General features: G+C 59.8%; 55 protein-coding genes and 1 pseudogene (2 of these 56 only partly in view). 29 read left to right on the top strand and 27 right to left on the bottom strand.

Annotated features, from left to right (window positions below):
- Positions 1–1,117, top strand: the 3' portion of a protein-coding gene (locus tag OK142_RS20710) for an ABC transporter permease (RefSeq protein WP_082182509.1). The gene continues 92 nt to the left of window position 1, outside the view; 1,117 of the gene's 1,209 nt are visible here — the last part of the coding sequence; the start codon falls outside the window, past its left edge; it ends in the stop codon at positions 1,115–1,117.
- Positions 1,118–1,308: 191 nt separating this feature from the next.
- Here the strand turns inward: OK142_RS20710 and sufA are convergent, their stop codons facing one another.
- The 7 genes from sufA to OK142_RS20675 form a co-directional block, all read right to left on the bottom strand.
- On the bottom strand, positions 1,309–1,698 hold the full coding sequence (gene sufA, locus OK142_RS20705) for a Fe-S cluster assembly scaffold SufA (RefSeq protein ID WP_498684869.1): 390 nt from the start codon (positions 1,696–1,698) through the stop codon (positions 1,309–1,311).
- Between the two features lie 104 nt (positions 1,699–1,802).
- On the bottom strand, positions 1,803–2,186 hold the full coding sequence (locus OK142_RS20700; protein ID WP_003495414.1) for an SUF system Fe-S cluster assembly protein: 384 nt from the start codon (positions 2,184–2,186) through the stop codon (positions 1,803–1,805).
- A gap of 38 nt (positions 2,187–2,224) precedes the next feature.
- A complete protein-coding gene (locus tag OK142_RS20695) occupies positions 2,225–3,475 on the bottom strand; it encodes a cysteine desulfurase (RefSeq protein WP_080834821.1) in 1,251 nt (416 codons plus the stop codon).
- On the bottom strand, positions 3,468–4,739 hold the full coding sequence (gene sufD / locus OK142_RS20690; RefSeq protein WP_498684866.1) for a Fe-S cluster assembly protein SufD: 1,272 nt from the start codon (positions 4,737–4,739) through the stop codon (positions 3,468–3,470). Before sufD ends, OK142_RS20695 begins: the two co-directional genes overlap by 8 nt.
- 22 nt (positions 4,740–4,761) lie before the next feature.
- Positions 4,762–5,517, bottom strand: a complete 756-nt coding sequence (gene sufC, locus OK142_RS20685; protein WP_035242775.1) for a Fe-S cluster assembly ATPase SufC — start codon at positions 5,515–5,517, stop codon at positions 4,762–4,764.
- Between the two features lie 181 nt (positions 5,518–5,698).
- Entirely contained in the window at positions 5,699–7,168 is a 1,470-nt protein-coding gene (sufB, locus tag OK142_RS20680) for a Fe-S cluster assembly protein SufB (protein ID WP_035242383.1), read from the bottom strand.
- 197 nt (positions 7,169–7,365) lie between these two features.
- The gene (locus OK142_RS20675; protein ID WP_498684864.1) at positions 7,366–8,535 is read right to left on the bottom strand and encodes a cysteine desulfurase family protein; all 1,170 of its coding nucleotides are present in this window, start codon (positions 8,533–8,535) and stop codon (positions 7,366–7,368) included.
- A 210-nt stretch (positions 8,536–8,745) separates the two neighbouring features.
- On the opposite strand from OK142_RS20675, the gene OK142_RS20670 reads away from it, so the two are divergent.
- The gene (locus OK142_RS20670) at positions 8,746–9,423 is read left to right on the top strand and encodes an alpha/beta hydrolase (RefSeq protein WP_003495402.1); all 678 of its coding nucleotides are present in this window, start codon (positions 8,746–8,748) and stop codon (positions 9,421–9,423) included.
- Between the two features lie 231 nt (positions 9,424–9,654).
- On the opposite strand, the gene OK142_RS20665 is transcribed toward OK142_RS20670, so the two are convergent.
- Positions 9,655–10,779, bottom strand: a complete 1,125-nt coding sequence (locus OK142_RS20665) for an anhydro-N-acetylmuramic acid kinase (RefSeq protein WP_498684863.1) — start codon at positions 10,777–10,779, stop codon at positions 9,655–9,657.
- 150 nt (positions 10,780–10,929) lie between these two features.
- Here OK142_RS20665 and tyrS point away from each other — a divergent pair, with 150 nt between their 5' ends.
- Entirely contained in the window at positions 10,930–12,183 is a 1,254-nt protein-coding gene (gene tyrS / locus OK142_RS20660; protein ID WP_498684861.1) for a tyrosine--tRNA ligase, read from the top strand.
- Between the two features lie 187 nt (positions 12,184–12,370).
- Here tyrS and OK142_RS20655 read toward each other — a convergent pair whose 3' ends face one another.
- Positions 12,371–15,754 (bottom strand): YhdP family protein, encoded by a 3,384-nt coding sequence (locus OK142_RS20655; protein ID WP_498684859.1) that lies wholly within the window; start codon positions 15,752–15,754, stop codon positions 12,371–12,373.
- A 119-nt stretch (positions 15,755–15,873) separates the two neighbouring features.
- Between OK142_RS20655 and OK142_RS20650 the strand changes: the two genes are divergently transcribed.
- The 14 genes from OK142_RS20650 (at position 15,874) to OK142_RS20585 (ending at position 28,645) form a co-directional block, all read left to right on the top strand.
- Positions 15,874–16,341, top strand: a complete 468-nt coding sequence (locus tag OK142_RS20650) for a peroxiredoxin (RefSeq protein ID WP_082182516.1) — start codon at positions 15,874–15,876, stop codon at positions 16,339–16,341.
- A gap of 13 nt (positions 16,342–16,354) precedes the next feature.
- Complete coding sequence (locus OK142_RS20645) at positions 16,355–17,182, top strand: ferritin-like domain-containing protein (RefSeq protein WP_498684855.1); 828 nt, start codon at positions 16,355–16,357, stop codon at positions 17,180–17,182.
- Between the two features lie 166 nt (positions 17,183–17,348).
- Positions 17,349–18,644: a M23 family metallopeptidase gene (locus tag OK142_RS20640; protein WP_498684854.1), complete on the top strand. Its 1,296-nt coding sequence runs from the start codon at positions 17,349–17,351 to the stop codon at positions 18,642–18,644.
- Positions 18,645–18,863: 219 nt separating this feature from the next.
- Positions 18,864–20,369 (top strand): DEAD/DEAH box helicase, encoded by a 1,506-nt coding sequence (locus OK142_RS20635; RefSeq protein ID WP_137037857.1) that lies wholly within the window; start codon positions 18,864–18,866, stop codon positions 20,367–20,369.
- A gap of 29 nt (positions 20,370–20,398) precedes the next feature.
- Positions 20,399–20,815, top strand: a complete 417-nt coding sequence (locus tag OK142_RS20630) for an NUDIX domain-containing protein (protein WP_498684853.1) — start codon at positions 20,399–20,401, stop codon at positions 20,813–20,815.
- Positions 20,816–21,642: 827 nt separating this feature from the next.
- The gene (locus tag OK142_RS20625) at positions 21,643–22,770 is read left to right on the top strand and encodes a branched-chain amino acid ABC transporter substrate-binding protein (protein WP_246231035.1); all 1,128 of its coding nucleotides are present in this window, start codon (positions 21,643–21,645) and stop codon (positions 22,768–22,770) included.
- A 105-nt stretch (positions 22,771–22,875) separates the two neighbouring features.
- Positions 22,876–23,553 carry a ribulose-phosphate 3-epimerase gene (gene rpe, locus OK142_RS20620; RefSeq protein WP_003495381.1) on the top strand — a complete coding sequence of 226 codons (678 nt, stop codon included), beginning with the start codon at positions 22,876–22,878 and terminating at the stop codon, positions 23,551–23,553.
- 61 nt (positions 23,554–23,614) lie between these two features.
- Positions 23,615–24,139 carry a hypothetical protein gene (locus tag OK142_RS20615; protein WP_498684851.1) on the top strand — a complete coding sequence of 175 codons (525 nt, stop codon included), beginning with the start codon at positions 23,615–23,617 and terminating at the stop codon, positions 24,137–24,139.
- Positions 24,140–24,263: 124 nt separating this feature from the next.
- Positions 24,264–25,571 carry an adenylosuccinate lyase gene (purB, locus tag OK142_RS20610; RefSeq protein ID WP_035224226.1) on the top strand — a complete coding sequence of 436 codons (1,308 nt, stop codon included), beginning with the start codon at positions 24,264–24,266 and terminating at the stop codon, positions 25,569–25,571.
- Between the two features lie 68 nt (positions 25,572–25,639).
- Positions 25,640–26,203, top strand: a complete 564-nt coding sequence (locus OK142_RS20605) for an alpha/beta hydrolase (RefSeq protein ID WP_003495376.1) — start codon at positions 25,640–25,642, stop codon at positions 26,201–26,203.
- A 203-nt stretch (positions 26,204–26,406) separates the two neighbouring features.
- The gene (gene purC / locus OK142_RS20600; protein WP_003495374.1) at positions 26,407–27,171 is read left to right on the top strand and encodes a phosphoribosylaminoimidazolesuccinocarboxamide synthase; all 765 of its coding nucleotides are present in this window, start codon (positions 26,407–26,409) and stop codon (positions 27,169–27,171) included.
- 55 nt (positions 27,172–27,226) lie between these two features.
- On the top strand, positions 27,227–27,469 hold the full coding sequence (purS, locus tag OK142_RS20595; RefSeq protein ID WP_003495372.1) for a phosphoribosylformylglycinamidine synthase subunit PurS: 243 nt from the start codon (positions 27,227–27,229) through the stop codon (positions 27,467–27,469).
- Between the two features lie 21 nt (positions 27,470–27,490).
- Positions 27,491–28,162 (top strand): phosphoribosylformylglycinamidine synthase subunit PurQ, encoded by a 672-nt coding sequence (purQ, locus tag OK142_RS20590; protein ID WP_003495370.1) that lies wholly within the window; start codon positions 27,491–27,493, stop codon positions 28,160–28,162.
- Between the two features lie 78 nt (positions 28,163–28,240).
- Positions 28,241–28,645 carry a hypothetical protein gene (locus OK142_RS20585; protein WP_216329891.1) on the top strand — a complete coding sequence of 135 codons (405 nt, stop codon included), beginning with the start codon at positions 28,241–28,243 and terminating at the stop codon, positions 28,643–28,645.
- Between the two features lie 248 nt (positions 28,646–28,893).
- On the opposite strand, the gene OK142_RS20580 is transcribed toward OK142_RS20585, so the two are convergent.
- Positions 28,894–29,199: a DUF1127 domain-containing protein gene (locus OK142_RS20580; protein ID WP_003495365.1), complete on the bottom strand. Its 306-nt coding sequence runs from the start codon at positions 29,197–29,199 to the stop codon at positions 28,894–28,896.
- A 93-nt stretch (positions 29,200–29,292) separates the two neighbouring features.
- Between OK142_RS20580 and OK142_RS20575 the strand changes: the two genes are divergently transcribed.
- From OK142_RS20575 to OK142_RS20560, 4 genes are all read left to right on the top strand, one after another.
- Positions 29,293–30,711: an aminotransferase-like domain-containing protein gene (locus OK142_RS20575; RefSeq protein ID WP_498684849.1), complete on the top strand. Its 1,419-nt coding sequence runs from the start codon at positions 29,293–29,295 to the stop codon at positions 30,709–30,711.
- A 107-nt stretch (positions 30,712–30,818) separates the two neighbouring features.
- Positions 30,819–31,409, top strand: a complete 591-nt coding sequence (locus tag OK142_RS20570; protein ID WP_082182524.1) for an acyloxyacyl hydrolase — start codon at positions 30,819–30,821, stop codon at positions 31,407–31,409.
- Positions 31,410–31,523: 114 nt separating this feature from the next.
- Positions 31,524–33,758 carry a phosphoribosylformylglycinamidine synthase subunit PurL gene (purL, locus tag OK142_RS20565; protein ID WP_498684848.1) on the top strand — a complete coding sequence of 745 codons (2,235 nt, stop codon included), beginning with the start codon at positions 31,524–31,526 and terminating at the stop codon, positions 33,756–33,758.
- Positions 33,759–33,774: 16 nt separating this feature from the next.
- Complete coding sequence (locus tag OK142_RS20560; RefSeq protein WP_003507909.1) at positions 33,775–34,008, top strand: BolA/IbaG family iron-sulfur metabolism protein; 234 nt, start codon at positions 33,775–33,777, stop codon at positions 34,006–34,008.
- Positions 34,009–34,148: 140 nt separating this feature from the next.
- Here the strand turns inward: OK142_RS20560 and OK142_RS20555 are convergent, their stop codons facing one another.
- On the bottom strand, positions 34,149–35,297 hold the full coding sequence (locus tag OK142_RS20555; RefSeq protein ID WP_498684846.1) for a hypothetical protein: 1,149 nt from the start codon (positions 35,295–35,297) through the stop codon (positions 34,149–34,151).
- A 110-nt stretch (positions 35,298–35,407) separates the two neighbouring features.
- Between OK142_RS20555 and OK142_RS20550 the strand changes: the two genes are divergently transcribed.
- From OK142_RS20550 to OK142_RS20535, 4 genes are all read left to right on the top strand, one after another.
- Positions 35,408–35,656, top strand: coding sequence for a hypothetical protein (locus OK142_RS20550; RefSeq protein ID WP_498684845.1), 249 nt, complete (start codon positions 35,408–35,410; stop codon positions 35,654–35,656).
- Entirely contained in the window at positions 35,653–36,084 is a 432-nt protein-coding gene (locus OK142_RS20545) for a hypothetical protein (RefSeq protein WP_498684844.1), read from the top strand. The genes OK142_RS20550 and OK142_RS20545 overlap by 4 nt, the downstream gene beginning before the upstream one ends.
- 137 nt (positions 36,085–36,221) lie before the next feature.
- Complete coding sequence (gene grxD / locus OK142_RS20540) at positions 36,222–36,557, top strand: Grx4 family monothiol glutaredoxin (RefSeq protein ID WP_003520429.1); 336 nt, start codon at positions 36,222–36,224, stop codon at positions 36,555–36,557.
- A gap of 137 nt (positions 36,558–36,694) precedes the next feature.
- Positions 36,695–37,903, top strand: coding sequence for a multidrug effflux MFS transporter (locus OK142_RS20535; protein ID WP_498684922.1), 1,209 nt, complete (start codon positions 36,695–36,697; stop codon positions 37,901–37,903).
- A gap of 232 nt (positions 37,904–38,135) precedes the next feature.
- Here OK142_RS20535 and OK142_RS20530 read toward each other — a convergent pair whose 3' ends face one another.
- From OK142_RS20530 to rpsD, 5 genes are all read right to left on the bottom strand, one after another.
- Positions 38,136–38,960, bottom strand: a complete 825-nt coding sequence (locus OK142_RS20530; RefSeq protein WP_080834859.1) for an inositol monophosphatase family protein — start codon at positions 38,958–38,960, stop codon at positions 38,136–38,138.
- A gap of 30 nt (positions 38,961–38,990) precedes the next feature.
- Complete coding sequence (locus tag OK142_RS20525; RefSeq protein ID WP_498684841.1) at positions 38,991–39,818, bottom strand: inositol monophosphatase family protein; 828 nt, start codon at positions 39,816–39,818, stop codon at positions 38,991–38,993.
- Between the two features lie 16 nt (positions 39,819–39,834).
- On the bottom strand, positions 39,835–40,761 hold the full coding sequence (gene ttcA / locus OK142_RS20520; protein ID WP_498684839.1) for a tRNA 2-thiocytidine(32) synthetase TtcA: 927 nt from the start codon (positions 40,759–40,761) through the stop codon (positions 39,835–39,837).
- A gap of 62 nt (positions 40,762–40,823) precedes the next feature.
- Entirely contained in the window at positions 40,824–41,753 is a 930-nt protein-coding gene (locus OK142_RS20515) for a glutaminase (protein WP_003495341.1), read from the bottom strand.
- 69 nt (positions 41,754–41,822) lie between these two features.
- Positions 41,823–42,440 (bottom strand): 30S ribosomal protein S4, encoded by a 618-nt coding sequence (rpsD, locus tag OK142_RS20510; protein WP_003507896.1) that lies wholly within the window; start codon positions 42,438–42,440, stop codon positions 41,823–41,825.
- 451 nt (positions 42,441–42,891) lie between these two features.
- On the opposite strand from rpsD, the gene OK142_RS20505 reads away from it, so the two are divergent.
- The gene (locus tag OK142_RS20505; RefSeq protein ID WP_498684838.1) at positions 42,892–43,875 is read left to right on the top strand and encodes a TerC family protein; all 984 of its coding nucleotides are present in this window, start codon (positions 42,892–42,894) and stop codon (positions 43,873–43,875) included.
- Between the two features lie 240 nt (positions 43,876–44,115).
- Here the strand turns inward: OK142_RS20505 and OK142_RS20500 are convergent, their stop codons facing one another.
- From OK142_RS20500 to OK142_RS20465, 8 genes are all read right to left on the bottom strand, one after another.
- The gene (locus OK142_RS20500; protein ID WP_498684921.1) at positions 44,116–45,633 is read right to left on the bottom strand and encodes a helicase HerA domain-containing protein; all 1,518 of its coding nucleotides are present in this window, start codon (positions 45,631–45,633) and stop codon (positions 44,116–44,118) included.
- Between the two features lie 126 nt (positions 45,634–45,759).
- Entirely contained in the window at positions 45,760–46,647 is an 888-nt protein-coding gene (locus tag OK142_RS20495) for an EamA family transporter (protein ID WP_498684837.1), read from the bottom strand.
- A gap of 37 nt (positions 46,648–46,684) precedes the next feature.
- Positions 46,685–47,323: a LysE family translocator gene (locus OK142_RS20490; protein ID WP_498684836.1), complete on the bottom strand. Its 639-nt coding sequence runs from the start codon at positions 47,321–47,323 to the stop codon at positions 46,685–46,687.
- Between the two features lie 53 nt (positions 47,324–47,376).
- On the bottom strand, positions 47,377–47,685 hold the full coding sequence (locus OK142_RS20485) for a HigA family addiction module antitoxin (RefSeq protein WP_498684834.1): 309 nt from the start codon (positions 47,683–47,685) through the stop codon (positions 47,377–47,379).
- A gap of 310 nt (positions 47,686–47,995) precedes the next feature.
- Positions 47,996–48,235 (bottom strand): hypothetical protein, encoded by a 240-nt coding sequence (locus OK142_RS20480; protein WP_035242365.1) that lies wholly within the window; start codon positions 48,233–48,235, stop codon positions 47,996–47,998.
- A 378-nt stretch (positions 48,236–48,613) separates the two neighbouring features.
- Entirely contained in the window at positions 48,614–49,435 is an 822-nt protein-coding gene (gene murI / locus OK142_RS20475; protein WP_003495324.1) for a glutamate racemase, read from the bottom strand.
- Positions 49,419–50,252: an RNA methyltransferase gene (locus OK142_RS20470; RefSeq protein ID WP_003495322.1), complete on the bottom strand. Its 834-nt coding sequence runs from the start codon at positions 50,250–50,252 to the stop codon at positions 49,419–49,421. The genes murI and OK142_RS20470 overlap by 17 nt, the downstream gene beginning before the upstream one ends.
- Positions 50,253–50,365: 113 nt before the next feature.
- On the bottom strand, positions 50,366–50,896 hold the full coding sequence (locus OK142_RS20465) for a hypothetical protein (RefSeq protein WP_167373878.1): 531 nt from the start codon (positions 50,894–50,896) through the stop codon (positions 50,366–50,368).
- Positions 50,897–51,110: 214 nt separating this feature from the next.
- Here OK142_RS20465 and OK142_RS20460 point away from each other — a divergent pair, with 214 nt between their 5' ends.
- Complete coding sequence (locus OK142_RS20460; RefSeq protein ID WP_035242772.1) at positions 51,111–52,325, top strand: NADP-dependent isocitrate dehydrogenase; 1,215 nt, start codon at positions 51,111–51,113, stop codon at positions 52,323–52,325.
- A gap of 32 nt (positions 52,326–52,357) precedes the next feature.
- Here the strand turns inward: OK142_RS20460 and OK142_RS20455 are convergent, their stop codons facing one another.
- Positions 52,358–52,969 (bottom strand): TetR/AcrR family transcriptional regulator, encoded by a 612-nt coding sequence (locus OK142_RS20455; RefSeq protein ID WP_498684832.1) that lies wholly within the window; start codon positions 52,967–52,969, stop codon positions 52,358–52,360.
- Positions 52,970–53,049: 80 nt separating this feature from the next.
- On the opposite strand from OK142_RS20455, the gene OK142_RS20450 reads away from it, so the two are divergent.
- The gene (locus OK142_RS20450; protein ID WP_498684830.1) at positions 53,050–53,586 is read left to right on the top strand and encodes an anthrone oxygenase family protein; all 537 of its coding nucleotides are present in this window, start codon (positions 53,050–53,052) and stop codon (positions 53,584–53,586) included.
- A 387-nt stretch (positions 53,587–53,973) separates the two neighbouring features.
- Positions 53,974–54,599, top strand: a pseudogene (locus OK142_RS20445) (glutathione S-transferase family protein).
- 76 nt (positions 54,600–54,675) lie between these two features.
- On the opposite strand, the gene OK142_RS20440 reads toward OK142_RS20445, so the two are convergent.
- Entirely contained in the window at positions 54,676–55,059 is a 384-nt protein-coding gene (locus tag OK142_RS20440; RefSeq protein WP_003495310.1) for a VOC family protein, read from the bottom strand.
- A gap of 67 nt (positions 55,060–55,126) precedes the next feature.
- Positions 55,127–56,547, bottom strand: the 3' portion of a protein-coding gene (alaS, locus tag OK142_RS20435; protein WP_498684829.1) for an alanine--tRNA ligase. Its footprint extends 1,243 nt past the window's final position; 1,421 of the gene's 2,664 nt are visible here — the last part of the coding sequence; its start codon lies beyond the right edge, outside the window; its stop codon occupies positions 55,127–55,129.

The raw sequence follows: 56,547 nt of genomic DNA, 5'->3' as shown, positions 1-56,547 counted from the left end.
GGCCGCCGTCATCGCCATGGTCACCATCGGCAACGGCACGACGGAACAGGTAAAATCGGAACTGTCGCGGCTCGGCACCAACATGCTGTTCGTGCGCCCCGGACAGTTCGGGCCCGGCCGTGCCAGCACCGAGGCCAAGCGCTTCGATGATCGCGATGTCGAGGCTATTCGCAACCAGATCAGCGGCGTGCGTGCCGTCGCGCCGCAGAACCGCAGCTCGGCCGCCACAGTCATTTTCGGCGGCAAGAACCACCAGACAAGCGTTATCGGCACCACCAACGACTATCTGATCGCGCAGGACTGGACCATTGCGCTCGGGCGCGATTTCCAGCCGGCCGAAGATCGCGGCGGCCAGATCGGCTGCATCATCGGCGAAACGGTGCGGCAGGAACTGTTCGGTGCAGAGAACCCGGTGGGGCAGACGATCCGCGTCAGCAACATCTCCTGCCCCGTCATCGGTGTGCTGGGCAGAAAAGGCCAGTCCGGCCTCGGCGACGATCAGGACGACACGGTCATCATGCCGCTGAAAATCCATCAGCGACGCATCGGCGGCACCACCACCATTTCCTCGATCATGGTTTCGGCGCAGGACGGCGTTTCGACTGCCAAGGTGCAGAGCGACCTGCAGAACCTGCTGCGCGAGCGCCGCCGCATCGGTATCGGCCGCGAGGACGATTTCACCGTCAACGACATGACACAGATCGCCTCGGCCATGACCGGCACGACGACACTGCTGACCGGGCTTTTAGGCGCAGTCGCAGCCGTCAGCCTGCTGGTTGGCGGCATCGGCATCATGAACATCATGCTGGTCTCGGTGACGGAACGCACCCGCGAGATCGGCATTCGTCTCGCCATCGGTGCGCTGGAGAAGCAGGTCCTGACGCAGTTTCTGGTGGAAGCTGTGATGCTCTCCGCCTTCGGCGGCATCGTCGGCATCCTGACCGGCCTTGGTCTGGCTTACGGCGTGGTCAGTTTCCTCAACGTGCCCTTCGTCACCAGCCCGTCGATCATCTTCCTCGCCTTTGCCTTCTCGGCAGCCATCGGGGTGATTTTCGGCTATTTCCCGGCGCGACGGGCGGCAAGTTTGAGCCCGATCGAGGCGCTGAGGCACGAGTAAGGGGTGGGATTTGGAGCGGCAGTCGATGCGCTCAAGACGAGAGTATGAACTCTCCACCGTCATCCTCGGGCTTGACCCGAGGATCCACGCAGACCTCCCTCAATTTTGCGAGTGTGGGTCCTCGGGTCAAGCCCGAGGATGACGTCGAGGGTGTGAAGACGCTGCGTCAAATAACCCGACAGTGCATCACATCAAACGTTGGCCTCTGCCTCACGCTGCTTCGCCAGCGCCGCCAGATCGGCAGGCTTCAATTCCACTGATTCACCGCAGCCGCAGGCGGATGTCTGGTTCGGATTGTTGAAGGTGAAACCGGAACGCATCTTGGTCACTTCGAAATCCATCTGGGTGCCGAGCAGATAAAGCACGGCGGAGGGCTGAACCCAGACCTTTGCGCCTTCGAATTCGACCAGATCGTCCTTCGCATCCGCTTCGGTCACGAGGTCGATGGTATATTCCATGCCTGCGCAGCCGCCCTTCTTGATGCCGATGCGCACGCCTTTGGCGTCCGGTCCGGAATTTTCGACGATTGCTTTAACGCGCGAGGCGGCAGCCCCTGTCATGGTCATGATCGCAAAGCCCATCGGCTCATTCTCCTTCGACAATCGAGTTCAAGGCTCGATGCTTATGGATTTCAATTTAGTAGCGCCTGAGAGTGTCATCAAGGGATGACATCAGTCAAATCACGTCAGTACCAGCCGACAGCGACCTGTGCTTCTTCCGACATGCGGTCCGGCGTCCACGGCGGATCGAAGGTCATTTCGACCACGACACCGGAAACACCCTCGACGGCGCCGACCGCATTTTCCACCCAGCCCGGCATTTCACCGGCCACCGGGCAACCGGGCGCCGTCAGCGTCATGACGATCTTGACCATCCGGTCATCCTCGATGTCGATCTTGTAGACGAGACCGAGTTCGAAAATATCGGCCGGAATTTCCGGGTCGTAGACGGTCTTCAACGCCGCGATCACGTCATCGCTGAGGCGCGCCAGTTCGTCAGGCGGGATAGACGACGGCTTTGCCGCGTCTTCGGTCGTATCCTGGGTCTTTGCAGTGGCTTCGGCAGTCATGGTCTTAAACCTCAATCCTGATCTCTCAAATCCCGATATCAGGCGAAAAATTTGCGCGCATATTCCAGCGCCTCGACAAGAGAGTCTACTTCGGCGCGGGTATTGTAAAGGCCGAACGATGCCCGGCATGTGGAGGTGACGCCAAAGCGTTTCAAGAGCGGCATGGCGCAATGGGTGCCCGCACGTACCGCAACGCCGCGCCGGTCGATCACCATCGAAACATCATGGGCGTGAATGCCTTCAAGCTCGAAGGAGAAGATGCCGCCCTTGTCCGGCGCATTGCCGATGATGCGCAGCGAATTGATCTCTCGCAACCGCTCGGCAGCGTAAGCGGCAAGATCGGCCTCATGCGCGGCAATCGCAGCGCGGCCGAGATTGTCCATGTAATCCAGCGCGTAACCAAGGCCGATGGCCTGCACGATGGGCGGCGTGCCGGCTTCGAAACGGTGCGGCGGCTCGTTATAGGTCACATTGTCTTCGGTAACGTCGAGGATCATCTCCCCGCCACCCTGGAACGGCCGCATCTCGCGCAAGCGGTCAGCCTTGCCATAGAGTACGCCGATGCCCGAGGGACCATAGAGCTTGTGGCCGGTCATCACATACCAGTCGCAATCGATATCGCGCACATCGACCGGCATGTGAACCGCGCCCTGCGAACCATCGATCAACACCGGAATGCCGCGCTCATGGGCGATGCGGCAGATTTCCTTGACTGGCACGATGGTGCCGAGCGCATTCGACATATGGGTGATGGCGACAAGCTTCGTGCGCTCCGTCAGGCTCTTTTCGAAAGCCTCGATGTGGAACGCGCCGTCATCATCAACAGGTACCCAGACGAGCTTTGCACCCTGCCGCTCGCGGATAAAATGCCACGGCACGATGTTGGAATGGTGCTCCATGATCGAAATGACGATCTCGTCGCCCTCGCCGATCTTCGGCATGCCGTAACCGTAAGCGACCGTGTTGATCGCTTCCGTTGAGGATTTGGTGAAGACGATTTCGTCCACCGAACCGGCATTCAGGAAACGGCGCACCTTTTCGCGCGCCGCCTCATAGGCGTCGGTTGCGGCATTGGAGAGGAAATGCAGGCCGCGATGCACATTGGCGTATTCGTTCGCATAAGCATGCGAAACGGCGTCGATCACCACCTGCGGTTTTTGAGCGGACGCGCCGTTGTCGAGATAGACCAGCGGCTTGCCATAGACCTCGCGCGACAGGATCGGGAAATCCTTGCGCACGGCTTCAATGTCATAAGGGGCCGCCAATGCGGCGCGTTCGCTCTCAGGCATGATGTTCCAGCCAGCCGGAGATGATCGTCTCCAGCGCCTCTACCAGATTTTCTTCTTCCAGTTCCTCGACGATCTCGGCGACGAAGGCGTTGACGAGCATCGCCCGTGCCTTCGCCCGCGGCACGCCGCGCGCCATCAGATAATAGAGATGATTGTCGCTGATATCGGCAACCGTCGCACCATGGCCGCACTGAACGTCGTCAGCGAAGATTTCCAGTTCCGGCTTTGCGGAGAATTCGCCATCGTCGGACATCAGCAGCGTATTGCACGCCATCTTCGCGTCGGTCTTCTGGGCATCGGGCGCCACCCGGATCATGCCCTGGAAAATGCCCTTGGCGCGGTCGAACACCACGTTGCGGAACACTTCCGTCGAGGTCGTGTTCGGCACGTTGTGGCCGAGAACCATCGTCACGTCGGTATGGGTTTCGCCACCCAGAAGGTTGACGCCGCGAACGATGAGGTCCGTGCCCTCGCCTTCCACATCGATGCGCAGTTCCTGACGCACCAGCTTGCCACCGGCATTGACGATGAACAGGCGAATCTTGGCGTCCGCGCCGATTTTCATGCGCAGCTGGCCAAGATGGATATCGGCCGCACCCTGTTGCTGCAGGATGATCCAGGTCACTTCCGCACCGTCTTCAACGACGATGTCGCTGACGGAGGAAACGAAGGCTGCATCCGAAGTCACCGAAAGGTGACGCTCGATGACGGTCGCCTTGGAACCCTTGCCGAAACGGACCGGGAAGCGGCTGTGAACCTGGCCTGCGCCATGGACCGCCTGCAATTCGATCGGCTTCTCGATCTCGGCATCGGCCGGGATCTCGAGCACCAGACCATCGCGCACGAAGCTGCCATTGATGCGGCCAATCGCGTCATCCTTGCTGGCTTCGGCAAGACCGGCAGCAGCGGAGCCATCGAGCAGGCTTTCGGCAAAACGCGAAACACGGACGTCCTCGATCTTGCCGATATCGGCCGTGCCATGCTGCACATAGGCGACCAGCGAACCGGCAACCGTTGGTGTCTGCTTTTCGATAACAGGCGCGGGCCGGTCTTCCGGAACGGCGCGCAGCAGGCTCTTCAGATCGGTATAGTGCCACGCCTCGATGCGGCGGGTCGGAAGACCACCGGTCTTCAGATCGTCGAACAGCACGTCACGCGCGGCAACAACAGCGCCGTCGCCCGGCAATTCGCTGAACTTGGCGGTGTAAGCGTCGACCAATGCGGTTTCCGCTGGCGTCAGCCGGTTGGTAGCTTGAATATTCATGGACATCACCTCCTGGCCCGACTTAGGCCGCTTCACCGATGATGTCGGCGTAACCATTGTTTTCCAGCTCCAGCGCCAGGGACTTGTCACCCGAGCGGATGATCTTGCCCTTGTAGAGAACGTGAACGCTGTCAGGCACGATGTAGTCGAGCAGGCGCTGATAGTGGGTGATGACGACTGTGGCGCGATCCGGCGACTTCAGCGCATTGACGCCGTCAGCCACGATCTTCAGGGCGTCGATATCGAGGCCGCTATCGGTTTCGTCGAGAACGCAGAGCTTCGGCTCGAGCAGCGCCATCTGCAGGATTTCGGCGCGCTTCTTTTCACCGCCGGAGAAGCCGACGTTCAGCGGACGCTTCAGCATTTCCATGTCGATCTTCAGGTCGCCAGCCGCTTCCTTGACGCGGCGGATGAAATCCGGCGTCGTCAGTTCGGACTCGCCGCGCGCCTTGCGCTGCTCGTTCATAGCGACCTTCAGGAACTGCATGGTGGCAACGCCGGGAATTTCGACCGGGTACTGGAAGGCAAGGAAAATGCCCTTGGCGGCGCGCTCGGCGGCGTCCAGCTCCAGAATGCTTTCGCCGTTATAGAGAATGTCACCGGAGGTGACTTCATAGTCTTCGCGGCCCGACAGGATGTAGGACAGCGTCGACTTGCCGGAACCGTTCGGGCCCATGATGGCCGCAACTTCACCGGCAGCAACCTTCAGGTTGAGGCCCTTGATGATCTCGGTTTCGGTGTCGGCGATCTTTGCGTGCAGGTCGATGATTTCAAGCATGGTTTTGTTCCTGTTCATGGTGCGGTTTCAAGGACCGCCTCGTAGACCCCTGAGGGGCCGTCTCAACTTTCACATCCGTCATCCTCGGGCTTGTCCCGAGGATCCAGTCGGTCGGTTATCTATGCTCAAGCAAAAGGCTGTGGATCCTCGGGTCAAGCCCGAGGATGACGCCGAGCAAGAATCAGCCGACCGAACCTTCCAGCGAAATGCCGATCAGCTTCTGCGCTTCAACCGCAAATTCCATCGGCAGCTGCTGGATGACATCCTTCACGAAGCCATTGACGATCAGTGCGATCGCCGACTCCTCGGGAATGCCGCGCTGCAGGCAGTAGAACAGCTGGTCTTCGGAAATCTTCGACGTCGTCGCCTCGTGCTCGAAATGAGCGGAGGAGTTCTTCGCCTCGATATAGGGCACGGTATGCGCGCCGCACTTGTCGCCGATCAGGAGCGAGTCGCACTGCGTGAAGTTGCGCGTGTTGGTCGCCTTGCGATGGGCCGAAACCTGGCCGCGATAGACGTTTTCCGAAAAGCCGGCAGCGATACCCTTGGCGATGATGCGGCTCGACGTGTTCTTGCCGAGATGGATCATCTTTGTGCCACTATCGATCTGCTGGTGACCGTTGGAAACGGCGATCGAATAGAATTCGCCACGGCTGTCGTCACCGCGCAGAATACAGGACGGATATTTCCAGGTGATGGCCGAGCCGGTTTCCACCTGCGTCCACGAAATCTTCGAACGGTCGCCACGGCAATCGCCACGCTTGGTCACGAAGTTGTAGATGCCGCCCTTGCCTTCCTTGTCGCCCGGATACCAGTTCTGGACGGTGGAATATTTGATTTCGGCATCATCAAGCGCCACGAGTTCAACCACGGCGGCATGAAGCTGGTTCTCGTCGCGCTGCGGTGCGGTGCAGCCTTCCAGATAGGAAACGTAGGCGCCCTCTTCAGCGATGATCAGCGTGCGCTCGAACTGGCCGGTGTTCTTTTCGTTGATGCGGAAATAGGTGGAAAGCTCCATCGGGCACCGCACGCCCTTCGGCACGAACACGAAGGAACCGTCGGTGAAGACGGCCGAGTTCAGCGTCGCATAGAAATTGTCCGTCGTCGGAACTACCGAACCGAGATATTTCTTCACCAGATCCGGATATTCGCGAACGGCTTCCGAAATCGACATGAAGATCACACCGGCTTTCGCCAGTTCCGCCTTGAACGTGGTGACGACGGAGACGCTGTCGAACACGGCATCCACGGCCACGCGGCGGTTTTCCACGCCGGCGAGGATTTCCTGTTCCTTCAGCGGAATGCCGAGCTTCTCGTAAACCTTCAGCAGCTCGGGATCGACATCCTCAAGCGACTTCGGGCCGGGCGTGCTTTTCGGTGCGGCATAATAATAGAGATCGTTGAAGTCGATCTTGGGATAGCTGACGCGCGCCCAGGTCGGCTCTTCCATCGTCAGCCAGCGCTTATAAGCCTCAAGACGCCATTCCAGCATCCATTCCGGCTCCTGCTTCTTGGCCGAGATGAAGCGGATCACCTCTTCCGAAAGGCCCTTGGGGGCCTTGTCGACTTCGATATTGGTTTCGAAGCCGTATTTATACTGGTCCACATCGATCTGGCGGACCTGATCGATCGTTTCCTGAACCGCTGCCATGTCGTTCTCCAATCTCGCCGGAGCAAAGGTCCGGTGGCTTGTCAACGTATCAAGGCGGAAAGCCGCCTTATCCATCTTCGGGCAATGTCACCGCGCCGTTAAGCGGAGCGGAGCTTATACCCATGTAAGTGCGGGATGGAGCTTTTCACACATCCCGGCAAGCGGAAAATTGCTATTCCGCAATTCTTTGCCGCATTTTACGCGGCCTGACCGGCCAGCTTGCGCCGCCCGGCAATTTTCATGAACGCCGCGAGCGTGCGCTCGATATCCGCCTCGGTCGTGGCGTGGCCAAGGGAAATCCTGAGTGCGCCAAGCTTGGGGTCGCGCCCCATCGCCGTCAGCACGTGGCTTTCCCCCACTTTGCCCGATGAGCAGGCCGAGCCGGCAGAGAGCGCGATGCCTTCGATATCGAAGGCGATCTGGCCCGTTTCCGCCTTAAGGCCCGGCAGGGTGAAAAACGTGGTATTGCCGACGCGGGCGACATCCTCGCCATGGATGATCACATCCGGCGCACTCGCCCGCATGCCGTCTTCCAACCGCGCGCGCAGAGCGGTAAGACGCGCCGCTTCAATCTCGATATTCCGGGTAGCCACAGCCGCAGCGGCACCGAAGCCGATGACCGACAGAGTATTTTCCGTGCCCGAACGATGCCCCTTCTCCTGCCCGCCGCCATGGATAAGCGGCTTCGGCATCATCACCTCGCCGCGCGAAACCAGCGCGCCAGCCCCCTTGGGGCCACCGAGCTTGTGGGACGAGATGACAAGAAAATCGGCATCAAGAGCATTGATATCGAGCGAGATACGACCTGCTGCCTGCACGGCGTCGACGACCATCAACCCACCCGCAGCATGCGCAAGCCGTGCGGCTTCCGCTACCGGCTGAACAATGCCTGTCTCGTTATTGACCAGCATGCAGGCAACCATCGGTAGGCCGACGGACGCATCATGCGAAGACAGAAGCACCTCAAGTGCGGCAAGATCGATGACGCCCGCTGACGTAACGGGAATTTCCGTAACGTCAGCCTTGGCGAAGCGGCCGCCTTCGCGAAAAGCGGGATGCTCTATAGCGGACACATAAAGACGGCCATAGCGCACGGGAGCGCGCCCCATCCTGAAATCCGGCGAAAGCACCAGATTGGCGGCTTCAGTCGCACCGCTGGTGAAGGTGACGTGAGACGCCGAAGCCCCGGCAAGTGCCGCAACCTCGCTGCGGGCGACCTCGACGGCAGCGCGCGCCGCACGCCCTTCCCGATGAACGGAAGACGGGTTGCCGGAAAGATCGAGCGCAGAGACGAGAACATCCCGCACGGCGGGCAAAAGCGGCGCCGTGGCGTTCCAATCCATATATGTGCGCGTCAAAACCGTCATAACGAGAGGCTTCGCCCAATCTTCAATGCGCCAAAACGCATTTTTCTTGAAATTACAGTTGCGCTTGCCTTATGACACGACCCGAGTGCTTAAGCACACGCAAAGTTTCGAATTATTCTAAACTGCGTTCTAGAAAAGATGACACAGTTCGTCAAGTCTTCTCATCGGAAGAATGCGGTTGGAGAATGAAAAAACACGACCGGAGTACCAATGCCCGAAGTCATCTTTAACGGCCCTGCGGGTCGCCTCGAAGGCCGTTATCAACCCTCCAAGGAAAAGAGCGCGCCGATAGCGATCATCCTTCATCCGCACCCGCAGTTCGGCGGCACGATGAACAACCAGATCGTCTATCAGCTCTTCTATCTTTTCCAGAAGCGCGGTTTCACGACGCTCCGGTTCAATTTCCGCTCCATCGGCCGCAGCCAGGGCGAGTTCGACCACGGCGCTGGCGAGCTTTCAGACGCCGCTTCCGCTCTCGACTGGGTGCAGAGCCTGCATCCCGATTCGAAAAGCTGCTGGGTTGCCGGTTATTCCTTCGGCGCCTGGATCGGCATGCAGCTTCTGATGCGCCGTCCGGAAATCGAAGGCTTCATGTCGATTGCGCCGCAGCCCAACACCTACGATTTCTCCTTCCTCGCACCCTGCCCCTCCTCCGGCCTCATCATCAATGGCGATGCCGACAAGGTTGCACCTGAAAAGGACGTCAACGGTCTGGTGGAAAAGCTGAAGACCCAGAAGGGCATCCTCATCACCCACCGCACGCTTCCCGGCGCCAACCACTTCTTCAACGGCAAGGTGGATGAGCTGATGGGCGAATGCGAGGACTATCTCGACCGTCGCCTCAACGGCGAACTGGTTCCGGAACCGGCGGCGAAGCGGATTCGGTGATTGCCGCGCATCTTCTACCCATGATCCCCGGCGGGTGCGGCTTACCCCCCTCTGCCCTGCCGGGCATCTCCCCCATAGGTGGGGAGATCGAATCGTGGTTACCTCCCGGCCTTCACTGACCTGGCAACTCAGACGAGGAGCAGGCGCCTGGCCGATCTCCCTCCTTGTGGGGGAGATGCCCGGCAGGGCAGAGGGGGGTAAGCCAAGCCCGCCGTCCTATACTATTGATCGTTATTCCGATCGCACCAAAACCCCACCCGTCACCGGCTCCTTCACCCCCGTCGTCCCCGGATAGGTCAGGGGCAAACCCTTCAGCGAGCGCACGGCCAGATAGGCCCAGGCCTCCGCCTCCATCGCTCCGCCATCGAAACCCGCCTCTTCCGCCGCGATCACCCGCGCTCCGGACTTTGCAGCAAGGCCCGCAAACTCCACCATGATCACCGGATTAAGCCGCCCGCCGCCACAGACCACATAGGTCTTCGCCGCTTCGGGCAGATAGCTCGCCGACTTCAGAATCGCCGCCCCCGTCAGATGCGCCAGCGTCCGCGCCCCATCCGCCAGCGAGACTTCCCCTTTTTTCGGCGGCACGAAATCGCTGCGGTCCAGCGACCGACGGATATTGGCCGAGAAGAACGGGCTTTCCATGTAGCGCTTCACAAGCGAGGCAACGACGGTGCCGCCCGCCGCCGTCCTGCCGCCCTTGTCGAAAGCTTTGCCGGTATGCGCCTCTATCCACTGGTCGATCAGCATATTGCCCGGCCCGCTGTCGAACGCCGCAAGCCGCCCGCCCTCGCCAATATAGGTCAGATTGGAGATACCGCCGATATTGACGAAGACGGCCGGCGTTTCGAACCCATCAGGCAGGTTGGCGGAAAGAGCCATGTGATAGGCCGGGATCAGCGGCGCACCCTGCCCGCCATGCACCATGTCGTTGGCGCGCATATCGTAAACCACATCGATACCGGTTTCCTCGGCCAGCAGTGCGCCGTCGCCGATCTGCACGGTCAGCGCCTCATCCGGCCGGTGCAGTACCGTCTGGCCGTGAAAACCGATCACGTCGACATCGCTGGCTTCAAGCCGGTGACGGTGGAGAAAGGATTTCACCGCCGCCGCATGGGCAAGCGTCAATTTGCGCTCGGCCTCAGCCAGATCGCCGGGGCGTTCACGCCGTTCGCGAATGGCTTTGGCGGTAACCAGCGCCTTCTGCCAGATGGCGCGCAGGCCCGGATCGTAAGGAAAATAACCACTCGGCCCGTGCCGGACCACGCTTTCGCCATCCGTGTGCAACAGGGCGATATCGATGCCGTCCATCGATGTCCCGCTCATCAGCCCGATCGCCGTTTTGACCTCGCCCACGCGCCGCTCCCTTTCAATATCGAATCATGCGGAGATGAATCGCCGTTATTCATGGCCGAAACGGGTGCACTTTTCAAAAAACAATGGTAAAGCCCCCCGCGTTCATTGACAGACAATGACGGCAAAGGTCCAACCAGAAAGAAAAAGGTTATGTCCAGGTTCAAGTCCGATTTCCTCCGCACGCTCGACGAGCGCGGCTTCATTCACCAGATCTCCGACGAGTCGGGTCTCGACGAACTGTTCGCCAAGGAAACCGTGACCGCCTATATCGGCTATGACCCGACGGCCTCCAGCCTGCATGTCGGCCACCTCACCCAGATCATGATGCTGCACTGGATGCAGAAGACCGGCCACCAGCCGATTTCGCTGATGGGCGGCGGCACCGGCATGGTCGGCGATCCATCCTTCAAGGAAGAGGCCCGCAAGCTGATGACGATCGACATGATCGAGGACAACATCACCTCGCTCAAGCACGTCTTCGCCAACTACCTCGATTACGATCGCGCGGAAAATCCGGCGCTGATGATCAACAATGCCGACTGGCTGCGTGGCCTCAACTATCTCGAGTTCCTGCGCGATGTCGGCCGCCACTTCTCGGTCAACCGCATGCTGTCCTTCGACAGCGTGAAGACGCGCCTCGACCGCGAGCAGTCGCTGTCCTTCCTCGAATTCAACTACATGATCCTGCAGGCCTACGACTTCGTGGAGCTGAACCAGCGCACCGGCTGCCGCCTGCAGATGGGCGGTTCCGACCAGTGGGGCAACATCATCAACGGCATCGACCTTGGTCACCGCATGGGGACACCGCAACTCTACGCGCTGACCTCGCCGCTTTTGACCACCTCCTCGGGTGCCAAGATGGGCAAGTCCGCTTCCGGTGCCGTATGGCTCAACAAGGACCTGCTGCCGGTCTATGATTTCTGGCAATACTGGCGCAACACGGAAGATGCGGACGTGGTTCGCTTTGCGAAACTCTTCACCACGCTGCCGATGGATGAGATCGCCCGTATCGCCGCGCTTGGGGGATCGGAAATCAACGAGGCGAAGAAGATTCTCGCGACCGAAGTGACCGCGATCTTGCATGGCCGCGCGGCGGCGGAAGAAGCGGCCGAAACCGCGCGCAAGACTTTCGAGGAAGGCGCGCTTGCTGAAAACCTGCCCTCCATCGAGGTTCCCGCCTCAGAACTCGAAGCCGGTGTCGGTGTCCTCTCGCTCATCGTCCGTGCCGGCCTTGCCGGCTCGAACGGCGAGGCCCGCCGCCATGTCCAGGGCGGTGCGGTGAAGATCAACGATCAGGGCGTCTCCGATGAGCGCCAGATGATCGGCACCGGTGAAGTGACCGGCGACGGCGTCATCAAGCTGTCGGTCGGCAAGAAGAAGCACGTTCTGGTTCGCCCGGTTTAAGGCAACGCAACGATGTTCTTCCGGGGGCCGCGAAAACGGCTCTCGGGAGTGACGATAAGAGGCAGCGATCCCTCCACCGTCATCCTCGGGCTTGACCCGAGGATCCACAATCCGACGCACCATGGATCCTCGGATCAAGTCTGAGGATGACGTCGGGTATGAGGCTCACTCGCTATATGAGGCTTTCTCACTGAAACTCAAAAATCTGCCGGAACACACCGGGCGCGATCAGCGAGAGGGGATTGATCGTCAGCTTCGGCTGATCTGTCTGGCCTGATAATTTGAAAGTGATGCCGAGCAGCCCCCGGTCGCGGCCGTTGCCGAGGAAGATGCCGATGAAGGGCAACTCGCCGAACAGCCGGTTCAGCCCATAGGCGGGCATGAAGGTGCCGGTCATGTCCATGCGGCCGCTCTGGTCTTTCAACAGCCCCTGGAAGGTTGCGCCGATCTGTTCGCCACGCACCACCCCGTTTTCCACCGCAACCGAGCCATTGACGTAAACAAGCCGGGCAAAACCGCGCTGGAATTTTTCCGAGCTGACATCGATATTGCGGCGCACCGCATTGTTGAGGCTCCTGCCATCCTCACCGGCGGGCGTGGCGACGATGTCCTGCAGCTTCGCTTCGTTGACGACGGAAAAATTGCGCAGGTCGAGCGAGCCGCTCCAGTCGCTGCCATTGGCAGTCGTCAGCGCAAGATTGAGCAGACCGCCGCGGATGCGGCTATAGATATTGGCGAAGCGGGCCAGAGATCCGGCATCGCTGCTGGTCAGCGTCACAGTCCCCGTCGCGCCGCGATTGGTGGTCTGCGCGACGACGGCCTGGCCATTGCCGGTGACACCGCGCACATCGACCGACCGAACCTTGCCGTCCCGCACGCTGACATCGGCACTGACATTGGCGAGGATTTCATCGTTGAAACCGTAGACCTTGTCGAACTGCGCCTTGACGGCAAGGGATGGCTGCGAGCGTGATGCGCCGTCGCCCCCGCTCGAAGGGCTGCGAAGCTTGGATATGAAGGGCCGGAGATCAGCGGATTTTCCCGAAGCATTGATATTATAGCCATTCTTCGAGGCGGCGACCGAAACGGCGTAATTATCGGCAGGCGACAGTTGCACGCGACTGAGATCGGCCGAGATCAACCCGTTCTTGCTGAAAGTAATGTCACCGGCAGCGCCGAAACCGTCACCGTCGAGGGAAAAATCGCTGATCGTGGTGCGGCCATCGGCGGCTTCCAGGGTGAAGGCGGCTTTTGCCGGAATGCCGATGCCCTTGCTCCAGCCGAGCCCCGGCAGGATGATCGACGCCTTGGCCAGATCAAGCCGGATGTTCTGACGTTTCGGATCCGCACCCTCGATTTCCACCACCGTCGTGCCGCCAAGAACGGTGGACAGCTCCGGCGCGAGCTTGGCGACATGCGTCTCGTTCAGGGTTGCCTTCAGCGACAGTGTCGGGGCAACGTCGCTGTTCTTGCGAACAGGCTCCGTCATCGCGATATCCATCGGCACGTCGTCCACACGGCCCTTGCCCTCAAGCCTGAGCTGGTGGTCGTTCAACGACATGAAACCGTCGAGCGCGGTCACCTTGTGTCCGGCGAACGGCTTTGTGAGCGACAGATTCTTGAGATCGAGATCGGCCGTCCATACCGGCGGCGGCGGGTTTTGGCTGGAGAGCAGCCCGATGGTCAGCTTCGCATTCGCCTTCACGTCACCGGTGAAGTCATCCGGCTTGAACTGCGTATCCTTGAGGGCATTGATGGGTTTCAGCGTAGCAAGTTCGGCAACCGCATCGGCCGCGCCTGCAACATTCAGTTCGAGGTTGCCGAGCAGCGGCTTGTCATAAACATCGGAGATGATGAAACGGCTGTTTTCCAGCGCCAGCGAGCGGTTGGACGGGAAATAGGATGTCGCCCGCTTGATATCGACACCCATCTGGCCGCCGACGAGATTGAAATGCGCATCGACATCGCGCAGCGGCGGAATATCGCCGGTGGTGTTAAGCCGCGTATCGTCAATATCGAAGCGGATCTGCATTTCGCTGTCGCCGAGCACCAGCGGGCAACCGGGACCGCACATCCGCCCCTGCGGAATGAAGACGGCGATCGAGCCGTTCGTGATCGTGCCGCCATAGAGATTGGAAACCACCCATTCCCGCGGTTTGTGCGCCATCCAGAACGGCCAGAGCTGCTTGACAGCCGTGGCTTCCATCTTGGGGATCTGCCCCGCGAAACTGATTTCCGGCGATCCTTCGCCGAACCGGATCTTCAACGATCCCGCCATGTCTCCAAGCGGGCCGCTGACATAGAGCGAGGGAACCTCAAGCTGCTTCGTGGCCGCAGTGAACTGCCCGTCCGCCTTCAGGCTGAAAGGTACGGGCTCCTCGCCCGAAGCTTCGGCGGAAGCCACCGCATTGTCGATCCGCAGCGAAAGACCGAAGCCCTCCTCGGTATCCCTGATCTCGCCAACAACCGGAACAACCGTCCGCCCCAGCTCCACCCGTGAATTTTCGATCAAAAGCGTGCTCTTTTGAAAATCGTAGCGCGCATTGACGGTGCCGGCGGTAAAGGGCTGGGCCTCGCCACCGATGAGAAGCGTTCCGTTGCCCATGCCGACCGAGACTTCCAGCCGCGGCTCATGCCCTTCCATGGCGCGGCGGGCCACGATGCTGACACCGGTCTTGACGTTCAGCCCCTCATGAAGATTGCCCTGCGGATCATATTTCTCCAGAAACGGACCGATATCGAAACCGTCGATCCGGGCCTGAAAGCCATCGATCGTACCGCCAGCCCCGGAGGTCTTCAGCGACACGCTGGCAATTTCCCCGTTAAACAACGTTTCGCCATCAAGCGAATATCCGCCCTGCTGGTCGGGCGTCAGCGACAGTTCCCGCACCTCGATGGTGCGCGGTTTGCCCAGTTCGCCGGGCGGCAGATGAACCGAAACGCTGGAAATGTCGATTTCCTCGGTCCCGCTGCTCAAGAAAGCCTGCGCGAGCTTGTCAAGCTGCCCGAAGGCCTCCTGCAATTGCTGCGGCACCGCATCGAGCTTGACACTGGACAGATCAAACCCGTTACCCTTGGGTAGCAGCGCGGTGTCGAGTTCCATGCCGTCGGCTTCAAGGCTTTGCACCGAGACACGACCTGCCAGAAGCGCAAGCGGATCGAGCGCCATGCCGATCGCCCGCGCCCGGCTCAGATGCTGGCCGGACTCCTTTTCGACGATATCGACATCCTGCGCCACCAGCGCCAGCCGCAGCCCGGTCGAGAACCGGATAGCCGACGAGCCTATCCGCGCGCTGTAGTGAGGGCCGAGCGCCCTTTCCAGCGCCTGCTGCGCCTGGCTGGAAAGGGTCTTGTCAATCGATCCGGTCTCGACGGAGACGATGATGCCGCCGATCGACAGAAAGGCGAGCACGAAAAGCGCCGCGAAAATCTTGATGAAGGCGCGCGCCATGGAGCGCGGCGGCGGGCAATGCACGATGATGGGATCTTCCGCCTGCGCCGAAGGGAGATCGTGCAGCGCAACGATATCACGCTTGCCGAACGTAACCTTTTCACCCCGTATTTCAGCCATACGCCCGTGTTTGCCCCTGAATAGCTTTTGTTTCGCCCCAACACTGGACGACGCGCCGTTTCGCTATATATCGAATGTGGCGACTTTCACTCAACATCCCGGCGAAAGAAAGGTGGATTATGACAGACTTGACGATTGGCAGCCCGGCTCCGGATTTCACTTTGCCCCGTAACGGTGAAGGAACGGTGACATTGTCCGGCCTGCGAGGCAAGGCGGTCGTTCTCTATTTCTATCCGAAGGACGATACATCCGGCTGCACCGCCGAAGCGATCGACTTCAGCGCTCTTGGTGGAGAATTCGAGGCCGCCAACACGGTTGTCATCGGCATTTCCCCTGATAGCGTCAAAAGCCACGACAAGTTTGCCGCAAAACACGCGCTCAGCGTCATGCTTGCCTCCGACGAGGACAGGAAAGCTCTCGAGGCCTATGGCGTCTGGAAGGAAAAAAGCATGTATGGCAAAAAATACATGGGTGTCGAACGCACCACCTTCCTCGTCGCACCGGATGGCAAGATCGCGGAAATCTGGAACAAGGTGAAGGTTCCGGGCCACGCACAGGCCGTCCTTGAGGCAGCAGGCAAGCTCTGAGAGACGGCGCCTCGTGACGCCCCCTTTCAAAATCATCTCGCTGCGTGGCGGCGCCACCGAGGCGATCGCCAGCGACGATCTCGACCGAAAGACCGCATTGGCGCAGGAAACGGCGACGCGATGGTTTGAACGTCGCCTGTCGCTGCGCTCCCCGCTCGATCCGCCCTTGCCAGAACGTCCGGGCAGGCCGGAAAAGCCGGAACTCGTTCCGCCGACCGCCGTCGAGCGCCGCTCGCTTCACACCGTCAAGGGCCGCATAGCGCTCCTTCACGCCATCGCCCATATCGAGCTGAACGCCGTTGATCTCGCGCTCGACATCGTTGCCCGTTATGCCAGCGAGCCGGTGCCACATTCCTTTTTCGACGGGTGGATGCAGGTTGCCTTCGAGGAGGCGAAACATTTCCGGCTGGTGCGTGACCGGCTGCGAAGCCTGGGCGGGGATTATGGTGATCTGCCGGCCCATGACGGGCTCTGGCAGGCGGCCCATTCGACCCGCAACGACCTGACTGCGCGGCTCGCGGTCGTCCCTCTCATTCTTGAAGCCCGCGGGCTGGATGTGACGCCCTCCCTGCAGGCAAAGATGCGGGAAACCGGAGATATGGAAAGTGCCGCCGTTCTCGATGTCATCTACAATGATGAAAAGGGCCACGTCGCCATCGGCGCCAAATGGTTCCGGTTTCTGTGCGCGCGCGAAAAGAAGGACCCGGCAGCCACCTTCAAACAGCTGGTGCGCACCAATTTCCGCGGTCCGCTGAAGCCACCCTTCAACGATCTCGCCCGCGCCGAAGCCGGGCTGACACCAGCCTTTTATCGCTCGCTTACCGCCGTCAGCAACAGCTGACGCCGCTTTCCCGCCCTGAGGGCCTCTCCGGCAAAACTTCGTTAACCTTAACGAATTATGATTTCCTTTAGAGCGAGGTGCGTCCATTCGGACGCGCAAATGACGCTCCAAACTGTTGAATCTGCGCGTCGTGCTTTGCGAAAATCGGCCAGCCCGGAGAGAGATTTTGACTGATACAACGGAAAACCGGGTATTCGGCAAAAAGCGTGAGCCACACGTCCTCATTCTGGCGCGCGGTGACAAGGTCCGGCATCTGACGATCCGGCCATGGATGTCGGCACTTGCCGGCTGCACCATCGGTCTTTTTTCGCTCGGTTATCTCGGGGCTACTGGTTATCTCATCCTGCGCGACGACCTGATCGGCGCAACCATGGCGCGCCAGACGCGCATACAGAACGATTACGAAGACCGCATCGCAGCGCTGAGGGCGCAGGTGGACCGCGTTACTTCACGGCAATTGCTCGACCAGCAGGTGGTTGAAAAGAAAGTGGAAAAACTGCTGGAACAGCAGGCCGCCCTCACCTCCAGGCACGGACGCATGAGCGAATTGCTGGAACGCGCGGAAAATTCCGGCATCGCCGCTTCGCCGGCCGCACCTTCCTCTCTCTCGAATGCGATGGCACCGGAAAAACGCGCCGATATGTCCGGCGGCCTTTCCGCCATCGAAAAGCTGATGGCGCCCCGGAAATTGCAGCCGGAAAATGCCGGAACCGACAAACGGGCGTCCTACGTTCCGGAAGCCGGCGAAACACCTTCCGACCGGGCCGACCGGGTGTTCTCCAAGGTGACGCTTTCGCTGAAGGACATCGAGCGTCAGCAGATATCGCGCATAGCCAGGCTGACCAGCGACGCCGAGGACAAGGCGAGCGCGATGCAGGACATCATCCGTCAGGCGGGACTGAAAATTGATGAAAGCGGCATGGACGATGTTGGCGGTCCCTATGCCGATCCTCAGCGCAACGAAACCGATCCCTTCAATCTGTCCCTCACCAATCTCGACAATGCGCTCAACCGTCTGGATATCGTCAAGGAAAGCGCAACCGCCCTGCCCTTCGGCAATCCGGCCCCCGGCAGAACGATCACCAGTCGATTCGGCAACCGGATGGATCCGTTCCTCGGACGGCCCGCCTTGCACACCGGCATCGATTTTCGCGCCGAAACCGGTGCCGACGTGAAAGCGACGGGGGCTGGCAAGGTCACGGTGGCGGAAAATTCCGGCGGCTACGGCAATATGGTCGAGATCGATCACGGCCACGGCGTATCGACGCGATTCGGTCATCTCTCCGCCATTCTGGTCAGGGCCGGCGACAAGGTGGAGGCCGGCGACGTCATCGGCCGTGCCGGCAGCACCGGTCGCTCGACCGGTCCGCATGTGCATTACGAAGTACGCCGCAACGATACGCCCGTTGATCCGATGCGGTTCCTGATCGCCGGGGCGGAGCTTAAAACCTATCTTAAATAGTGGCCCGATTTTAACGCTTTTTTTGCGCTTTTGACGATAAATCGCGCAAAACCGCGCCGAAGGCTAAAATGCCTCGCCCGAACCGCGACGTTTCGCGTGCATTTCCCGTTGTTTCCTTGACTTTCCGGCAATTTGGGCATATCCCCGCGCCAAGTCTTTGCAAGTGTCGCAGCGGCACGCAGGTGTTCTTCCCGAACCAGAACGGAAAAAGTTCTTCCTTTGACAACATTCTCTGATCTTGGCCTGAGCCAAAAAGTTCTTTCCGCTATTGCAGATGCCGGCTACACGACGCCGACACCCATTCAGGCCGGCGCAATTCCGCCCGCGTTGGAAAAGCGTGATATCTGCGGTATCGCACAGACAGGCACGGGGAAAACCGCTTCCTTCGTTCTGCCCATGCTCACTCTGCTCGAGAAGGGCCGCGCGCGGGCCAGAATGCCGCGCACGCTGATCCTCGAGCCGACCCGCGAACTCGCGGCGCAGGTGGCTGAGAACTTCGAGAAATACGGCAAGAATCACAAGCTGAACGTCGCCCTTCTGATCGGTGGCGTCTCCTTCGAAGATCAGGACCGCAAGCTTGAGCGCGGCGCCGATGTTCTCATCTGCACGCCCGGCCGCCTTCTCGACCATTGCGAACGCGGCAAGCTCCTGATGACCGGCGTGGAAATCCTCGTCATCGACGAAGCCGACCGCATGCTGGACATGGGCTTCATTCCCGATATCGAGCGTATCGCCAAGATGATCCCCTTTACCCGGCAAACGCTGTTCTTTTCCGCCACCATGCCGCCGGAAATCCAGAAGCTCGCCGATCGCTTCCTGCAGAACCCGACCCGTATCGAGGTTGCCAAGCCCTCCTCCACGGCAAAGACAGTCACGCAGCGCATCGTCGCCGCGCACAACAAGGACTATGAGAAGCGCGCTGTCCTGCGCGATCTCGTCCGTGCCGAAGAGGCCGAACTGAAGAACGCCATCATCTTCTGCAACCGCAAGAAGGATGTCGCCGACCTGTTCCGTTCGCTGGATCGTCACGGCTTTTCCGTCGGCGCCCTGCATGGCGACATGGACCAGCGTTCGCGCACCACCATGCTGCAGAATTTCCGCGATGGAAACCTGACGCTGCTGGTCGCTTCCGACGTTGCCGCACGCGGACTGGACATTCCCGATGTCAGCCACGTCTTCAACTTCGATGTTCCCATTCATGCTGAAGACTATGTCCACCGCATCGGCCGCACCGGTCGCGCGGGCCGTTCGGGCAAGGCCTTTACCCTCGTCACCAAAAGCGACGCAAAATATCTGGACGCGATCGAGAAGCTGATCGCCGAGAAGATCGAGTGGCTGAATGGTGATCTGTCCTCACTCCCCGCCCCCATGGAAAGCTTTGAAAGCAATGCCGGCCGCCGGGGCAGCAAGGAACGTGGCGGCAGGGGCCGCGACAGGAACCGTCGCGATGCACCCGTATCGCCGGTTGAAAACATCAATCAGGTTGCACAATCCGCTGTGGAAACGGACATCCCGGCTCATGGAGACGACAAGGTGAAAGCAGAACGCAGACCGGAAAAGACCCCGCGCAATTCAGAGCGCAACAACCGCAACCAGCCGCACGCCAATGACGACAACCGCGACCGCCGCCGCCATTATCGCGACCATGATGATGGCCCGACGCCCGTTGGTTTCGGCGACGACATTCCCGCATTCATGCTGATCGTGGCCAACGCCAAGGCCTGAGCCCACAAGACTGACGCAGGAATGACAGCATGACGCCGACCATCAAGCCAGGACAAGATTTTCCGGGCGTCGGCGTTGGCCTTGCCATTTTACGTGACGGCAGGCTGCTTTTATGCCAGCGCCTGAAAGCGCCGGAGGCCGGATACTGGAATATTCCAGGCGGCAAGGTTGACCATCTGGAATCCGCCCTCGCCGCAGCAAGGCGAGAGGCCGAAGAAGAGACCGGGCTCACGATCGGCACGGTCGAATTTCTCTGTCACAGCGAATATATCAATCCGCAAGACCGCCATCACTGGGTCTCGCTGATCTTCGTGACACGCGATGCACAGGGCGAGCCGGCGCTGACCGAACCGGACAAGCTTTCCGATATCGGCTGGTTCGACCTCGATGCGCTTCCTGCACCGATCTCCGCCTTTGCAAAAGACGCGCTGAGCGCCCTGAAATAAAGCCGGGCAACAAACGGACATCACCGATTCAGCGGAGCACGGCGGGGTTTTTTCGTCCTCAGGGGAATATCTGCCGGGGAGCAGACATGCTCTCACACCCGGTATAAACCAACTCTGCGCGCGATTTCTTTTCGGTAAATATAATTATAAGAGAATGCCTTTGCGCAAAGCCGCGCAAATACAATTTTAAATTGCTTAATTTAGCACCATTTAAAAAACCGCCTCAGTTGCCTGAAGCGGTTTATACGTGATGAAATAAATACAATAAAGAATGTAATATAGTCTGGCAGTGCTTATAATCGGAACACTTCCGAGGCTTTTTACAGCCAATTTCAGTCGTCCCCTGAAACACGTATATCTAAGCTAAACATTTACTTTCCGTCAAGCAAATCTTCTCGCAAATGCGAAAAAAACACGGCAAGAAGCAAATGACGAACAAAAAAAGCCGAATATTAGCTTTGTATATCAATGCATTAAAGAAATGAAAATAAAATGTGCAGCCTATCGCGCTGCACTTTAAAAGTGCAGATTATGCTATTATTCTGCACAAAATCCGCTTATAACCGCGGCATGTTACAGCATTATAAAGTAAAGAGCCTCTCACTGAGCGCAGTCGATACTTCTTTTGGCACTCGACGGAAATTCCTTTAGCTTCAGAGCAGATATAATCGGCAGATCGCACATAATTGCATCAAAGCCCAACAACCAGGACGTGTTGTCGTCTTCCGATCTTTCAAATCATGTAAGTTCTGGCCTGAACCACCGTGTCAGGGCCGGCGATGTGCGATTCTGCTGGGGTATCGGTGATTTTTCCTTTGGAAAACCGATTGTTGCCGATAAACATCAAGCCGGGACAACAGGATTTCGATCACGTCATGCTTTCACTTCGCCTGCTAACGATTATCGCCGGTTTTGCCTTTGCGGGCTCAGCAAGTGCGGCATCGATTGGCATCGTTGCTCCGCAGAACGGTCCCTATGAGCTTCTGGGGCAGCAGGTGCGGCAGGGAGCAAAGGCAGCAGCTGCCAAGCTCGGGCTGGATATCGTCGAAATCCATGAAAGCTGCGAAGACGGCAGCGGCGGTGCGATTGCCGACGGCCTGGTGGCCGCCAAGGTCAGCGCCGCAATCGGATTTTTGTGCACCGAGACGCTGCAGGGCGTTTTGCCGCCTCTCAAGGCGGCCGCCATTCCGGCGATCACGCTTTCCAGCCGTGCCCCGATCCTGATGGAAGACGCCCTTAAATACGGCTGGCCGCTTTTCCGCCTTGCCCCATCGGACAAGGCCGAGTCGGACAGGGCCGCGGAAATCATCCTGCGCGACTGGAAAGGACATTCCATCGGGCTTGTGGATGACGGCACGATCTTCAGCCGCGACTTGGTGGACCGCATCCGTTCGACGCTGGAGCAAAACGGGCTGAAACCCACCTTTGCCGATACGATACGTCCGGGCCAGGAACAGCAGGTGGCACTCGTGCGCCGGCTGGCACGAACCGGCATTACCCATGTCTTCATCGGCGCCGAGCGCAACGATGTCGCCATCATCGCCAGGGATGCTGCTTCCGAAAACATTCCCCTCACCATCATGGGCGGCGATGCCATGAATGCGGCGAACAATCCCGTCGCACTTGCTCAGAACGTGCTGGCGATCACGCGCCCCGCCTATGACACGCTGCCCTCGGCACAGGCCGTCGCCGGTGAATTGCGCGCCGCCAACATTGAACCGGAAGGTTACACCCTGCCCGCCTATGCGGCGACGGAATTGACCGCAGCACTCGCGGAGGCGGCGCAATCGCAGGGAAAACCTGCACCCGAAATACTGGCAAGCGGCACCCCGTTCAAAACGATCATCGGCGATATCGTTTTCAATCCGTCGCATGAGGTTTCCGAAAACCCCTATCGCCTGCAGCGCTGGAATGGCCAGCGCTTCGAACCCGCGGACAAGGCCGAAAGACAGTAAGCGAAGCCGGTCGTGCCGGAAATTCAACAAGTCGCGGCCGAGGCCGTTTCAAACCCCGAAACATGATGCTAAAGGCAGCTTAACGCGTCGAGAGGAGTTTGCCCCATGTCCCTGCCCATCCGCATAGCACCGTCCATCCTGGCTGCCAATTTCGCCAAGCTGGGACAGGAAGTCGCCGATGTCACGGAAGCAGGCGCGGACTGGATCCACCTCGATGTCATGGACGGCCATTTCGTGCCCAACATCTCGTTCGGTCCTGACGTCATCAAGGCGCTCCGCCCGCACAGCAATGCCTTTTTCGACTGCCATCTGATGATTGCCCCCGTCGATCCCTATCTCGAAGCCTTCGCCAAGGCGGGCTGTGACGGCATCACCGTCCATGCGGAGGCCGGGCCGCATCTGCATCGCTCGCTCCAGACCATCCGCACACTCGGGCTGAAGGCCGGCGTGACGCTCAATCCCGCCACACCACTTTCCGTCATCGAAAACGTGCTTGATGATGTCGATCTCATTCTGATCATGAGCGTCAACCCCGGTTTCGGCGGCCAGAAATTCATTCCCGCCATGCTCGACAAGATCCGCGCGGCAAAAGCGATGATCGGCGACCGGCCGATCGAGCTTGAAGTGGATGGCGGCGTAACGGCGCAGACCGCCGGCGCAATCATTGCCGCCGGCGCCAATGCGCTGGTGGCCGGCTCCGCCGTCTTCAAGGGCGACGGCGTCGAAGATTATCGCAAAACGGTCTCGCTGCTGCGCACGGCGGCTGAAGCCGGGCAGTCCTGACCCGCCGCCAAACGCGGAGACGCCGCAAGCGGGACGACAGGGCGTTTGGGTGGGGGCTTTGATGGACAGCGACAGGCAGGACTCCGGCAACACATTATCGGCATGGCTGTTTCCACTTCTCGCCCCGCTCGTCTGGGCCGCCTCTTCAGCGACCAGCGCCGGCCTTGGTCTTTATTCAAGAAACCGGTTCGAAACCGACCATGCCGCTGATATCGCCATACTGTTCTTCTGCGGCGGCCTCCTCGGCTGGCCACTGGCCATGGTTGCCTTGCGCTTCCTCCCCGCATCCGCCGGCCTGCCGCTGCGCTTTGCGGCAAGCTGCCTTGCCATCGCATTCTTCACCATAGCGGTCGCGGCGGCGCTTTTCGCTTTCCAGTACCGCATCTTTTATGCGCAATGGCATGCACCGGCATTTTCCCGCATCTGGTTTTTCCAGCAGCTCTTCACCTCCCTCGGCGCCATCTACCAGTTCTGCATTCTGGGCCTTCGCCTCTATTTTCCGTTTGCCGCTGTTCCGCTGGCGCTGGCGGGCGCAATCCTCTGCCGACGGACCCATGACCGCCCGGACGTCCAAAGGACGCTTTGACATTTGTAATAGGCGCATCGAGCCGGTGCGCTGGCTCTATAGTTGATTGAGATTATCGGAACACTTTGCTAAACGGGCAGCAAATTCCTCCACCAAGAATTCCTCCACTAAGAAAGTCATTGCCATGATCCCTCGTTACTCCCGACCGGAAATGGTCGCCATCTGGTCGCCGGAAACGAAGTTCCGCATCTGGTTCGAGATCGAGGCGCATGCCTGTGACGCGCTGGCCGAACTCGGCGTCATTCCGAAATCGGCAGCACAGACGATCTGGGAAAAGGGCGGCAGCGCCACTTTCGACGTGGCCCGCATCGACGAGATCGAGGCCGTCACCAAGCACGACGTCATCGCTTTCCTGACGCACCTTGCCGAATTTGTCGGCCCCGACAGCCGTTTCGTCCACCAGGGCATGACCTCGTCGGACGTGCTGGACACCACGCTCAACATCCAGCTCGTCCGCGCCGCCGATCTTCTGCTCGCCGATATGGACCGTGTGCTCGCCGCACTGAAGACCCGCGCCTTCGAACACAAGAACACGGTGCGCATCGGCCGCAGCCACGGCATCCATGCCGAGCCGACCACCATGGGCCTGACCTTCGCCCGCTTTTATGCCGAGATGCACCGCAACCGCGAGCGCCTCGTCAATGCGCGTGCGGAAATCGCCACGGGCGCGATCTCCGGCGCCGTCGGCACCTTCGCCAATATCGATCCGCGCGTCGAAGAGCATGTCTGCGCCAAGCTCGGCCTCATCCCGGAGCCGGTCTCCACGCAGGTCATCCCGCGTGACCGTCACGCCATGTTCTTCGCCGTCCTCGGCGTCATCGCCTCGTCGATCGAAAACGTCGCCATCGAAATCCGCCACATGCAGCGCACCGAGGTTCTGGAAGCGGAAGAGTTCTTCTCTCCCGGCCAGAAGGGTTCCTCCGCCATGCCGCACAAGCGCAACCCGGTGCTCACCGAAAACCTGACAGGCCTTGCCCGTCTGGTGCGCATGTCGGTCGTTCCGGCCATGGAAAACGTGGCGCTCTGGCATGAGCGCGATATCAGCCACTCCTCCGTGGAGCGCGCCATCGGCCCCGACACCACCGTTACCCTCGACTTCGCACTGAACCGCCTTGCCGGCGTCATCGAAAAGCTGGTGATCTACCCGGACAACATGTTGAAGAACATGAACAAGTTCCGTGGCCTCGTGCATTCGCAGCGCGTTCTCTTGGCGCTGACGCAGGCCGGCGTTTCCCGCGAGGACGCCTATCGCCTGGTGCAGCGCAACGCCATGAAGGTCTGGGAACAGGGTGCGGATTTCCTGGAGGAACTGCTGGGCGATGAGGAAGTGCGCGCCGCCCTTCCCGAAGATGCCATCCGCGAGAAGTTCGATCTCGGCTACCACACCAAGCATGTCGACACGATCTTCAAGCGCGTCTTCGGCAACGCCTGAGCAAACACCCTGAAGTTAATGCCGTCGCGGCCTTGATCGCGGCGGCATCACGACACAGATATGGGCGCATGAAAGTTTCAGAAGCAGATATCCTCATCGTACCGGGTTACACCAATTCCGGCCCAGACCACTGGCAGACCCGCTGGGAGCGCAAACTTTCCACCGCGCGCCGTGTCGAGCAGGCCGAGTGGACAAAACCGGTGAGGCACGATTGGGTGGCGCGGCTCGTGGAAGAGGTCAACGCCTCGACCAAGCCCGTCGTTCTCGTCGCCCATTCGCTGGGTGTTCCGACCGTCATCCACGCCATTCCGGAAATCGGCAGGAAAGTTGCAGGCGCGCTTCTCGTCGCACCGCCGGATGTCGCCAATCCGGATATCCGGCCGAAACATCTGATGACCTTCGGCCCCTATCCGCGCGATCCGCTGCCATTTCCGGCCATCACCATCGCCAGCCGCAACGATCCCTTCGGCTCCTATGAACATGCCGACGATATTGCCGCCGCCTGGGGTTCGCTGCTGATCGATGCCGGCATGTCCGGCCATATCAACGCCGAGTCCGGCCATGGCCCATGGCCCGAAGGCGGCATGGTGTTCGCCCAGTTCCTGAGCCGCCTGAAGGCAAACGAGCCCTGAGAGGGACGAAGGGCGAGACCCGTCCCGCCCCTTGCCGCTCGCGCCGGCCGATTTTCAGCCATGAGACATTGTCGGCCCGACATAAGAATTGAAGGGAAGATATGCGCGCTGCATTGTAGAATGCACTCTTTTCCTTTATGGGACCGCTCAAAGACAGAAACGTAACGCCACCAGAATCGGCGTCAACCAAGAGACCTGCCATTATGAACCGTCGCCGCCGTATTTACGAAGGCAAGGCCAAGATCCTTTACGAAGGTCCGGAGCCAGGCACGCTTATCCAGTTCTTCAAGGACGATGCGACCGCCTTCAACAAGAAGAAACACGAAGTCATCGACGGCAAGGGTGTGCTGAACAACCGTATCTGCGAATATGTCTTCACGCATCTGAACAAGATCGGCATTCCCACCCACTTCATCCGCCGCCTCAACATGCGTGAGCAGCTGATCAAGGAAGTGGAGATGATCCCGCTCGAGATCGTCGTGCGCAATGTCGCCGCCGGCTCTCTGTCCAAGCGCCTCGGCATCGAGGAAGGCGTGGTGCTGCCGCGCTCCATCATCGAATTCTATTACAAGTCGGATGAGCTGGAAGACCCGATGGTCTCCGAAGAGCACATCACGGCTTTCGGCTGGGCCAACCCCGCCGAGCTTGACGACATCATGGCGCTTGCCATCCGCGTCAACGACTTCCTGTCCGGCCTCTTCCTCGGCGTCGGCATCCAGCTCGTTGATTTCAAGATCGAATGCGGCCGCCTTTTCGAAGGCGACATGATGCGCATCATCCTCGCCGACGAGATTTCGCCAGACAGCTGCCGCCTGTGGGACATCGAGACCCAGAAAAAGATGGATAAGGACCTGTTCCGCCGCGACATGGGCGGGCTTCTCGAAGCCTATTCCGAAGTTGCGCGCCGTCTCGGCATCATCAATGAAAACGAACCGATCCGCGGCACCGGCCCAGTCCTGGTAAAGTAATATCGGCCTCGTGAAGTAATATTGGCCTAGCAAGGTAAAATCAGGAGAAGATCAGGTGATCAAGGCACGGGTGACTGTTACGCTGAAGAACGGCGTTCTCGATCCGCAGGGCAAGGCAATCGAAGGCGCGCTCGGCAGCCTCGGTTTCGGTGGCGTCGGCCATGTCCGTCAGGGCAAGGTCTTCGACCTGGAGCTCGAAGGCGCCGACAAGGCCAAGGCCGAGACCGACCTGAAGGCGATGTGCGAAAAGCTTCTGGCCAATACGGTTATCGAAAACTACTCTATCGCCATTCTCTAAAAGCCGCAGGAGCCGCCGACCATGAAATCCGCTGTCGTCCAACTTCCCGGCCTGAACCGCGACCGCGACATGATCGCGGCGCTCACGAAAATCTCCGGCACGGCGCCCGTCACCATCTGGCAGACGGAAACGACACTTCCGGATGTGGACCTGATCGTCATTCCCGGCGGCTTCTCCTATGGCGACTATCTGCGTTGCGGCGCCATCGCCGCCCGCATGCCGGTCATGCAGGCCATCCGCGAAAAGGCCGAAAAGGGCGTCAAGGTTCTCGGCGTCTGCAACGGCTTCCAGATATTGGTCGAAGCCGGCATGCTGCCGGGCGCTCTGATGCGCAACGCCTCCCTGAAATTCGTCTGCCGTGAAGTGAAACTCGAAGTCGTCAACAACGACACCGAATTCACCCGCGCCTATGACAAGGGCCAGGTCCTGCGTTGCCCCGTCGCCCATCACGACGGCAACTACTTCCTCGATACGGATGAGCTCAAGTCCGTTGAAGACAAGGGTCAGGTCGTGTTCCGTTATGCTGACGGCACCAACCCCAACGGCTCGCTGAACGACATTGCCGGCGTCATCAACGCACAGGGCAACGTTCTCGGCATGATGCCGCATCCTGAAAACCTGATCGAGGCCGCCCATGGCGGCAATGACGGCCGCGGCCTCTTTGCCTCGGCGCTCGGCGTCATCGCAGCCTGACAGACCGGGCGGGCTTCAAGCCCGCCTTTTTAATGCCCGCTTGCGGCTGCCGCTTCGGCCTCTCTTCTGGATGACCTGATGTCTCTTGCTTTTCGACTGAATGCCTACAAAGCTACCGGACTGATCCTTGCTGCCGTCGCACTCGCCGCCTGCCAGCCGAAACCGCAGCCGGCGGCCTCCGTTTCCCGCGCCGCCCTGCCGACGATGGAACGGATCGCGCTAGGTGCCAATGCCTGCTGGTTCAAGTCGGGGGATGCAGCTTTCAAGGCCTACCGTCTGGCGCCGGAGTTGAACTCCTTCTCCGGTCGGCCGCGCATTCTGCTCGTGCCGCGCAACAGCCCGGAATCGCGCCCCATGCTGGTCGTACAGGCCGAGGGTAACCCGGCAAAGCTCGATGCTTTCGGCCCCATGATGAACGAGACCGTTTCAGGCCGCATCGCAACCGATGTCAAACGCTGGGCGAATGGCGGCAAGGGCTGCTGATCTAGCGACCCTGACGTGCTCAGTTAAAAATTTGACGACAAGGCCACCAAGCACGCGACGTCATCCTCGGGCTTGACCCGAGGATCCACAGCCGCGTGAGATGGGTCCTCGGGTCAAGCCTGAGGACGACAAAGGGTGGAAAATCCAATACAAAAAGACCCGCCAACGCCGGTTGGGACTGGCGTGGCGGGCCTGCCGAATGGCAATTCAGGCACCGGGGAAAGATGGCGCCGCTCTCCGGCAGAAAATTAAAGCGGCCGCGTTGGCCACGAGAAAAGCTGCGACTTTGCGGCCTCCTTCAAGGCCTCGTCGCGCGTGACGCCGATATCCTGCAGAAGATCGTCCGACAGTTCACGCAAAGCGAGCCGTCCCTGTCGTTTGTCGTGCCACTTGAACAAGCCCGTAATCAGGCGACCAATAAGCGTGCGAGCGATCTCAGCCGGATACGGCGCCGGTGCGACCATGTCGCCGGCATCGCGGAACACGCGTTCCCGTTCGTAACCGTCAGGATAAATTGTATCCGTTGTCGAAAGGTATTGATCCATCTTGCGCATATTGCACCTATTGTCTCCGTGCGTTTAGCCTCACTTAATGCATCCAATAAATACAATTGACTTGGATACAGATACAATGCATAAATTGTCACCATGACAAATTGGCTTCCCGACATTACCGAGGGCAATGGGCCCATTTACCTGCGCCTTGCAGACAGTATCGAAGGCGCGATTTCGGACGGCATTCTGAAGGCGGGCTCGAAATTGCCGCCGCAACGCAATCTCGCTTATGATCTCGGCGTAACAATCGGCACAATCAGCCGGGCCTATGCGCTCATCCACGAGCGTGGTCTCGTCAGCGGCGAAGTCGGGCGCGGTACTTATGTCAACGAGAGCAAGACCCCTGCCCCGTCGTCGCGTATCGAACCGGCAGCGTCTGCATTCGGCGGCACACGCCACCCGATCGAAACCAGCGCGGAGTTTCGGCTGAACACCACCGCAGCACCCGATGTCGGCCAGAGCGCGCTGATCACCCGGCATATCGAGGCCGTCACCCGGGACCATCCTTTCGAAGTCGCCAACTACACCCGCACGCTTCCAGACAGTTGGTGTATGGCAGGCGTCCGCTGGCTTTCCCAGCACGGCTGGTCGCCGAAACCGGAAAACATCGTTTCGACGCTCGGCGCCCATGCGGCGGTGATGAGCGTGGTGACGGCGATGACGGCGCCGGGCGACCGGATCGTTTTCGAACCCCTCACCTATTCCCACATCAGCCGCAGCGCCGCGCTCGCCGGACGGCGGGTAACGCTGGTGGAAGCGGATGAGAAGGGCATTGTCCCTGATGATTTCGAGCGCATCTGCGCCCAGCAGCACCCCAAGATGATCTTCCTGATGTCGGCCGGCCAGAACCCGACCTGCGCCACCCTGCCCGAGGAGCGGCGGCGGGCAATCGCCGATATCGCCCGCAGATACGGCGTATGGATCGTCGAGGACAATCTCTATGGCGCCATGACCCGCGAGGCCATTCCCCTGATTGCCGAATTTGCGCCCGATATAACCTTCGTTGTCGGCGGCCTGTCCAAATCCGTTTCAGCCGGCGTCCGCGGCGGCTGGGTCGCCTGCCCGGCACAATTCTCATCGCGGATACGCATTTCGCATTCGATGATAACCGGCGGCCTGCCCTTCATGCTGGCAGAACTGAATGCGCGGCTCGTCAACAGCGGCGACGCCGATGACATCCGCAAGGATTGCATTGCCGAGATCAACCAGCGCGAGGCGATCGCCAGACGCGTTTTTACCGGGCTGGAATTCAACTCCCTGCCGGATATCGCCTTCCTGTGGCTGCGGCTGCCCGAGCCCTGGCTTTCCGGCACATTCCGCAATGCCGCCATGAAGGAAGGCGTGCTGATCGACGACGAGGACGAGTTCAAGGCTGGGCGCACGGAGAAGGTTTTCCACCGTGTCCGCATCAGCTTCTCCGGGCCTCCCAAACGCGAGGATCTAACCCATGCCTTCGGCACCTTGCGGCATCTGCTCGATAATGGTTCGGCCGGTTATGAAAGCGAGGCGTGAGCGGGAACGAGTCTTTCCTGCAACACGACCTCTAATTCAGTAACTCATTATTTACCAAACCGGCGAATCTGCCATCCTTTCCCTACTTCGGAGCGGGGAATGATTCGATGGCAGCATTCGGTTCCATATCCGCCAGGGCATTTGTTGCTCTCGCGATGGTTTTCGCAGCATGTGTGTTGAGTGACATGACGCCGGCCGCCGCCGCAGACGGCACGGTGTTCGATGAATTGCGTTTCGGGGTCACGACCTCGCTCGCCGATCGCGGTGGCGGTGGCGAAGACGGCGTATTCCCGGCCTTTACCGCGTATTTCGATCCCTTCGCGAGCGCCTCGGCCGTCACCCTTGGCGAAAAGCTTGCCCGCCCACGCCTGCATCTGGGTGCGGAAATCGGCACCGAGGGCGAAGCAAATACCATTTACGGCGGCGTCAACTGGACCTTCGACCTCAATCCGAAAATTTTCGTCGACCTCGGCTTTGGCGGCCTGTGGCATGACGGCAGGCTGAGAAACGGCCCGGGCGAAACCGGCGCGGAATTCGGCTGCCGCGTGCTTTTTCATGAATATGCCGCCATCGGATATCGCTTCAACAGCAACTGGAATATCTCGACCCAGATCGAACATGCCTCCCACGCCAATCTGTGCGACGGCCCCAATGACGGGCTGACGCGTGTCGGACTTATGGTCGGCTACAAGTTCTGAATAAGCCAACAAAGCAGCGTTTTGCCGGCAAAACGGCGCATTTTCCTGTCGCACGATCAAGCCTCTTGCGGTAAAGAACCGGAAACTTTCCTCGGCTCGAACCGCGTGAGACCTATGTCTATCTCAAATTCCATCAAGATCACCCCGGAACTCGTTGCATCCCACGGGCTGAAGCCCGACGAATACCAGCGTATCCTCGACCTGATCGGACGGGAGCCAAGCTTTACCGAGCTTGGCATCTTCTCGGCCATGTGGAACGAGCACTGCTCCTACAAGTCCTCCAAGAAGTGGCTGAAGACCCTGCCGACCAAGGGCCCACGCGTCATTCAGGGCCCCGGTGAAAATGCCGGCGTGGTGGATATCGATGATGGCGACTGCGTCGTCTTCAAGATGGAGAGCCACAACCACCCATCCTACATCGAACCCTATCAGGGTGCGGCGACCGGCGTCGGCGGCATCCTGCGTGACGTCTTCACCATGGGCGCACGCCCGATCGCGGCCATGAACGCCCTGCGTTTCGGCGCACCCGATCATCCGAAAACCCGCCACCTCGTGGCTGGCGTCGTCGCCGGTGTTGGCGGTTACGGCAACTCCTTCGGCGTGCCGACCGTCGGCGGCGAAGTGGAGTTCGACCCGCGCTACAACGGCAACATCCTCGTTAACGCCTTTGCCGCCGGCCTTGCCAAGTCCAATGCGATCTTCCTGTCGGAAGCCAAGGGCGTCGGCCTGCCGGTGGTCTATCTCGGTGCAAAGACCGGCCGCGACGGCGTCGGCGGCGCGACCATGGCATCCGCCGAATTCGACGAATCCATCGAGGAAAAGCGCCCGACCGTTCAGGTTGGCGACCCCTTCACCGAAAAGTGCCTGCTGGAAGCCTGCCTCGAACTGATGAAGACCGGCGCGGTCATCGCCATTCAGGACATGGGTGCAGCCGGCCTCACCTGCTCGGCCGTTGAAATGGGCGCCAAGGGCGATCTCGGCATCGAACTCGACTTGAACGCCGTACCGGTGCGCGAAGAGCGCATGACGGCTTACGAAATGATGCTGTCGGAAAGCCAGGAGCGCATGCTCATGGTTCTCGAGCCCTCCAAGGAAGAAGTCGCCAAGGCGATCTTCGTCAAATGGGGTCTGGACTTCGCGATTGTCGGCAAGACCACCGACGACCTGCGCTTCCGCGTGCTGCACAATGGCGAGGAAGTCGCCAACCTGCCGATCAAGGATCTCGGCGATCAGGCCCCGGAATATGACCGTCCGTGGACGCCCGCCAAGGTTCAGGCGCCGCTTTCGGAGAACGACGTTCCAGACGCAGACATTGCCGACGCGCTGGTATCGCTGGTCGGTTCGGCCAACAACTCCTCGCGCCGCTGGGTATACGAACAGTACGATACGCTGATCCAGGGCAACTCCCTGCAGCTGCCGGGTGGGGATGCGGGCGTGGTTCGCGTCGAAGGCCATGACAAGAAGGCGCTGGCCTTCTCCTCCGACGTGACGCCGCGTTATGTCGAGGCTGACCCGTTCGAAGGCGGCAAGCAGGCCGTCGCCGAATGCTGGCGCAACATCACCGCAACCGGCGCTTTGCCGCTGGCGGCCACCGACAACCTCAATTTCGGCAACCCCGAAAAGCCTGAAATCATGAGCCAGCTAGTCCATGCCATCAAGGGCATCGGCGAAGCCTGCCGTGTGCTGGAATTCCCCATCGTTTCCGGCAACGTCTCGCTCTATAACGAAACCAATGGCCAGGCGATCCTGCCCACCCCCACCATCGGCGGCGTTGGCCTGCTGAAGGACTGGGGCCGTATGGCGCGCATCCGTTTCGCCGCCGCTGACGAAGTGGTACTACTCATCGGCGCGCCTGCCGGTCTCGGCACCCACATCGCCCAGTCCGTTTACATGCGCGACATCCATGGCCGCACCGATGGCCCCGCACCGCATGTCGATCTGGCCGCCGAAAAGAACAACGGCGATTTCGTCCGTACGCTCATCACCGACGGTCTTACGACAGCCGTTCACGATTGCTCTTCGGGCGGCCTCGCACTTGCTGTTGCGGAAATGGCAATTTCCTCGGGCATTGGCGCGACGATCGATGCGGTCGAAGGCCACAATCCGGTCCTCACCTTCTATGGCGAAGATCAGGGCCGTTACGTTCTGACGGTGAAGAAGGCCGATCTCGACAAGGTGCAGGCGGCTGCCAAGGCGGCAGGCGTTTCCTGCCCGGCAATCGGCGTCACCGGCGGTGCAAGCGTAAAGCTGGGCACGGCGCGGGCTGTCGAGATTAAAGAATTGCACTTGGCCCATGAATCGTGGTTCCCTCAATTCATGGACGGCGAAACTTTGATCGCCGCAGAATGAATTAAGGAGAAACACCATGCCCATGAAACCCGGCGACATTGAAGACATGATTAAGGCGGGAATTCCCGGGGCAAAGGTCACGATCCGCGATCTGGCCGGTGATGGCGACCATTACGCGGCGGAAGTCGTCGCGGAAGCATTCAAGGGCAAGACCCGCGTGCAGCAGCACCAGATGGTCTATGACGCGCTGAAGGGCAATATGGGCGGCGTTCTGCACGCCCTTGCCCTGCAGACCTCGGCTCCCGAATGATCGCGGCCGTGAGAGCGGTTCGGGCAACGGCACGTCTCTGTCCCGCCTAGGGGACAGCGTGAAACCTGCGGAATAATGAAAGGCCCGCGTGATACTCTCACGCGGGCCTTTTCATGTCCGTCCGAGTCGATCAGCGCCGCTTACAGGACTGGCGGCGTCTGCGAATCCAGATCGGCGAAGGAGGCGGCAGGCAAAGGCCCCGCCGTCAGCAGGGTAAAATCGTAACCGGATTTGCGATCCGGCCCCAAAACATATTGCCGATGCATGCGCAGGAAGTTGCGCTTGTTCTTTTTATAACGCTCCGGCGAAAGCGAGTGCTTGAAACGGATCGGCACGATCTTCGGCTGCGGCGCATCCTTGTGGCCGGTCAGCGCAACCGTGTTGCAGCGGTAGAGGTGGATCGGATCGGTCAGACACTGGATATCGAACCATATCACCTCCGGATGATGCGCGATCGTGCCGACGCTCTGTCGCAGCCTGTCCGCACTCGACAGCAGCGCGCATTGCAGGGCAGCACCACCGAGCGTGGCAAAGGACAATTTCCGGCCATCCAGCGCATCGGGTTCGAGTTCCAGCACACGGCCGATCACGGCGAGCGCGAGGCTCGCCCCCATGCTGTGCGACACGACCAGAACCTCCTCAGAAGGCTGCTCCAACGCCTTGAGGACAAGGGCCGCCTTCTCTTCGATCCAATCGCGGGAAATCGGCTCATCGCGGCCGACGGCCAGCGCGAAGCGCCAGTCGGCGTAAAGATGCAACGTATGAAACCGCTCGGCGAAGGGCAGAAACGCCTTCACGAAGAACAGGGCCGCAGCGGGAAGACTGATCACGAAGAGCCAGAGGGGGAAACCAAACAGCAGCGGCGACAGGGCAATGCCCGCCGCAAGCGCGCCGCCCACCAGCATCAGCAGGAACGGAAAAATGAAGAAAAGACCGAAACGCCAGGCATGACGAAGATAGCGCCCTGCCCCGCCTTCTGCGACGATACCGCCCGCAGCCGCAAAGCCCAGCCCGACCTGCCGCCAGACGGGCATATCCCGCAGGCGCGATATCACCGCATTATGATCATAGACGAAGATGGTGGAACGCGTCCGCCAGTCACCGGCCGAGGCCTCCACCGTGAATGTTTCGCCCGCCGGCGTAGTCTCAAGCGCTCCCACCGTATAGTCCACACCCCATGTCTTGCCGGCAAGCGCCGCCGCCCGCTGGTAACGCAGATGATGGGCCGCCGCATCCAGCGGATCGAAGCCGGGGAAATAAAGAACAAGTCGTGACTTGACGGTCGGCATGCATAAACCTTCAGGCTAGAGACACCCGAAAGGATCGCTTGATACAGTGGGCGATGCACGTATAGTAAAAAACGCGACGGAAATGTGATTTATTTATTGGCGAGGGAAATTTGTCTGGCATCGTCGATCAAGTGCTCAACGGCGTCGTCAAGGGCGCGCTGTCTGAAATCCTCACCAAGACCGGCATCCGCAAAACGCGCCGGGCGCGCCGGACGAAAATTACCGGCTCGCTTGCCGGCGGCATCGTCGGATCCGTCCTCGAAGCCGCACTCAACGCCGCCGTCAAACCCAAGCCAGCCAAGAAGCAGGTGAGCAAAAGACGCACGGCCGCTGCCCGCAGCAGGCAACGATATCGATGATGCATCGCCTCCCCCTAATTCCCGCCTTTTTACTACTGGCGATTTCGGCGCCGCTACAAGGTGCCGCAGAGGTTAAGAGCAGCAAAGAGATCAAGATCGGCTTCGTCGTGGAGCTTGATGGTGCTCATCGGATATCCGGCACAGCTTTCTGCAAAACCGGCAACACCTGCCGCCTGGTGGACCAGAAAAGTCCAAAGTTAATTCTCGATATTGAAGTGAACAGTTTCTATAGCGAAATGGAGATTGACTGTGAGGACGACTGCTCGTTACCGAGCGGCAGGCGAGCCATAACGTTCGATAACACTCGCGAATTCGATATTCGGGAAGGCGAAACAGGTGTATTGACGCAATCAGTCTTCAGACGGTGGAAGCAGATAGGAAAAATAGTTCTCGACTTTTCTTACCCGAAGAGAACGACGCGCTGGTAGCCGGAGTTTCGACCGGCGCTCATCGATGCCACACCCGCGCATTTTTTGCGCTTTCCGGGTGGAAATCGCGCCGCGACATGTTATTTAGGAACAAACGAAAGCAGCGGCCTTGAACCGCATGTGAAAGGAATAGGCCTATGAGCGGCATTCACGACATGATCGACAGCGAAGTGAAGAGCAACGATATCGTTCTTTTCATGAAGGGCACCCCGCAATTTCCGCAGTGCGGTTTTTCCGGCCAGGTGGTACAGATCCTCGATTATCTCGGCGTCGACTACAAGGGCATCAACGTGCTTGCCGATGCAGATATCCGCCAGGGCATCAAGGACTATTCCAACTGGCCGACCATCCCGCAGCTCTACGTCAAGGGCGAATTCGTCGGCGGCTGTGACATCGTAAGAGAGATGTTCCAGTCCGGCGAACTTCAAAACCACTTCCAAGAACAGGGTATCAGCGTCCGCGGCGCGGCCTGATTTCGGCCGGTTCATCCGGCCCACCCTGATTGTCAGAAATTTATGCCAGGCGTTGCTTCATGCAACGCCTTTGCCGTTCTTTTTGGGGCAATCCTGTGACAGAACTTTCACAATCCACCGCTTCGCGCGCAGGCTCGATGGGGCGCACGGAATTCATTGCGCTGGCCGCAATGCTGATGGCGCTGAACGCGCTCGCCATCGACATCATGCTGCCCGGCCTTCAGGAAATCGGTGCATCGCTGGGCGTGGTCAATGAAAACCACCGCCAATATGTCATTTCCACCTATCTTCTGGGCTTCGGCATCGCACAGCTTCTGTACGGCCCGATCTCGGACCGTTTCGGACGCCGCAAGCCGATGCTCGTCGGTCTGGCAATCTACATCATCTCCGCCATTGCGGTGGTCTTCGTACCGTCATTCTCCGGCCTGCTGGTCCTGCGTTTCATTCAGGGCATCGGCTCGGCGGCGACACGCGTCATCACCATCTCGATCGTGCGCGACATCTATGGCGGCCGCCAGATGGCGGAAGTCATGTCGCTGATCATGATGGTCTTCATGGTCGTTCCGGTCATCGCGCCCGGCACCGGCCAGATCGTGCTGTTTTTCGGCAACTGGCACCTGATCTTCGCCTTCATGGCGGCAATTGCCGCCGTGGTGACGGCCTGGATGTATTTCCGCCTACCGGAAACGCTGCATCCGGACGATGTCCGCCCTTTCACCGCCCGTTCGGTGCTTGGCGGCTTCAAGATCGTGCTCACCAACCGTATCGCACTCTGCTACACGCTCTCCAGCACCTTCATCTTCGGTGCACTGTTCGGCTTCATCAACTCGGCTGAACAGGTCTATAAGGGCATTTATGGCCTCGGCGCATGGTTTGCCGCGGCCTTCGCCGGCGTCGCCCTGTTCATGGCCTTCTCGTCCTTCATCAATGCAAGGCTGGTCGGCAGGTTTGGCATGCGCAAGCTGTCGCACGGATCGCTGCTCGGTTTCATCGCCATCACCTTCGTCTGGCTGGTGGTGCAGGTGCTGGGACCGGAACCGATGCCTTTCGCGATCTTCATCGTGTTCTTCGCGCTCGCCATGTTCCAGTTCGGCTGGATCGGGTCGAACTTCAACTCGCTCGCCATGGAGCCGCTCGGCCATGTCGCCGGCACCGCCTCCTCCGTCATCGGCTTCATGGGTACGGTCGGCGGCTCGCTCATCGGCGCCGCCATCGGCCAGGCCTTCGATGGCACGGCGCTGCCAATGGTAGCAGGCTTTTTCGTCGTCTCCATCATCGGCCTGATCTTCGTGCTGATCGGCGAAAAGGGCATGCTGTTTCAGGCACACAACAAGCCGACACGGTAAGGGCGGTTAGAAAAATAAAAGGGCGCGGAATTTTGTTCCGCGCCCTTTTTATTGATTGACGGTTCACGTCATACGCATTCCGTCACCCCGGACTTGATCCGGGGTCCAGCCAGCCCAAGTCTTTGGGCTGAGAAGAGTCTTCCGCCACGCAGACGCGCGGCTACTGGATGCCGGATCAAGTCCGGCATGACGGGCAAAAACCTTTCCGCCCTGCCCCTTACACAACACCGCCTCAAACCGTGAAAATCTTCTCGCGCAGCAATTCCCAGGTCTCCTGGTCCGGCGCTAGCAGCAGTCCACCATCCACATGGCGCGGCAGATAGGGTGAGCCGTCGAGACGGGCTGCATAGGCGCCCGCTTCCTGCGAAAGCAGCGTGCCGGCCAGATGGTCCCAGGGCATCAGCTTGTTATACATCAGGAAATGCATGTGGCCGCCGCAAAACAGGCGGTATTCATGCGCCGCACAGCGATAGCTGGTGAAGAGCCGCACATCGGCGAGGTTCGTCAGAATCTTGCGGCGGGTCTCCACATCGAAATAGCCGGTATTGGCGATGCCAACCATCTGCGACAATTCAGGCGCCGGCACCACGGACATCTGCGTCTGCGCGCCATCGGCGCTGCAAAGCCACGCACCGGAGCCCTTTTCGGCAATCGCCCAATCATTGCCCATCGGGTCGAAGATCAGGCCGGCGACGGTCTCACCCTTGGAGATGACACTCATCATCACGCCGAAGAGCGGCAGGCCGGAAGCGAAATTATAGGTGCCGTCGATCGGATCGACCACCACGGCTAGATCGGCGTCGGCAAGCTTGCCAAGCAGCGAGGCATCCGCCGCTACCGCCTCTTCGCCGATGAACAGCGCCTGCGGCATGATTTCCTGCACGCGGGCGCGGATCAGCCGCTCGGCGGCCTCGTCAGCCTCGGTGACGAGATCGATCGCCTCGCTCTTGATCCGCACATCGCCTTCGCCCAGATTGCGGAACCGCGGCAGGATTTCCACTGCCGCCGCCTCCTGAAGCGCATTGGCAAGAGAGGCGATGTCGAGTTCGATAGCCATGGGCGATATCCTTCTGTCTAGGCGTAAAACTTATAAAACCACGATTTCCCGGCGCAGCATCTTCCAGCTCTCCTTGTCGGGGGCCGACAGGATGCCACCCGTCGTCTGTCCCGGCCGGTAGGGCGTATTGTCGAAACGAGCGGTGTAGCCGCCCGCTTCCTGATGAATAAGAACTCCGGCAAGATGATCCCAGGGCATCAGCTTTTCATGGCCGATGAAGTGCAGCTTGCCAGTCGAGGCAAGCCAGTATTCATGAGCCGAGCAATTGATTGAAAGCGCCATCTTGATCTTGGCCATATTGGCGGCGATCACCGGGCGGCGATCTTCATGGCTGTGGCCCCAGGAAAAGATGCCGACCATTTCGGACAATGGCACGGGATCGGCGACCTTGAGCTTTGCCTGGGAGCCGTCCCTGCGGTTGAGAAACGCGCCCTCACCTTTCAGCGCGACGATGGTATCGCCCATGACGGGATCGTGGATGATGCCCGCGACCGCCTCACCCTTGACGGTGACGGCGAGCAGCGTGCCGAAAGCGGGAAAGCCCGAAGCATAGTTGAAAGTGCCGTCGATTGGATCGATCACGAAGGCGAAAGGCGCATCGGCAAGAGCTGGAATGACGGATTGATCCGCATCATAGGCCTCTTCGCCAACGATATGGGCCTTCGGAAACCGTTGCAGAAGAGCGGCGGTTATCGCCTTTTCCGTAAGAATATCCGCCTCGGTGACGAGATCGACGGCGGACGTCTTTTCGGAGATCGCGCCTGCGTCGAGATTGCGGAAGCGGGGCATTATTTCCTGGCGGCCGGCAGCGGCAACGGTGGAAATCAGAAAGTCGATATCTTTATCGGAAAGGGTCATCGCGCGGGGCACTTCTTCATAAGGGAGGGCGGGCCTCCGTACGCTCTTCAGGTGACGCCCCGGTGACAGCGAGCGCCGAAAAATCAAAAAGCTTCGGATCGAGCAGATGCGACGCATTGACGTGGGCAAGCGCCCTCAGCATCACGTCCTTGCGGCCCGGCATGCGCCTTTCAATGTCGGCCAGCATCTCCTTCATGGCATTGCGCTGAAGCCCGTCCTGCGAGCCGCAGAGGTCGCAGGGAATGATCGGGAACTCCATCGCCGCCGCGAATTTCGCCATATCCTCTTCGGCGCAGTAGGCAAGCGGGCGCAGCACCATCAGGTCGCCCTCGTCGTTCAGCAGCTTCGCCGGCATGCCGGCGAGCCGGCCACCATGGAAGAAATTCATGAAGAAGGTCTCGAGAATATCCTCGCGGTGGTGGCCGAGCAGCAACGCGTCGCAGCCCTCTTCCCGCGCGATACGGTAAAGATTGCCGCGCCGCAGCCGCGAACAGAGCGAACAATAGGTACCGCCGGACGGCACCTTCTCCTTCACCACGGAATAGGTATCGCGATATTCGATACGATGGGCAACGCCGATCTTCGCCAGATATTCCGGCAGCACGTGCTTGGGAAAATTCGGCTGACCCTGATCCAGATTGCAGGCGATGAGTTCGACAGGCAAAAGGCCGCGCCACTTCAGATCGAGCAGCAGCGCCAACAGCCCATAGCTGTCCTTGCCACCGGAAAGGCCCACCAGCCAGCGTTTCTGGCCGTTCAGCATGCCGAAATCGGTAAAGGCCTGACGCACATTGCGCAGCAGACGCTTGCGCAGCTTGTTGAACGAGACCGAACGCGGTGCATTGTCGAACAGAGGATGCGAGCTGCCGTTTTCCTCGGGCGCGTCCTGATCTGCCTCGACCTTATCGGCGATGTCATCGATCCTGGTGAGAATGTTCATCATTAGCTCGCTCCGGCACGACTGCCGTTCTCAATGCAGGCAAATGCCCGCATCTGCCTGCAATATCAAGCCCCGAATACCGACCAGCCGGTTTTCGTCGCCAGCATTTCCAGCGCATGTGACCCAAGCGCCGAATTGCCCACCTTGTTGAGACCCGGCGACCAGACGGCAATGGACGCCTTGCCCGGCGCAACCGCCATGATGCCGCCACCCACACCGCTCTTGCCGGGCAGGCCGACATGATAGGCGAAATCGCCCGATCCGTCATAATGGCCGCAGGTCAGCATCAGCGCGTTGATGCGCCGCGCCCGCCGGTCTGACACGACCGTATGGCCGCTCAGCGGATTGCGGCCGCGATTGGCAAGGAACAGCCCGGCGCGAGAGAGCTGCGCGCAGGTCATGGACAGCGCACATTGGTGAAAATAAACGCCCAGCGTATATTCGACGGGGTGGTGCAGATTGCCGAAGGACCGCATGAAATTGGCAAGCGCGAAATTGCGGAAACCCGTCGCCTGCTCGGATTTCGCCACCGTGTCGTCAATGCTGATCGTGTCATCGTCAGCGAGATAACGCACGAAGCGCAAGAGTTCGCCGATCGCCTCTCGCGGCTGGTGGCCGGAAAGAACGATATCCGTCACCACGATGGCGCCGGCATTCACGAAGGGATTGCGCGGAATGCCGTGCTCATGCTCCAGCTGGACGATGGAGTTGAAGGAAGACCCTGACGGTTCGCGCCCGACGCGGTTCCATACAGTTTCCCCCGCCTTGCCGAGCGCCAGCGTCAGCATGAAGACCTTGGAGATGCTCTGGATCGAAAACGGCGTGAGCGCATTGCCGGCCGTGTAGGTGGTTCCATCGACAGTGGTGATGGCGATGCCGAACTGGTTCGGATCGACCTTGGCGAGCTCGGGAATATAGTCCGCAACTTTGCCCTCGCCCAGCCGCGGCACCATGCTGTCGTAAATGGAATCGACGATCGCCTGAATGTCCTGCATGCAAAGCCTTCCCCAGCAAACAAAAAAGCCGCCCCGAGGGGCGGCTTTCTCAATACTGAAACGCGTCGATTAACGCGAGTAGAATTCGACGACCAGATGCGGTTCCATGACGACCGGGTACGGAACGTCAGACAGAGCCGGGATGCGAGCATAGGTCGCAACCATCTTGTTGTGATCGACTTCGATGTAATCAGGAACGTCGCGTTCTGCGAGCTGAACGGCTTCGAGAACCGTCACCAGCTGCTTGGACTTCTGGCGAACTTCAACAACGTCGCCCGGCTTGCAACGGTAAGAACCGATGTTGACGCGAACGCCGTTAACCGTGACGTGGCCATGGTTGATGAACTGACGCGATGCGAAAACGGTCGGAACGAACTTGGCGCGGTAGACGATAGCGTCCAGACGCGACTCGAGCAGGCCGATCAGGTTCTCGGAGGTATCGCCCTTGCGACGGTTTGCTTCGTCGTAGGTGGCGCGGAACTGCTTTTCGCGCAGTTCGCCGTAGTAGCCCTTGAGCTTCTGCTTGGCGCGCAGCTGCGTGCCGAAGTCGCTCATCTTGCCCTTGCGGCGCTGGCCGTGCTGGCCCGGGCCGTATTCGCGGCGGTTTACCGGAGACTTCGGACGGCCCCAGATGTTTTCGCCCATGCGGCGGTCAATTTTATACTTAGCCGATTCGCGCTTGCTCATCGTATTTCCTTCTCAAAAGGTTATGCCGGTCTGTTACCAAACCGGTTTAAGGAAACACGCCCTCCTCTGAAGCCCGTTTCAGGGCCTCTGACAGGCTTCTCACATGCAAATGGAGAAACCACGGGACATGTCGGTGATATTGACCGCCGAACGTCAGTTATTAAACTGCAGGGCAGTCAACAAAACACACCGGACATCACTGCCCGGCGTTGGGGCGGCTTCTAAACATGTTTTACAAATTTGTCAAACAAAGCCTGCCGCTTTTTTCTCGAACCGGCCCTTGAAAAGCCTGAAGGCTCTCCTATCTCTCCCTCGTGATCAGAACTCGGGCCCCTCTGGCGTGTTACCGGACAACACGTGATGTCGAGTTTCTTTAGGTTGGGGCCCACGTATATTCTTGACACACGTTCCCCATCCGCAAAGCCAACCTCGTCCGGCTAAAGGTTGACTGATGGAGTTCCTCCTCAACGATTTTCTCGGTACCCCCACATGGATGTGGGCGGTCTTCATTTCTCTCGTCCTTGGCCTCCTGGCGCTCGATCTTGGCGTATTGCACAAGAACTCCAAGGAAATAGGCATCCGTGAAAGCCTGCTGATGTCAGGCTTTTACATCGCCATCGGTTTGGCCTTCGGCGGCTGGATCTGGTATCAGTCCGGCCAGCAGTCGGCGATGGAATATGTCACCGGCTTCGTGGTCGAAAAAAGCCTGGCGATGGACAATATCTTCATCATCGCCATGATCTTCTCCTATTTCGCCATTCCCCGCCAATATCAGCACCGCGTGCTGCTCTGGGGCATTCTCGGCGTCATCATCCTGCGCGGCATCATGATTGCCGGTGGCGCCGCCATTGTCGAAAACTTCCACTGGGTGCTTTATCTCTTCGCGGCCTTCCTCGTCTTCACCGGCCTCAAGATGCTGTTTTCGTCCGACCATGACGAGGCCGATATCGGCAATAACCGCATCCTGAAATTCCTGCGCAGCCGCCTTCCGGTAACGGAAAAGCTGCATGGCGAGAAATTCTTCGTCAAGGAGACGGATACGACCACCGGCAAACTCAAGACCTTCGTGACGCCGCTCTTCCTGGCTCTCATAATGGTCGAAATCGCCGACCTTATCTTCGCGGTCGATTCGATCCCGGCGATCTTCGCGATCACCACCGATCCCTTTATCGTCTACACCTCGAACATCTTCGCGATCCTTGGCCTGCGCGCCCTCTATTTTGCGCTCGCCGCCCTGATCCACCGCTTCGCTTATCTGAAATATGCGCTGGCTGCGGTTCTGGTCTTCGTCGGTTCGAAAATCTTCGTGGCCGACATGCTCGGCATCGCCAAGATCCCGCCGGCAGTCTCGCTCGGTGTCACCGTCGCCATCCTCGCAACCGGCATCATCGGTTCGCTGATTGCGACGCGCAAGGAAGCAAAGGCCGTAGAATAAGGTCTTCATCGAGGAGGCGGAAACGCCTCCTCAGCCTCTTTCAGAATTTCCGCTGACGAATGAGGTTGCCACCGCCACATAATATACACGCCGTCACCCCGGACCTGATCCGGGGTCCAGCGCGATCAGGTCCTTGATCGCAACAGACTCGTCTCACGGCGCAGACGCGCCGTGGCTGGATGCCGGATCAAGTCCGGCATGACGGGTAAGTATATCGACGCCGACAAACCTGCCGTAACTTCACTCCGCCGCCAGCCTCGCGTCATCCTCCGCCGCATCCGCATCGCCGGGTGCGGTTTTTGCATCGAGATCAGGGAAAGCCACAATGCGCTTGCCGGAGAAATCGGCATGTACCACCACAAGCTCCTTCTCCTCGAAATAACCGAGAAGACGGCGCGCGCGGCGGGCGGAATGGGTGCCATAAGCGCGGGCAATACGGGCATCCGACGGGCAGGGTTCTTCACCCAGCGCCGCCTTCACCAGAAGCAGGAAAACCCCCTGCAGATCGTCGGAAACCGACATCGACAGCTCCAGCGCCTTCTGCCAGCCTTCGCTTGCCGCCATCGTCGCATCCACGCCTGAGCGTGCAATCGCCACCTGCCGGCGGAAATCCGCAAGCGTCATGGGCGTGCCGGGAATACGGCGCATGCGGGCGCGCACCAGAAAATCCTGGTACAGCACGGCGTCGGTGCGATAGGCCGATTGCGGATCGTCGAGAATTTCGACCAGCACAGCGGCGATCTTCTCCTCGCGCTCCTCCGGCGTCAGCTCCGGCTGGCCAGCACGCGGAGACTGCTCCGGTGAGGGACCGCCGACCGCAGGGGTGGAACGGGAGAGTTCGGCCAGAATATCGGTTGTCGGGCGCGGCGCGGGCGGCGTACGGCGCACCACGGCGCGCGTGAACTCTTCCGGGTCCGGCGTGAAGATCAGGTCTTCCACATCCTGGGGCGCATCCGGCAGCGGCATCAGCTTCGGTGACGAGGAGCGCGCCGAGGTTTCCACGGCACCGATGACAATCGGCAACGGGCGGCGCGACAGCGCAGGCCCAAGCGCCACGAAATTGCCGCGCTGCAGATCGCGGAACATTTCCGCCTGTCGCCGGTCCATGCCGAGCAGATCGGCCGCGCGCGCCATGTCGATATCGAGAAAGGTGCGGCCCATCAGGAAGTTGGAGGCTTCCGCCGCCACGTTCTTGGCAAGCTTGGCAAGACGCTGCGTGGCGATGACGCCGGCAAGCCCGCGTTTACGGCCACGGCACATCAGATTGGTCATGGCGCCGAGAGACGCCTTGCGGGCATCTTCCGTCACCTCGCCGCCGGCGGAGGGCGCAAACATCTGCGCCTCATCCACCACGACAAGCACCGGATACCAGAATTCACGATCCGCATCGAACATGCCGTTGAGGAAGGCGGCGGCGGCCCGCATCTGCTGCTCGATATCAAGGCCTTCCAGCGTCAGCACGCAGGAAACGCGGTGCTGGCGAATGCGGTTGGCAATGCCGGCAAGTTCCGCCTCGGTGCGCTCGCCATCCACCACCACGTGGCCGAACTTATCGGAAAGCGTGACGAAATCGCCCTCGGGATCGATGATGACCTGCTGCACCCATTGCGCCGATTGCTCCAGAAGCCGGCGCAGAAGGTGCGACTTGCCGGACCCGGAATTGCCCTGCACCAGCAAACGTGTCGCAAGCAATTCCTCGATATCGAGCTTGGCCTGCTGCCCGCCCGATAGGGTTCCCATGTCGATGCCGACCTGCAATGTTCCGTTCCTCGTGCTGCATGTCATCCGGCCGATTCCCTTGACGGCGGCCGAACATGCTCTTTACCAAAAAATCGCCGGTTGCGTCTGCCCCGTGCCGGTAATGCACAGGCAATTACGCCCCATCTATGCGGCTCCGGATGAGACCCGCAAAAATGAAAGCCGCCTGCCGAACACATTCAGCATCAGCCCGACGATGACCAATGCAGCACCGACCACTTCGAAGACGGTAATATGCTCCGCAAAAGCGAGATAGGCGCTGATGAAACCGACAATCGGCACCAGCAGCGAAAACGGCGCCACCGTTCCGGCCGGATAACGCAGAAGCAGGTAACTCCAGATGCCCGCGCCGACGATGGTCGCACCATAGGCCATGTAGATCACCACGAAAGCCATCGTCGGCGTTGCGTTGAGCAACCCTTCCGCAATCGCATCAGGTCCTTCCACCACCAGCGAAAGCAGGATCAACGGCAGAACGGGTACAAGGCTCGTCCATGCGACAAAGGAGACCGCGTTCACCTGGCCGATGCGGCGATTGACGATGTTGCCGCAGGCCCAGGCAATGGCCGAGCCGACGCCCATCAGGAGCGGTATCAGCGCTGCGGCCGTCATGCGCTCCACGCCAATGACCGCCAGCCCGCCAAAAGCAACGATCGCGCCGATGATCTGTGACGGCAACGGCCGCTCGCCGAGAAACACCACGGCCAGCGCCAGCGTGAAGAAGGCCTGCGACTGCATGACGAGCGAAGCAAGCCCCGCAGGCAGGCCGAGTTTGATGGCCGGGTAAAGCAGGCCGAACTGCACGAAACCCATCGCCATGCCGTAAACTATCATATGCCGCCACGGCACATTGGGTTTCGGCAGGAAGAATATCAGGGGCACGGCCGCAAAGAGATAACGCACGCCCGTCAGAAACAAAGGCGGCATGTCGGCGACGCCCACCTTGATGACGACGAAGTTGAAGCCCCACAAAAACACGGTGATCAGGGCGAGAAGAATATGCGGCAATGCCATTTTGTTATGTCCGAATTTCAGGCGATCGACGGGCGTTTTACGCCGAAACCGCCCTCTTCCAGCCGAAGGCAACAAGACCGGCGCCGATCAGGAGACCGCCACCCGTGCGATTGACGATGCGCTGAACCTTCGGTTTGCGGATCGTATTGCGGGCGGCGCTTGCCAGAAGCCCATAAAGCGCCGCGTTCACCGTTGCAAGCACAAGGAATATCGCTTCGAAAATCAACACCTGCGGCCAGAATGGCAGCGTCGGCACCAGAAACTGCGGCAGGAAGGCCACGAAGAACACGATGCTCTTGGGGTTCAGCGCCGTCACGATATAGGCATGCAGGAAGATTTTGAGCGGTCTTTCACGGCCCGTCACGCCCGTGCCTTCCGCACCTTCGCCACCGACCGGAGAGCGCCACAGCTTGATGCCGAGATAAATGAGGTAGGCGGCGCCGATCCATTTGAGGCCGGTGAAAAGTGCCGCCGAGGTGGCAAGCAGCGCGCCGAGGCCGAGCATCGAGGCCGTCATCGCGGTGAAGTCACCAAGCGCCACACCCGTTACCGTCGCAGTGCTCGCCTTGCGGCCGTGGCCCAGCGCATAGGAAATAACCAGCAGGATCGTCGGTCCCGGAATGGCGAGCATGATGGCGGATGCGGCCACGAAGGCCAGCCAGTTCTCAAGCGGCATGATGAAATCTCCCTTGCGCGCTTTTGGGAGCAAGCCACCAAAAGCGCCCGGCATCAAGCCAAATTTTCGGAGATCATGCCGCCTTTGTCATCTAGCGGCCGAACGGGTGGCTGCTCCCGTTTCATCGCTTGTGCGAGATCGTAATTCGACTGCATGACAAGCCATGCCCGCGCCGTGCTGACGCCGGCCCGCTCCAGCCGCAAGGCAAGGTCGGGACTGATCCCTGCCCGCCCGTTTAGCACACGAGAAAGCGCTACGCGCGACAGGCCGAGCCTTTCCGCAGCTTCTGTCACGGAAAGCTGAAGTGCGGCAATGACCTCCTCCCGTAGCAATTCACCAGGGTGAACCGGAAATTTCATCATTCGAACCACTCCCTTCAATGATAATCAAAGTATCACGCATCATTCGACGACGGCAGCTGTTGATCGAAATCCCGCGAGACAGGTACTTTTGGGCGACATGACAGCCCCAAGCTCCGTCACCCCGGACTAGATCCGGGGTCCAGTGCGATCAAGTCTTTGATCGCAAGAGGCTCTTCTCACGGCGCGGACGCGCCGTGGCTGGATGCCGGATCAAGTCCGGCATGACGGAGAACGCATTTTGGCTGTCATTAGCCATCCAAACTAGCGACGGAGCCTCCGCGACACCTTTTACTGAGGAGGCCGCCACGGATCAAAACCGCGGCGCCCAGTAAGGCGGTGCCCAGTCCCGACGCACCTTCCGCTCGGATGGCTCGACGCCGATATCGTCCAGCAGGCGTTCCGGCAGATCGGTAAGATCGGTCGGTGGCGCGCGCGGCACGAGGGCGGCGACGATGACCGCCCGCAGGGTCTTCCAGACGCCGAATGTGACGAACAAACGATCGACCGCATCCGGCAGCGCATATACTACCATTGGTTGATTTTTCTGCATGGGGAATCCATCCCGGCGCGGCAAAGCGGCCAGGTCCTTTATCGATGGAAAACGACATGCCGGGAGCGCGTGGGGCAGCCTGTCGGCCACGCGGACGCACAATCAGATGTCGGACGAAGTGAGAATGCCAAACGGCAGGGAAATCAGGCCATAAGCCTTATCGGAGGTCGATGCCTCGGGACATGTAACCACCGATGACCATGCCGGAAATGCCAGACATGCCGTTAAGGCGCATATTCATGTAATCAGTCATTCCACGCCTCCTTTTATAGCGGTTACAGACGAGATGCATCTTACACAAGATGCCGGACGCGACAAGAGGCCGCAATCTCGAATTGCAAAACTCAGATGGAGAAGATGCAAAAATGCAACACGCACTCAGCTCAACGAGACACTGAGCCCGAAACCCTGCATCAGCCGCCGCGTCGCGAAATCCGGCTTGCCGGAGGTGAAGACGGCGAAGTCGAAACCATCGGGATGTTCCGCATCCTGCGGCAGCGGCACCAGATGACGCGCGCGCCTGGCAATCGCTTCCGCCGGATCGAGCCAGTCGACCGGCCAGGGCGCCAGCCTGCGAAACACATTGGCCATGAAGGGATAGTGGGTGCAGGCAAGCACGACGATATCGGTGCGCTTGCCGTCGCTGTCGATGAAGCAGGGCTCGATTTCGGCAAGCACGGCTTCGTCGGATATAGCCTCGCCCCTGATCCAGCCTTCTGCCATGCGTGCCAGATTTTCCGACCCCACGAGGCGGACATGGCATTGCGTGGCGAAGGACTGAATGAGATCGCGCGTATAGGCGCGTTTGACGGTGCCCGGCGTCGCCAGCACGGAAACGAGACCGGAGCGGGTGCGTTCTGCGGCGGGCTTGATGGCGGGAACGGTGCCCACGAAGGTCATGTCCGGAAAGCGCGCCCGCAGATCTGCCCCCGCCAGCGTGAAGGCGGTGTTGCAGGCGATGATGCAGACTTCGGGACTGTAATCTTCAAGCAGCTTTTCGAAGAGTGAGAGAATGCGCGCCTTCAGCGCCTCCTCTTCCCAGCCGCCATACGGGAAACCCGCATCGTCGGCTACATAGATGAAGCCGCGCTCGGGCATCAACACCCGCGCTTCGCGCAGAACCGTCAGCCCGCCAATGCCGGAATCGAACACCAGCACAGGTTTAAGCACATCGGCCGCGGCCTCACTCGTCTTCAGCATTCTCCCCTGCCCTTTCGGCCGATGGCCCCGCTGCTCTTCCCGTCTGCTTCGGCCACTGCCGTGGAAAACGGTCGAGCGAATTGATCACGCCACGGACAACACTGATTTCCTGCTCGGAAAAGCCGCGTCTCGACAGCACCGCGCGCAGATTGTCGACCATTTTCGGCTTTTTTTCGGGCGGATGAAAATAACCGCGCGCATCGAGTGCTTCCTCTATGTGCTCGAACAGGCCGAACACCTGTTCCTTGGTCGAGGGCCGCTGCTCAACGGACTGGAAAAGCGTTTCACCCAGATCGTCCATGCCGGACTTCATCCACTCATAGGACATCAAAAGCACGGCCTGCGCGATGTTGAGCGAGGCGAAGGCGGGGTTGACCGGAAATGTCACGATCTCGTCGGCCAGCGCCACTTCCTCATTGGTCAGGCCCCAGCGCTCACGTCCGAACAGGATGCCGGTTCTTTCCCCCGTCTTGAACTTTGCCCGCAGCGTTTCGGCGGCGGTGACGGGCGCACGCACCGGCTTGAAACCGTAACGTTCGCGTGCGGTCGTGGCGTAAACAAAGTTGAGATCCCTGATCGCCTCTTCAAGCGTCTCGAACACCTTCGTCGCATCGATGACATGATCAGCCTTGGAAGCGGCAGCCCGCGCCTTCTCGCTCGGCCAGCCGTCACGCGGATTGACCAGACGCAATTCGGCAAGGCCGAAATTGGCCATCGCCCGCGCCACCATGCCGATATTTTCGCCGAGCTGCGGTTCGACCAGAATGATCGCCGGGCCTTCCGCCACAAGTTCAAGCTCGCTGTTTGTGCCTGCCATCGTCGTTTGTCCGTGTGTTGAAGCGTCGCATCGGTTTTCGAGCCGATGCGCTAAAGCGCGCTTCACTGGCACAGATCGGCGCTAAAATCAAAGGCGGAGGGATGCAACCGCCCTCACTCCCCCTTGATGATCGTCGCCATCTCTTCGCGTAGCGAATCCCTGCCCTCGTCGCCAACCCGGTGAATGTCGCTGATGACCGGCCGGCCATCTTCCTCGATGACATCGAAATGCACCTCGTCGACCGTTGCCTTCATTTCCGCCTCGTCCATGCAGGCCCAGAGCTTGAACTTCGCCGTCACATCCGTCACGCCGTCCTTTATTGCACCCGCGGTCACCGACACATCCTCCAGCGGGCAACCATCCTGCGAATTGGTGACGACGTCGTAACCGAAGGGGTCGCCCTTCTCGCCACTCTCGGCCTCATAGGCAGGCTTCTTGGATGCTTCGCGATATTGCGCAACGAAGTCCTTGCTGAACAGGCTCACCAGCATGTCCTCGTCGAAGATGTATTTCCAGTTCTCGGCATCGCCGGACCAGTTCTTGACGGTGATGTCCATCACCTTCTGGACGGGATCGGCAGGCCCCGCCGCAAGGGCGCTATGGGAAAAGAGGACGGCGGCAGTCAGAAGCAGAATATTCCGCATGATGTGATCCCGGGATAGGCCCGATGGCGGGCGAAGCGATTCGCCTGACTGTATTCCGGCATTGTGGTTTGGCAATGCGCAAAGCGTTATTGCGCTGCGCCAAAAAAGCGCCCCCCATGGCTTTGCCTCAGGCGCGTGCGATGCTATAGCCGCACCGGATATTTTTCCGACTATTGGCGTTATCAGGCGCCACAGCTTCGAAGGTGAGGAATTCATGGCAAAGATCAAGGTAGCCAATCCGGTCGTCGATCTCGACGGCGACGAAATGACCCGTATCATCTGGCAGCTCATCAAGGACAAGCTGATCCTGCCGTACCTCGATCTCGACATCGAATATTACGACCTCTCGGTTGAAAACCGCGACGCCACCAACGACCAGGTCACCATCGATGCGGCACACGCCATCAAGAAACACGGCGTCGGCATCAAGTGCGCGACGATCACGCCGGATGAGCAGCGCGTCGAGGAATTCGGCCTGAAGCAGATGTGGAAGAGCCCTAACGGCACCATCCGCAACATTCTGGGCGGCGTCATCTTCCGCGAGCCGATCATCTGCAAGAACGTTCCGCGCCTCGTTCCCGGCTGGACGAAGCCGATCGTCGTCGGCCGTCACGCCTTCGGCGACCAGTACAAGGCAACCGATTTCAAGTTCCCCGGCAAGGGCAAGCTGACGATCAAGTTCGTCGGTGAAGACGGCACGGTCATTGAAAAGGACGTCTTCGACGCCCCGAGCGCCGGCGTTGCACTCGCCATGTACAACCTTGACGAATCCATCCGCGAATTCGCCCGCGCATCCATGATGTACGGCCTGATGCGCAAGTGGCCGGTCTACCTGTCCACCAAGAACACCATCTTGAAGGCTTACGACGGTCGCTTCAAGGACATCTTCGAAGAAGTCTACCAGAACGAGTTCAAGGCGAAGTTCGACGAAATCGGCATCACCTACGAGCATCGCCTGATCGACGACATGGTCGCCTCCGCTCTGAAGTGGTCCGGCGGTTACGTCTGGGCCTGCAAGAACTACGATGGCGACGTGCAGTCCGATACGGTTGCCCAGGGCTTCGGTTCGCTCGGCCTGATGACCTCCGTTCTTCTGTCGCCGGACGGCCGCACGGTCGAAGCCGAAGCGGCACACGGCACGGTGACGCGCCACTACCGCCAGCACCAGAAGGGTCAGGAAACCTCGACCAACTCGATCGCGTCGATCTTCGCCTGGACCCGTGGCCTTGCCCACCGCGCCAAGCTGGATGACAATGCCGAGCTGGCGAAGTTCGCGACGACGCTCGAAACCGTCTGCGTCGACACTGTCGAAAGCGGCTTCATGACCAAGGATCTGGCGCTCCTCATCGGACCGGACCAGCCGTGGCTCTCCACCACCGCCTTCCTCGACAAGATCGACGAGAACCTCAAGACGGCGATGGCGGCTTAAGCCTTTTTGCTCCGCAGCTTTAAAACCCGGCCTCAGCGCCGGGTTTTTTCATTCGTGCCATAGAGCCGGAATATCAGCATCGCGGCGCGCGCCGACAGCGCCCTTATGTCCTCTTCCGTCGGAAGGCCGATCGCACCCGTGGCGCGTCTGACCTGCAAATCCCCAACCAGAAGCGACAACCAGATTTCCGCAGGCTCTTCCGAAGCCTCGGCACATATGGCGCCCTGCTGCGCCAAAGCCGCAAAATAGATGGCAAGCTTCGGCATGACATGGCTACGGCCTTTAGCCGAGAGAAATTCGCCGAGCGTGGTTTCGCTGCCTGCCTCCGCCGCCGCCACCCTGTTGAGCAGCACCGCCCGTTCTCCCAAAAGCACCGTCAGGAGATCGGCCCCGAAACGCGAGAGCTCGCCAACACCATCCGCCGCCTCCGCCGATGGCAATACCAGCGTTGCGGCATTCTCGGCGACCATGGCTTCGTAAAGACCGGCCTTTCCCCCGAACCAGCCGTAGAGCGTCTCCTTGGAAGACTTGCTCACCTTCGCCAGGGCCTGCATGGAAAACGCGGCATAACCGTCCTGCGCAAGCATGGCGAAGGCGTGCTCGACAATTTCACGCCGGCGTAATTCCTTGCTCTCGCTTCGCATCAGCACTCCCTTGACAAAAACCGTACAGATACGTACGGAATATCCGTACGATAGCGTACGGATATTCTATGGAGATTTTCATGTCCAGCTCATTTCTGCATGACATAAAAACAAAGCACTTTCCCGCACTGGAAATGACAAGAGAACCGGCGTGCCTTGCCCTGCGCCTGTTCGCACCGCTTAGTCTTGGCATCATGGCCGGTTTTTTCTTCGCCTTCAGCAATCCCGTCATGATGGCCTTCCAGCAACTGGAGGCGGATATTTTCATTCAGGCGTTCAACGGCATCAATATCAGCGTCCGCAACGGCATTTTCTTTGCGGCCTTCTTCGTTCCGCTCGCCGCCCTTCTCGGCGCAGCACTCATCGACCGCGACAGCCGGCTGCTATGGGTCATGGCCCTGGTCATCTACGCGGTTGTCGTGATCCAGACCCGCATGGTCAATGTGCCCATCAACGAGTTCTTCAAGACGGTTTCGACCGAAATACCGAGCGACTGGCAGGAACTGCGTGACCGATGGGCGCTTTCCAACCTCGTCCGCACCGTGCTCACCACCATCGCCTTTTTTGTGGCGCTGCTGGCTGCCACAAGACATGGCAAAAGACGCATGGCCGCTTAACCCGCACCACACTCGCTGCACATCCGCCGACCCTTCGAGGAAAGACGTGATCACGTCCTGACAGGCGGCATGAAATATCCAGGAAACAAAAACCCGGCCGCAACGCCGGGTTTCTTTTTTTGTTCACAGTATCTTGATTAGACGTTGCACTAGGCGCAAACTTCCATTCCGCACCGTGCCGCGGCCAACACAACAATAAGACAAAGCTGAAACAGCATTTACTCACACATCACTTGCTCGGCACAGTCAAAATTTCAACGCAGCGTCGGCGCAAACCTGAAAGACGCGCGAATGATGCTGCGGACCATAAAAACGCACCGTGACAGCAAGAAATCCGCACCGGTTTTCTCATGATGCTTAGGCGATTTTGCTTGGGGAGGCAAAGCCATGAGTGAGTTGATCTTCTACACAAATCCCATGTCGCGCGGTCGCATCGCGCGCTGGATGCTCGAAGAAGTCGGCGTTCCGTATAAAACGGAGATACTGGGCTTCGAAACCTCGATGAAATCGCCCGCCTACCGGCTGATAAACCCGATGGCCAAGGTGCCCGCCATCAAACACGGCGATACCATCGTCACCGAGGCGGCGGCGATCTGCGCTTATCTCGCCGATGCCTTTCCGGGTGCCAATCTCGCACCGACGCCGAAAGCGCGCGGACTTTATTACCGCTGGATGTTCTTCGCCGCCGGACCGCTGGAAATGGCGGCCAGCATGAAGGCGATGGGTTTGAAGTGCCGAAGGAAAAGCTGCGCATGGCGGGCTGCGGCAGCTATGCGGATGTGATGAACACCCTTGAACGCGCCGTCAGTGAAAACCGCTATGTCGCCGGCGATCTTTTCACCGCGGCGGATGTCTATGTCGGCGCCCATGTCGGCTGGGGACTGCACTTCGGCACGATCGAAAAACGTCCCGCCTTCATCGATTACATGTCGCATCTGACCGACCGCCCGGCCTTCAAGCGGGCCGCCCAGCTGGATGAGGAAGCGGCGAAGGATTTGCAGGCAACGGGATAAGCAGCCCGCCCCTTTTGCAACAAATCAACCGTGGTCCGTGCGGACGCCGTCTGTCGGGCTCGATCTTCGCGACGGGTTACTCCCCGGATTGGCCGAGCGGCTCTCCGACCTCTATTGCATGCCCATCCGGATCGTAAAAACGAAACACCCTTTGGCCCCAGGCCTGCCGCTCAAGAGGATGAATAAGCTCCACATGCGGCGCGATGCTTTGAAAAGCCGCTTCCACATCCGCATGTTCGAAATAAAGCAGCATGTTTCGTCTGCCATAGGGCTCTTCCGCACCCCGCGACGTCCGCCAGACCGTCTCTTCAAGCGACCGCCCGTCATGAATTGCAAAGCCGGTTTCGAAGAGGACGAAATTCCCGAAATCCTCCACTATGGTGAGGCCGAGCCTGTCACGATAAAATTCCTTGGAGCGATTGATATCGCGCACGAAAGGGATCGGATTTACAAAGCGCATCGCATTCCTTCCGGACCATCCAGAATAAAAAGGCGGGGTAAAACCCCGCCTCTTCAATTCTTCCAGATCATGCAGCGAGCGCCGCAGCCACCGCTTCGATGGCCTCCTGCGCCTTGGCGCCATCCGGGCCACCGGCCTGCGCCATATCGGGGCGTCCACCGCCACCCTTGCCGCCAAGAGCGGCAGAGGCCGTGCGGACGATATCGACGGCGCTGAAACGGGCCGTCAGATCTTCGGTCACGGCGGCGACAGCGCTTGCCTTGCCATCTTCGGAAACGGCAATCAGCAGCACGACGCCGGAACCGAGATTGGCCTTGGCTTCATCGGCAAGACCCTTGAGGTCCTTGGCATCGATGCCGGACAGGGATTTGGCGAGGAAATTGACGCCTGCAACCTGCTGGACGTCATTGGCGCCGGCATCCGAAGAACCGCCACCCATGGCGAGTTTCCTGCGGGCATCGGCAAGTTCGCGCTCCAGCTTCTTGCGCTCGTCGAGAAGGCCCTCGACACGCGACAGCACATCGCCCGGCTGCACCTTCAGCGAAGAGGCCAGCGCCTTTACCCGCTCATCCTGCTCGGCGAGATAGGCAAGCGCGCCCTGCCCCGTCACGGCTTCAAGACGACGCACGCCCGCACCGACGGCGCTTTCGCCGAGAATGCGGATAAGGCCGATCTGGCCGGTTGCGGCAACATGGGTGCCACCGCAAAGCTCGACGGAATAGGGCCGGTTGGCTTTCGCCCCCTGCACGCCGGTGCCCATGGACACCACGCGAACCTCATCGCCGTATTTTTCACCGAACAGCGCCATGGCGCCCTCGGCAATGGCGTCGTCAACGCTCATCAGACGCGTGACGACCGGCGAATTCTGCAACACGATCTCGTTTGCCATTTCCTCGACAACCTTCAGCTCTTCGGCCGACATCGGCTTCGGATGCGAAACGTCGAAGCGCAGGCGCTCGGGCGCGACCAGCGAACCCTTCTGGGCCACATGGGTGCCCAGCACTTCGCGCAGCGCCTCATGCAGCAGGTGGGTGGCGGAGTGGTTGGCGCGCAGACGCGAACGACGGTCATGATCGACCGTCAGCTGCACGGCTTCGCCGAGTTTGAAGCCACCCTTGGAAACGGTGCCCGTATGCACGAAGAGACCCTCGCCCTTCTTCTGGGTGTCGGAAACGGTAAAGGCGCCATTGTCCGAGGAGATCACGCCGGTATCGCCCATCTGGCCACCGGACTCACCATAAAACGGCGTCTGGTTGACGACGATCTGCACCGTTTCGCCATCGGCGGCGCTGTCAACCGACTTGCCATCCTTGACGATCGCCTGAATGACGCCTTCGGCGGTTTCCGTGTCATATCCGAGGAATTCACTCGCGCCGAATTTTTCCTTCAGCTCGAACCAGACGGTTTCCGTCGCCTTGTCGCCGGAACCGGCCCAGTGCGAGCGCGCTTCCGCCTTCTGGCGCTCCATGGCATCCGTAAAGCCAGAAA

This window comes from Agrobacterium sp. BT-220-3 (assembly GCF_025910175.1).
Taxonomy (GTDB): domain Bacteria; phylum Pseudomonadota; class Alphaproteobacteria; order Rhizobiales; family Rhizobiaceae; genus Agrobacterium; species Agrobacterium oryzihabitans.
This window is presented reverse-complemented; position numbering and strand designations above follow the sequence as displayed.

Excerpts from the sequence above, each read along its gene's own strand:
- sufA (WP_498684869.1), bottom strand. The coding sequence starts at position 1,698 with ATGGGCTTTGCGATCATGACCATGACAGGGGCTGCCGCCTCGCGCGTT.
- OK142_RS20700 (WP_003495414.1), bottom strand. The coding sequence starts at position 2,186 with ATGACTGCCGAAGCCACTGCAAAGACCCAGGATACGACCGAAGACGCG.
- OK142_RS20695 (WP_080834821.1), bottom strand. The coding sequence starts at position 3,475 with ATGCCTGAGAGCGAACGCGCCGCATTGGCGGCCCCTTATGACATTGAA.
- sufD (WP_498684866.1), bottom strand. The coding sequence starts at position 4,739 with ATGAATATTCAAGCTACCAACCGGCTGACGCCAGCGGAAACCGCATTG.
- sufC (WP_035242775.1), bottom strand. The coding sequence starts at position 5,517 with ATGCTTGAAATCATCGACCTGCACGCAAAGATCGCCGACACCGAAACC.
- sufB (WP_035242383.1), bottom strand. The coding sequence starts at position 7,168 with ATGGCAGCGGTTCAGGAAACGATCGATCAGGTCCGCCAGATCGATGTG.
- OK142_RS20675 (WP_498684864.1), bottom strand. The coding sequence starts at position 8,535 with ATGACGGTTTTGACGCGCACATATATGGATTGGAACGCCACGGCGCCG.
- OK142_RS20670 (WP_003495402.1), top strand. The coding sequence starts at position 8,746 with ATGCCCGAAGTCATCTTTAACGGCCCTGCGGGTCGCCTCGAAGGCCGT.
- tyrS (WP_498684861.1), top strand. The coding sequence starts at position 10,930 with ATGTCCAGGTTCAAGTCCGATTTCCTCCGCACGCTCGACGAGCGCGGC.
- OK142_RS20655 (WP_498684859.1), bottom strand. The coding sequence starts at position 15,754 with ATGGCTGAAATACGGGGTGAAAAGGTTACGTTCGGCAAGCGTGATATC.
- OK142_RS20650 (WP_082182516.1), top strand. The coding sequence starts at position 15,874 with ATGACAGACTTGACGATTGGCAGCCCGGCTCCGGATTTCACTTTGCCC.
- OK142_RS20630 (WP_498684853.1), top strand. The coding sequence starts at position 20,399 with ATGACGCCGACCATCAAGCCAGGACAAGATTTTCCGGGCGTCGGCGTT.
- rpe (WP_003495381.1), top strand. The coding sequence starts at position 22,876 with ATGTCCCTGCCCATCCGCATAGCACCGTCCATCCTGGCTGCCAATTTC.
- OK142_RS20615 (WP_498684851.1), top strand. The coding sequence starts at position 23,615 with ATGGACAGCGACAGGCAGGACTCCGGCAACACATTATCGGCATGGCTG.
- purB (WP_035224226.1), top strand. The coding sequence starts at position 24,264 with ATGATCCCTCGTTACTCCCGACCGGAAATGGTCGCCATCTGGTCGCCG.
- OK142_RS20605 (WP_003495376.1), top strand. The coding sequence starts at position 25,640 with ATGAAAGTTTCAGAAGCAGATATCCTCATCGTACCGGGTTACACCAAT.
- purC (WP_003495374.1), top strand. The coding sequence starts at position 26,407 with ATGAACCGTCGCCGCCGTATTTACGAAGGCAAGGCCAAGATCCTTTAC.
- purQ (WP_003495370.1), top strand. The coding sequence starts at position 27,491 with ATGAAATCCGCTGTCGTCCAACTTCCCGGCCTGAACCGCGACCGCGAC.
- OK142_RS20585 (WP_216329891.1), top strand. The coding sequence starts at position 28,241 with ATGTCTCTTGCTTTTCGACTGAATGCCTACAAAGCTACCGGACTGATC.
- OK142_RS20580 (WP_003495365.1), bottom strand. The coding sequence starts at position 29,199 with ATGCGCAAGATGGATCAATACCTTTCGACAACGGATACAATTTATCCT.
- OK142_RS20575 (WP_498684849.1), top strand. The coding sequence starts at position 29,293 with ATGACAAATTGGCTTCCCGACATTACCGAGGGCAATGGGCCCATTTAC.
- OK142_RS20570 (WP_082182524.1), top strand. The coding sequence starts at position 30,819 with ATGGCAGCATTCGGTTCCATATCCGCCAGGGCATTTGTTGCTCTCGCG.
- purL (WP_498684848.1), top strand. The coding sequence starts at position 31,524 with ATGTCTATCTCAAATTCCATCAAGATCACCCCGGAACTCGTTGCATCC.
- OK142_RS20560 (WP_003507909.1), top strand. The coding sequence starts at position 33,775 with ATGCCCATGAAACCCGGCGACATTGAAGACATGATTAAGGCGGGAATT.
- OK142_RS20555 (WP_498684846.1), bottom strand. The coding sequence starts at position 35,297 with ATGCCGACCGTCAAGTCACGACTTGTTCTTTATTTCCCCGGCTTCGAT.
- OK142_RS20545 (WP_498684844.1), top strand. The coding sequence starts at position 35,653 with ATGATGCATCGCCTCCCCCTAATTCCCGCCTTTTTACTACTGGCGATT.
- grxD (WP_003520429.1), top strand. The coding sequence starts at position 36,222 with ATGAGCGGCATTCACGACATGATCGACAGCGAAGTGAAGAGCAACGAT.
- OK142_RS20535 (WP_498684922.1), top strand. The coding sequence starts at position 36,695 with ATGGGGCGCACGGAATTCATTGCGCTGGCCGCAATGCTGATGGCGCTG.
- OK142_RS20530 (WP_080834859.1), bottom strand. The coding sequence starts at position 38,960 with ATGGCTATCGAACTCGACATCGCCTCTCTTGCCAATGCGCTTCAGGAG.
- OK142_RS20525 (WP_498684841.1), bottom strand. The coding sequence starts at position 39,818 with ATGACCCTTTCCGATAAAGATATCGACTTTCTGATTTCCACCGTTGCC.
- ttcA (WP_498684839.1), bottom strand. The coding sequence starts at position 40,761 with ATGATGAACATTCTCACCAGGATCGATGACATCGCCGATAAGGTCGAG.
- OK142_RS20515 (WP_003495341.1), bottom strand. The coding sequence starts at position 41,753 with ATGCAGGACATTCAGGCGATCGTCGATTCCATTTACGACAGCATGGTG.
- rpsD (WP_003507896.1), bottom strand. The coding sequence starts at position 42,440 with ATGAGCAAGCGCGAATCGGCTAAGTATAAAATTGACCGCCGCATGGGC.
- OK142_RS20505 (WP_498684838.1), top strand. The coding sequence starts at position 42,892 with ATGGAGTTCCTCCTCAACGATTTTCTCGGTACCCCCACATGGATGTGG.
- OK142_RS20495 (WP_498684837.1), bottom strand. The coding sequence starts at position 46,647 with ATGGCATTGCCGCATATTCTTCTCGCCCTGATCACCGTGTTTTTGTGG.
- OK142_RS20490 (WP_498684836.1), bottom strand. The coding sequence starts at position 47,323 with ATGCCGCTTGAGAACTGGCTGGCCTTCGTGGCCGCATCCGCCATCATG.
- OK142_RS20485 (WP_498684834.1), bottom strand. The coding sequence starts at position 47,685 with ATGATGAAATTTCCGGTTCACCCTGGTGAATTGCTACGGGAGGAGGTC.
- OK142_RS20480 (WP_035242365.1), bottom strand. The coding sequence starts at position 48,235 with ATGCAGAAAAATCAACCAATGGTAGTATATGCGCTGCCGGATGCGGTC.
- murI (WP_003495324.1), bottom strand. The coding sequence starts at position 49,435 with ATGCTGAAGACGAGTGAGGCCGCGGCCGATGTGCTTAAACCTGTGCTG.
- OK142_RS20470 (WP_003495322.1), bottom strand. The coding sequence starts at position 50,252 with ATGGCAGGCACAAACAGCGAGCTTGAACTTGTGGCGGAAGGCCCGGCG.
- OK142_RS20465 (WP_167373878.1), bottom strand. The coding sequence starts at position 50,896 with ATGCGGAATATTCTGCTTCTGACTGCCGCCGTCCTCTTTTCCCATAGC.
- OK142_RS20460 (WP_035242772.1), top strand. The coding sequence starts at position 51,111 with ATGGCAAAGATCAAGGTAGCCAATCCGGTCGTCGATCTCGACGGCGAC.
- OK142_RS20455 (WP_498684832.1), bottom strand. The coding sequence starts at position 52,969 with ATGCGAAGCGAGAGCAAGGAATTACGCCGGCGTGAAATTGTCGAGCAC.
- OK142_RS20450 (WP_498684830.1), top strand. The coding sequence starts at position 53,050 with ATGTCCAGCTCATTTCTGCATGACATAAAAACAAAGCACTTTCCCGCA.
- OK142_RS20440 (WP_003495310.1), bottom strand. The coding sequence starts at position 55,059 with ATGCGCTTTGTAAATCCGATCCCTTTCGTGCGCGATATCAATCGCTCC.